The sequence below is a fragment of the Roseivirga sp. BDSF3-8 genome (genome assembly GCF_041449215.1).
Lineage (GTDB): Bacteria > Bacteroidota > Bacteroidia > Cytophagales > Cyclobacteriaceae > JBGNFV01.
Genome location: NZ_JBGNFV010000001.1, coordinates 807401 through 863476, shown reverse-complemented (window position 1 = coordinate 863476; position 56076 = coordinate 807401). Strand labels below are relative to the sequence as shown.

General features: G+C 44.7%; 61 protein-coding genes (2 of these 61 only partly in view). 17 read left to right on the top strand and 44 right to left on the bottom strand.

What is annotated here, in order from left to right; genetic code table 11:
- The 3 genes from AB9P05_RS03405 to AB9P05_RS03395 form a co-directional block, all read right to left on the bottom strand.
- Window positions 1-371, bottom strand: partial view of a hypothetical protein gene (locus AB9P05_RS03405; protein ID WP_371907411.1) — the 5' portion only. It extends 160 nt beyond the left edge of the window; the window shows 371 of its 531 coding nt (coding positions 1-371); it begins with the start codon at window positions 369-371; the stop codon falls past the left edge of the window.
- 156 nt (window positions 372-527) lie between these two features.
- Complete coding sequence (locus AB9P05_RS03400) at window positions 528-1544, bottom strand: glycosyltransferase family 9 protein (protein WP_371907410.1); 1017 nt, start codon at window positions 1542-1544, stop codon at window positions 528-530.
- Window positions 1544-3238: a helix-hairpin-helix domain-containing protein gene (locus AB9P05_RS03395; protein WP_371907409.1), complete on the bottom strand. Its 1695-nt coding sequence runs from the start codon at window positions 3236-3238 to the stop codon at window positions 1544-1546. The genes AB9P05_RS03400 and AB9P05_RS03395 overlap by 1 nt, the downstream gene beginning before the upstream one ends.
- Window positions 3239-3357: 119 nt before the next feature.
- On the opposite strand from AB9P05_RS03395, the gene AB9P05_RS03390 reads away from it, so the two are divergent.
- Window positions 3358-3780 carry a hypothetical protein gene (locus tag AB9P05_RS03390; protein ID WP_371907408.1) on the top strand — a complete coding sequence of 141 codons (423 nt, stop codon included), beginning with the start codon at window positions 3358-3360 and terminating at the stop codon, window positions 3778-3780.
- Here the strand turns inward: AB9P05_RS03390 and AB9P05_RS03385 are convergent, their stop codons facing one another.
- A complete protein-coding gene (locus AB9P05_RS03385; RefSeq protein ID WP_371907407.1) occupies window positions 3781-5448 on the bottom strand; it encodes a VRR-NUC domain-containing protein in 1668 nt (555 codons plus the stop codon).
- A gap of 439 nt (window positions 5449-5887) precedes the next feature.
- Here AB9P05_RS03385 and AB9P05_RS03380 point away from each other — a divergent pair, with 439 nt between their 5' ends.
- The gene (locus AB9P05_RS03380) at window positions 5888-6757 is read left to right on the top strand and encodes a hypothetical protein (protein WP_371907406.1); all 870 of its coding nucleotides are present in this window, start codon (window positions 5888-5890) and stop codon (window positions 6755-6757) included.
- Window positions 6758-6768: 11 nt separating this feature from the next.
- On the opposite strand, the gene AB9P05_RS03375 is transcribed toward AB9P05_RS03380, so the two are convergent.
- The 10 genes from AB9P05_RS03375 to AB9P05_RS03330 form a co-directional block, all read right to left on the bottom strand.
- The gene (locus AB9P05_RS03375) at window positions 6769-7143 is read right to left on the bottom strand and encodes a diacylglycerol kinase family protein (protein ID WP_371907405.1); all 375 of its coding nucleotides are present in this window, start codon (window positions 7141-7143) and stop codon (window positions 6769-6771) included.
- The gene (locus AB9P05_RS03370) at window positions 7124-7774 is read right to left on the bottom strand and encodes a DUF1361 domain-containing protein (protein ID WP_371907404.1); all 651 of its coding nucleotides are present in this window, start codon (window positions 7772-7774) and stop codon (window positions 7124-7126) included. Before AB9P05_RS03370 ends, AB9P05_RS03375 begins: the two co-directional genes overlap by 20 nt.
- Window positions 7775-7779: 5 nt before the next feature.
- Window positions 7780-9189 (bottom strand): DUF4173 domain-containing protein, encoded by a 1410-nt coding sequence (locus tag AB9P05_RS03365; RefSeq protein WP_371907403.1) that lies wholly within the window; start codon window positions 9187-9189, stop codon window positions 7780-7782.
- Window positions 9190-9230: 41 nt separating this feature from the next.
- Complete coding sequence (locus AB9P05_RS03360) at window positions 9231-9530, bottom strand: winged helix-turn-helix domain-containing protein (protein WP_371907402.1); 300 nt, start codon at window positions 9528-9530, stop codon at window positions 9231-9233.
- A complete protein-coding gene (locus tag AB9P05_RS03355) occupies window positions 9527-10150 on the bottom strand; it encodes a hypothetical protein (protein ID WP_371907401.1) in 624 nt (207 codons plus the stop codon). Before AB9P05_RS03355 ends, AB9P05_RS03360 begins: the two co-directional genes overlap by 4 nt.
- 67 nt (window positions 10151-10217) lie before the next feature.
- Window positions 10218-10931: a 2-phosphosulfolactate phosphatase gene (locus AB9P05_RS03350; protein WP_371907400.1), complete on the bottom strand. Its 714-nt coding sequence runs from the start codon at window positions 10929-10931 to the stop codon at window positions 10218-10220.
- Complete coding sequence (locus AB9P05_RS03345) at window positions 10870-11358, bottom strand: type II toxin-antitoxin system VapC family toxin (protein WP_371907399.1); 489 nt, start codon at window positions 11356-11358, stop codon at window positions 10870-10872. Before AB9P05_RS03345 ends, AB9P05_RS03350 begins: the two co-directional genes overlap by 62 nt.
- Window positions 11351-11569 (bottom strand): hypothetical protein, encoded by a 219-nt coding sequence (locus AB9P05_RS03340; protein WP_371907398.1) that lies wholly within the window; start codon window positions 11567-11569, stop codon window positions 11351-11353. The genes AB9P05_RS03345 and AB9P05_RS03340 overlap by 8 nt, the downstream gene beginning before the upstream one ends.
- Window positions 11566-12660 (bottom strand): glycine cleavage system aminomethyltransferase GcvT, encoded by a 1095-nt coding sequence (gcvT, locus tag AB9P05_RS03335; RefSeq protein ID WP_371907397.1) that lies wholly within the window; start codon window positions 12658-12660, stop codon window positions 11566-11568. The genes AB9P05_RS03340 and gcvT overlap by 4 nt, the downstream gene beginning before the upstream one ends.
- Before the next feature lie 20 nt (window positions 12661-12680).
- On the bottom strand, window positions 12681-13277 hold the full coding sequence (locus tag AB9P05_RS03330; protein ID WP_371907396.1) for a ribonuclease HII: 597 nt from the start codon (window positions 13275-13277) through the stop codon (window positions 12681-12683).
- 124 nt (window positions 13278-13401) lie between these two features.
- Between AB9P05_RS03330 and tnpA the strand changes: the two genes are divergently transcribed.
- From tnpA to AB9P05_RS03315, 3 genes are all read left to right on the top strand, one after another.
- The gene (gene tnpA, locus AB9P05_RS03325) at window positions 13402-13878 is read left to right on the top strand and encodes an IS200/IS605 family transposase (RefSeq protein ID WP_371907395.1); all 477 of its coding nucleotides are present in this window, start codon (window positions 13402-13404) and stop codon (window positions 13876-13878) included.
- 110 nt (window positions 13879-13988) lie between these two features.
- A complete protein-coding gene (locus AB9P05_RS03320; protein ID WP_371907394.1) occupies window positions 13989-14540 on the top strand; it encodes an NUDIX domain-containing protein in 552 nt (183 codons plus the stop codon).
- 14 nt (window positions 14541-14554) lie between these two features.
- Entirely contained in the window at window positions 14555-15922 is a 1368-nt protein-coding gene (locus AB9P05_RS03315; RefSeq protein WP_371907393.1) for an MATE family efflux transporter, read from the top strand.
- Here AB9P05_RS03315 and prfB read toward each other — a convergent pair.
- Window positions 15919-17014, bottom strand: a protein-coding gene (gene prfB, locus AB9P05_RS03310) for a peptide chain release factor 2 (RefSeq protein ID WP_371907392.1) whose coding sequence is annotated in 2 segments (ribosomal slippage) — window positions 15919-16953 and window positions 16955-17014 — 1095 coding nt in all. Because the reading frame shifts where the segments join, the coding sequence is not laid out codon by codon here. The genes AB9P05_RS03315 and prfB overlap by 4 nt on opposite strands.
- Window positions 17015-17617: 603 nt before the next feature.
- Between prfB and AB9P05_RS03305 the strand changes: the two genes are divergently transcribed.
- Window positions 17618-20668, top strand: a complete 3051-nt coding sequence (locus AB9P05_RS03305; protein ID WP_371907391.1) for a T9SS type A sorting domain-containing protein — start codon at window positions 17618-17620, stop codon at window positions 20666-20668.
- Window positions 20669-20728: 60 nt separating this feature from the next.
- Here the strand turns inward: AB9P05_RS03305 and AB9P05_RS03300 are convergent, their stop codons facing one another.
- From AB9P05_RS03300 to AB9P05_RS03260, 9 genes are all read right to left on the bottom strand, one after another.
- On the bottom strand, window positions 20729-21229 hold the full coding sequence (locus tag AB9P05_RS03300; protein WP_371907390.1) for a hypothetical protein: 501 nt from the start codon (window positions 21227-21229) through the stop codon (window positions 20729-20731).
- A 60-nt stretch (window positions 21230-21289) separates the two neighbouring features.
- Window positions 21290-22354, bottom strand: a complete 1065-nt coding sequence (locus AB9P05_RS03295) for a branched-chain amino acid aminotransferase (RefSeq protein ID WP_371907389.1) — start codon at window positions 22352-22354, stop codon at window positions 21290-21292.
- A gap of 76 nt (window positions 22355-22430) precedes the next feature.
- Entirely contained in the window at window positions 22431-22979 is a 549-nt protein-coding gene (locus AB9P05_RS03290) for a cob(I)yrinic acid a,c-diamide adenosyltransferase (protein WP_371907388.1), read from the bottom strand.
- Window positions 22976-23701, bottom strand: coding sequence for an ABC transporter ATP-binding protein (locus AB9P05_RS03285; RefSeq protein ID WP_371907387.1), 726 nt, complete (start codon window positions 23699-23701; stop codon window positions 22976-22978). The genes AB9P05_RS03290 and AB9P05_RS03285 overlap by 4 nt, the downstream gene beginning before the upstream one ends.
- Window positions 23702-23850: 149 nt before the next feature.
- Window positions 23851-24096 carry a hypothetical protein gene (locus AB9P05_RS03280; RefSeq protein WP_371907386.1) on the bottom strand — a complete coding sequence of 82 codons (246 nt, stop codon included), beginning with the start codon at window positions 24094-24096 and terminating at the stop codon, window positions 23851-23853.
- A 247-nt stretch (window positions 24097-24343) separates the two neighbouring features.
- Window positions 24344-27343: a hypothetical protein gene (locus AB9P05_RS03275; protein WP_371907385.1), complete on the bottom strand. Its 3000-nt coding sequence runs from the start codon at window positions 27341-27343 to the stop codon at window positions 24344-24346.
- 3 nt (window positions 27344-27346) lie between these two features.
- On the bottom strand, window positions 27347-27634 hold the full coding sequence (gatC, locus tag AB9P05_RS03270; protein ID WP_371907384.1) for an Asp-tRNA(Asn)/Glu-tRNA(Gln) amidotransferase subunit GatC: 288 nt from the start codon (window positions 27632-27634) through the stop codon (window positions 27347-27349).
- The gene (locus AB9P05_RS03265; RefSeq protein ID WP_371907383.1) at window positions 27564-28364 is read right to left on the bottom strand and encodes a lysophospholipid acyltransferase family protein; all 801 of its coding nucleotides are present in this window, start codon (window positions 28362-28364) and stop codon (window positions 27564-27566) included. The genes gatC and AB9P05_RS03265 overlap by 71 nt, the downstream gene beginning before the upstream one ends.
- Before the next feature lie 129 nt (window positions 28365-28493).
- Entirely contained in the window at window positions 28494-29045 is a 552-nt protein-coding gene (locus tag AB9P05_RS03260) for a type 1 glutamine amidotransferase domain-containing protein (protein ID WP_371907382.1), read from the bottom strand.
- 117 nt (window positions 29046-29162) lie between these two features.
- On the opposite strand from AB9P05_RS03260, the gene AB9P05_RS03255 reads away from it, so the two are divergent.
- A complete protein-coding gene (locus tag AB9P05_RS03255) occupies window positions 29163-30251 on the top strand; it encodes a DNA topoisomerase IB (RefSeq protein WP_371907381.1) in 1089 nt (362 codons plus the stop codon).
- Window positions 30252-30286: 35 nt separating this feature from the next.
- Here AB9P05_RS03255 and AB9P05_RS03250 read toward each other — a convergent pair whose 3' ends face one another.
- Entirely contained in the window at window positions 30287-30442 is a 156-nt protein-coding gene (locus tag AB9P05_RS03250; RefSeq protein WP_371907380.1) for a YqaE/Pmp3 family membrane protein, read from the bottom strand.
- A 391-nt stretch (window positions 30443-30833) separates the two neighbouring features.
- Between AB9P05_RS03250 and AB9P05_RS03245 the strand changes: the two genes are divergently transcribed.
- On the top strand, window positions 30834-31424 hold the full coding sequence (locus AB9P05_RS03245; protein ID WP_371907379.1) for a DnaJ domain-containing protein: 591 nt from the start codon (window positions 30834-30836) through the stop codon (window positions 31422-31424).
- Here AB9P05_RS03245 and AB9P05_RS03240 read toward each other — a convergent pair.
- Window positions 31414-32553 carry a mechanosensitive ion channel family protein gene (locus AB9P05_RS03240; protein WP_371907378.1) on the bottom strand — a complete coding sequence of 380 codons (1140 nt, stop codon included), beginning with the start codon at window positions 32551-32553 and terminating at the stop codon, window positions 31414-31416. The two genes, AB9P05_RS03245 and AB9P05_RS03240, sit on opposite strands and share 11 nt — an antisense overlap.
- A 124-nt stretch (window positions 32554-32677) precedes the next feature.
- On the opposite strand from AB9P05_RS03240, the gene AB9P05_RS03235 reads away from it, so the two are divergent.
- Window positions 32678-33451: an enoyl-CoA hydratase/isomerase family protein gene (locus AB9P05_RS03235; RefSeq protein ID WP_371907377.1), complete on the top strand. Its 774-nt coding sequence runs from the start codon at window positions 32678-32680 to the stop codon at window positions 33449-33451.
- A complete protein-coding gene (locus AB9P05_RS03230; protein ID WP_371907376.1) occupies window positions 33451-34362 on the top strand; it encodes a histone deacetylase in 912 nt (303 codons plus the stop codon). The genes AB9P05_RS03235 and AB9P05_RS03230 overlap by 1 nt, the downstream gene beginning before the upstream one ends.
- Here the strand turns inward: AB9P05_RS03230 and AB9P05_RS03225 are convergent.
- Together AB9P05_RS03225 and AB9P05_RS03220 are read right to left on the bottom strand one after the other, a co-directional pair.
- Complete coding sequence (locus AB9P05_RS03225) at window positions 34359-34805, bottom strand: GNAT family N-acetyltransferase (RefSeq protein WP_371907375.1); 447 nt, start codon at window positions 34803-34805, stop codon at window positions 34359-34361. The genes AB9P05_RS03230 and AB9P05_RS03225 overlap by 4 nt on opposite strands.
- Window positions 34805-35773: a PhoH family protein gene (locus tag AB9P05_RS03220; RefSeq protein ID WP_371907374.1), complete on the bottom strand. Its 969-nt coding sequence runs from the start codon at window positions 35771-35773 to the stop codon at window positions 34805-34807. Before AB9P05_RS03220 ends, AB9P05_RS03225 begins: the two co-directional genes overlap by 1 nt.
- Window positions 35774-35864: 91 nt before the next feature.
- Here AB9P05_RS03220 and AB9P05_RS03215 point away from each other — a divergent pair, with 91 nt between their 5' ends.
- Together AB9P05_RS03215 and AB9P05_RS03210 are read left to right on the top strand one after the other, a co-directional pair.
- Entirely contained in the window at window positions 35865-36653 is a 789-nt protein-coding gene (locus tag AB9P05_RS03215; RefSeq protein ID WP_371907373.1) for an S-adenosyl-l-methionine hydroxide adenosyltransferase family protein, read from the top strand.
- Window positions 36654-36667: 14 nt separating this feature from the next.
- A complete protein-coding gene (locus AB9P05_RS03210) occupies window positions 36668-36964 on the top strand; it encodes a putative quinol monooxygenase (protein WP_371907372.1) in 297 nt (98 codons plus the stop codon).
- A gap of 11 nt (window positions 36965-36975) precedes the next feature.
- On the opposite strand, the gene AB9P05_RS03205 is transcribed toward AB9P05_RS03210, so the two are convergent.
- The 6 genes from AB9P05_RS03205 to AB9P05_RS03180 all read right to left on the bottom strand — a co-directional run bounded on the left by AB9P05_RS03205 (window position 36976) and on the right by AB9P05_RS03180 (window position 42234).
- Complete coding sequence (locus AB9P05_RS03205; RefSeq protein ID WP_371907371.1) at window positions 36976-39003, bottom strand: thioredoxin domain-containing protein; 2028 nt, start codon at window positions 39001-39003, stop codon at window positions 36976-36978.
- Entirely contained in the window at window positions 38987-39973 is a 987-nt protein-coding gene (locus AB9P05_RS03200; protein WP_371907370.1) for a GSCFA domain-containing protein, read from the bottom strand. The genes AB9P05_RS03205 and AB9P05_RS03200 overlap by 17 nt, the downstream gene beginning before the upstream one ends.
- A 70-nt stretch (window positions 39974-40043) precedes the next feature.
- Complete coding sequence (rplI, locus tag AB9P05_RS03195) at window positions 40044-40490, bottom strand: 50S ribosomal protein L9 (RefSeq protein ID WP_371907369.1); 447 nt, start codon at window positions 40488-40490, stop codon at window positions 40044-40046.
- A 30-nt stretch (window positions 40491-40520) separates the two neighbouring features.
- Complete coding sequence (gene rpsR, locus AB9P05_RS03190; protein WP_371907368.1) at window positions 40521-40772, bottom strand: 30S ribosomal protein S18; 252 nt, start codon at window positions 40770-40772, stop codon at window positions 40521-40523.
- A complete protein-coding gene (gene rpsF / locus AB9P05_RS03185) occupies window positions 40769-41140 on the bottom strand; it encodes a 30S ribosomal protein S6 (protein ID WP_371907367.1) in 372 nt (123 codons plus the stop codon). The genes rpsR and rpsF overlap by 4 nt, the downstream gene beginning before the upstream one ends.
- Before the next feature lie 170 nt (window positions 41141-41310).
- Entirely contained in the window at window positions 41311-42234 is a 924-nt protein-coding gene (locus AB9P05_RS03180) for a chromosome segregation protein SMC (RefSeq protein ID WP_371907366.1), read from the bottom strand.
- A 106-nt stretch (window positions 42235-42340) separates the two neighbouring features.
- Between AB9P05_RS03180 and AB9P05_RS03175 the strand changes: the two genes are divergently transcribed.
- Window positions 42341-42943 carry a methyltransferase domain-containing protein gene (locus AB9P05_RS03175; protein ID WP_371907365.1) on the top strand — a complete coding sequence of 201 codons (603 nt, stop codon included), beginning with the start codon at window positions 42341-42343 and terminating at the stop codon, window positions 42941-42943.
- Here the strand turns inward: AB9P05_RS03175 and AB9P05_RS03170 are convergent.
- Entirely contained in the window at window positions 42915-43712 is a 798-nt protein-coding gene (locus AB9P05_RS03170; RefSeq protein ID WP_371907364.1) for an O-methyltransferase, read from the bottom strand. The genes AB9P05_RS03175 and AB9P05_RS03170 overlap by 29 nt on opposite strands.
- A 10-nt stretch (window positions 43713-43722) precedes the next feature.
- Complete coding sequence (gene apaG, locus AB9P05_RS03165; RefSeq protein WP_371907363.1) at window positions 43723-44109, bottom strand: Co2+/Mg2+ efflux protein ApaG; 387 nt, start codon at window positions 44107-44109, stop codon at window positions 43723-43725.
- A 120-nt stretch (window positions 44110-44229) separates the two neighbouring features.
- Here apaG and ung point away from each other — a divergent pair, with 120 nt between their 5' ends.
- Window positions 44230-44892 carry a uracil-DNA glycosylase gene (ung, locus tag AB9P05_RS03160; protein WP_371907362.1) on the top strand — a complete coding sequence of 221 codons (663 nt, stop codon included), beginning with the start codon at window positions 44230-44232 and terminating at the stop codon, window positions 44890-44892.
- 56 nt (window positions 44893-44948) lie between these two features.
- Here the strand turns inward: ung and lepB are convergent, their stop codons facing one another.
- Genes lepB through AB9P05_RS03130 form a run of 6 tightly spaced genes read right to left on the bottom strand, consistent with a single transcriptional unit; the run spans window position 44949 to window position 49885 of the window.
- Window positions 44949-46064 carry a signal peptidase I gene (gene lepB, locus AB9P05_RS03155; protein ID WP_371907361.1) on the bottom strand — a complete coding sequence of 372 codons (1116 nt, stop codon included), beginning with the start codon at window positions 46062-46064 and terminating at the stop codon, window positions 44949-44951.
- Between the two features lie 25 nt (window positions 46065-46089).
- Window positions 46090-46797 carry a 4-hydroxy-tetrahydrodipicolinate reductase gene (gene dapB / locus AB9P05_RS03150; protein ID WP_371907360.1) on the bottom strand — a complete coding sequence of 236 codons (708 nt, stop codon included), beginning with the start codon at window positions 46795-46797 and terminating at the stop codon, window positions 46090-46092.
- On the bottom strand, window positions 46794-47501 hold the full coding sequence (locus AB9P05_RS03145) for a DUF5683 domain-containing protein (RefSeq protein WP_371907359.1): 708 nt from the start codon (window positions 47499-47501) through the stop codon (window positions 46794-46796). Before AB9P05_RS03145 ends, dapB begins: the two co-directional genes overlap by 4 nt.
- The gene (locus AB9P05_RS03140) at window positions 47498-48418 is read right to left on the bottom strand and encodes a ParB/RepB/Spo0J family partition protein (protein WP_371907358.1); all 921 of its coding nucleotides are present in this window, start codon (window positions 48416-48418) and stop codon (window positions 47498-47500) included. Before AB9P05_RS03140 ends, AB9P05_RS03145 begins: the two co-directional genes overlap by 4 nt.
- Window positions 48419-48421: 3 nt before the next feature.
- Window positions 48422-49195 carry a ParA family protein gene (locus tag AB9P05_RS03135; RefSeq protein ID WP_371907357.1) on the bottom strand — a complete coding sequence of 258 codons (774 nt, stop codon included), beginning with the start codon at window positions 49193-49195 and terminating at the stop codon, window positions 48422-48424.
- A 9-nt stretch (window positions 49196-49204) separates the two neighbouring features.
- Complete coding sequence (locus AB9P05_RS03130) at window positions 49205-49885, bottom strand: metal-dependent hydrolase (protein ID WP_371907356.1); 681 nt, start codon at window positions 49883-49885, stop codon at window positions 49205-49207.
- 89 nt (window positions 49886-49974) lie between these two features.
- Here AB9P05_RS03130 and AB9P05_RS03125 point away from each other — a divergent pair, with 89 nt between their 5' ends.
- From AB9P05_RS03125 to AB9P05_RS03115, 3 genes are all read left to right on the top strand, one after another.
- On the top strand, window positions 49975-51660 hold the full coding sequence (locus AB9P05_RS03125) for an ABC transporter substrate-binding protein (protein WP_371907355.1): 1686 nt from the start codon (window positions 49975-49977) through the stop codon (window positions 51658-51660).
- A gap of 173 nt (window positions 51661-51833) precedes the next feature.
- Window positions 51834-51995: a pinensin family lanthipeptide gene (locus AB9P05_RS03120; RefSeq protein WP_371907354.1), complete on the top strand. Its 162-nt coding sequence runs from the start codon at window positions 51834-51836 to the stop codon at window positions 51993-51995.
- A gap of 390 nt (window positions 51996-52385) precedes the next feature.
- Window positions 52386-52556 (top strand): hypothetical protein, encoded by a 171-nt coding sequence (locus AB9P05_RS03115; RefSeq protein ID WP_371907353.1) that lies wholly within the window; start codon window positions 52386-52388, stop codon window positions 52554-52556.
- 248 nt (window positions 52557-52804) lie between these two features.
- On the opposite strand, the gene yidC is transcribed toward AB9P05_RS03115, so the two are convergent.
- The gene (gene yidC, locus AB9P05_RS03110) at window positions 52805-54637 is read right to left on the bottom strand and encodes a membrane protein insertase YidC (RefSeq protein ID WP_371907352.1); all 1833 of its coding nucleotides are present in this window, start codon (window positions 54635-54637) and stop codon (window positions 52805-52807) included.
- Between the two features lie 37 nt (window positions 54638-54674).
- On the bottom strand, window positions 54675-56076 hold the 3' portion of the coding sequence (locus AB9P05_RS03105; protein WP_371907351.1) for a CTP synthase. It continues 233 nt past the right edge of the window; the window shows 1402 of its 1635 coding nt (coding positions 234-1635); its start codon lies beyond the right edge, outside the window — the gene reads right to left on this strand; its stop codon occupies window positions 54675-54677.

Genomic DNA, 56076 nt, shown 5'->3' with positions numbered 1-56076 from the left:
AGTGACACTGAGACCACAGTCATGAAGCATAGCAGGATGGTAACAGCAGAGCCGGCGATCATGGCAAGCCTGGCCCATGTAAAATGAAGTAATACACCACTGGAAGTGACCAGGACAGCAATTCCGGAAGCTAAAAGACCGGCAGGGCATAGAAGAAATTGAAGGATATTTCTGGAGTAGGCTATAAGGCCCTGCTGCGAACCTTGCCATACCAGGCTGGTCCTAAACCCTTGTTCCATTAATTGCATTAATGAATAGTATATGGTGCCAAGAGCGGCTGCTGCAGTAAGAATTGAAAAGCCCATTATCAGGTGAGAACTTTTAAATCTGGAGCCCGGTAAAGTGGTAGAAATCTTCTCAAATGTTTCCATAGTTCTGGTCGTATTTTAGCTAGGACAAATAATGGCCAATTATAAAAATATGACTTTATCTATAAAAATTAAAACTATGGATGAATTCCTCGTGCGATACTTGGGGCATGGCACGATAAAATATTGATATTCAGTGAGAATTATTTGACACTAATTTTACGGAAGATAGAAGTCAAAGACGATATTTTTCATGCACTTAAAGTGGCCTTTTGGACATTGGCTATGTCCTATCTTGCTACATGGGCGGCATTTTAACCCTTGTACTTCAAACACTGTAAACTTGGTTCGGTAAGGATACATGCCAAACATAGGGATGGTATTGCCCCAAATACTAAATATCTGTTTTTTGAAGGCTGCCGCAATATGCATCAGCCCGGTGTCGTGAGTGAATACATGGCTGGCCTGCCTCACCAGGCTGGCTGATTGGTTAAGGTTAAACTTGCCGCAGGCATTAAAAATCTCTGCTTTTTTGTTCAGTTCCAGCAACTTCTCTTCATAGGGAGCAGATATATCTGTGCGCTGAAAGAAATCAACAATTTTTTCCCCTGTATCAGCGTCCTCGGGACCGCCCAGTAAAACGATAGGCTTATTAATCTTATCACATAGTTCAATCATACGGTCCAGGGGAAGCTTTTTGGTATTATGCTGTGCCCCTATCGCATAGGCCACATATCCCTTCCGGTGACTCTCAGGCAGCCAATCCATTTCCACTTCGTCTTTATCAGGGATAAAATAGTCCAGTCCGAGCGCATCCGTTTTTACTCCCAGTGGCTTAACAGTATTCATATAACGATCCACTATATGGCGATTAGGCAGGCGATCGATCTGGAAGTTTACCATCAGCCATTTTTCCCGATTAAGCTTATCAAAGCTGGTAGATTTTATCCCCAGGCGCAATTTGATAAGCCTCGTGCGCAGGTTACGGTGCAGGTCTATGATGTGGTCAAAATTCTCCTCTTTAAGCTGGCTTACGAGGTCGTTGAGGTTTTTATCCAGTAAGTGTACTTTATGGATGTAAGGGTTATGCTCAACCAGCGAAGCATATTGCTTTTTTGTACAGTAATGTACCTCCGTGTTCTCCAATTGGGTTGCGAGTGCACGAACTACAGGAGTGGTAAGAACAATATCCCCTATAGAAGAGAATCGTATGACAAGTATCTTCTGCTTCCTCATCAAGCCTTCTTTCTACTGTCGAAGTGAGCCGCCACGTCATCCGCACTCAGGGCATTAAATGTTTTTTCCGCCGTAAGACCACCTTTCCGTCCGGTGCATATTCCCCAGTACATATCTTCATAGCCATCCTTCTCGTGGGCGTCAGGGTTTATACTCAGAGCCACCCCTTTTTCGATAGCATAATGCACCCAGCGCCAATCAATATCCAGCCTCCAGGGGTTGCTGTTAATTTCTATGATGACCCCGTGTTCCGCACAGGCATCAATGACTGCCCGGTGGTCTATCGGATAGCCCTCACGTCTTAGCAATAACCTGCCTGTAGGGTGCCCAAGCATGGTAGTATAAGGGTTTTTTATAGCGCCTATCAGTCGTTGCGTGGCCTTATCAATATCCATACTAAGGTTGCCGTGAATAGAAGCCACGATAAAATCAAAACTAGCGAGTACCTCATCCTCATAGTCCAGGGACCCATCCGATAAAATATCAGACTCTATCCCTTTAAATATCCTGAAAGGGGCCATTTCCGTATTGAGTGCATCGATTTCCTCATGCTGTTCCTTGATACGTTCCACATCCAGTCCATTTGCATAAAAGGCTGAACGGCTGTGGTCTGTTATGCCAAGGTATTCGTATCCAAGTTCTCTGCAGTACTCAGCCATTTCCCTGAGAGAATGCCGGCCGTCGCTATAAGTAGAGTGCACATGCAAAATGCCTTTAAGGTCCTTTTCGGTAATCAGTTTTGGGAGCTTGCCTTCCTTGGCTAAAGGAATCTCAAACAGCCCCTCCCGCATTTCAGGCTCTACATACTTAAGACCGGCAATTTCATAAGCCTCTTGCTCTGAGCCTATCATTTTACCATCCACCAGTTCCGCCAGAGATCTGCCATCAGATATCACCGAGGCAAGATGCAGAGTAGATCCCGTAGTGAGCCACAGTTGACGGCTAAATTTTTCCGGTGGACAGACAACTACCTCCAGGGGCAACCCATCTTCAAATTTACCCCGCCAGCTAAAGGGGCCTGAGCGAAATTCGTCTTTAATAACAAGCTCGCTTTCATCCAGGGCCTGCATTAACTCGCTGGTTTGCTCGGCGCCCACCAGTATATCTACCTTTTCAATAATGTCGAGCTTACGTCGCAGCTCACCGGTAAAACTTACTACTGCTTTTGGGGCAGAATCTTCCAGTAGTTTTATTATTTCTGTTGCCAGCGGAAGGGCTACGGCATAATGGCGCTTATTAGCATTAGCCATTTTAAAAAGCAAGTTTTGCTTCAGAGACTCCTCCGTCTTCTTCCCGAAGCCTTTTAATGCAGCTACTTTATGATCTTCGCATGCCTGCAGAAGGGCCGGGATGGTTTCCACATCCAGTTCTTTCCACAGCGTACGAATTTTCTTAGGGCCTATACCCTTTAGCTCAAGCATTTCAGCCACCCCCACAGGTGTCTGAGCCAGTAAATCCTTGTAATAAGCCAGCGTACATGTATCCGCAATTTCTCTGATATTAGCCGCAAGACTTTTCCCTATTCCCTCTATAGATTCCAGTTGATCCCGGCTCAGGTCTTCCAGCCTATCGCTTAGCTTTTCCAGCTTAAACGAAGCATTTGCCATGGTGCGGGTTTTGAAAGGGTTTTCATTATGCAGCTCCATCAGTGCTGCTGTTTTTTTGAAAATCCGGATAATGTCTCTGTTGTCCAAAAGGAAGGTATTTGATAGGTAATTATTGGCTGTAAATATACAAAAAGGTGCGTGTGATTAAAGATATCTGAGTACCTCACAGTTCCAACCATTTGGGTTGACATCAGTTTAGCCTCAAGATGAAAAGATTTTTGACTCCCGTATTGATTGCTATTGTAGCCATGTGTGCGACTACTGCCTGCACCAGCCGTAATACTACCACCGTGGCAGACCAGGAATTACCAGAGCAGGTACTAAACCGTGACTGGGTACATGCTTACTGGCTCGCTCCCGAGCCTCAGCGGGTTTATATTCCCATTTCGGAAGATGAGTTTGATTCGCGCCTTACAGATGGTCTCAGATTTAATGATGATAGCGTTTACCTTCAGTATCGGTTCCAGAGAGATGGCAGCCGTTCTACCGAAGTAGGTAACTGGATATGGCTGGCGGATAAGAGTATGCTACAGGTTACTTTCGAAAATGACAAAGAGGCTGTTAACTTTAAGATAAACTCCGTAACAGACGACAGGCTTGAGGTAGAAGTGGTTCCGGACGATTACTGATCAGGCAAAGGCTACCCTCAGTACCCTTGCGTTGATGCCTGCCTGTGCAAAGAACTCCAGCCAGTATAGCTGCTGGGCGGAGAGTTGGTCCGTCGGGCTTTTGACCTCTATGAATTCATAGGAATTATCCCTGAAAACGAACAGGTCAGGGAAGCCTCTGCCATTTTCTTTGACATTCCGGCACATTTCTAGCAGCACCTTTGATAAAGGGCCTGCGCCTACCAGCTTGTAGCAAGCCATTAGAGAAGGAAAGCAGTGCTCGTGCCATCCTATGAATGGGTTAGTAATGCCTTCTTTCTCACTAAAGAAACGCGTAGTATAATTTTCGAAGCTGTCAAGGTAATCCATAACACGGAGGCGCTCTCTGAGTCTTTCTTCCCTTTCTCTGAAAAAACCACCATGGTATAAGTCAGAGGGTGTCCGTTGTAAAGGATGATGAAGTGCCTGTGAGCCCCCGTCGAATAACTCTTCCCAGAATACAAGGCCAAATAAGCTGCGCCACAGGTAGTTTTCACAATGGTATCCCGTATACCCCTGCTCTAAAAAGTAATTTAGTGTACCACCCTCTACATAAGGTTTATGAGTGGCCTCTATATGTATCTCATCTGAATCCTTCAGTAAGGCTGTCATACTGCGTTTGATCCGGCTTCTCGTAGAGCCCGTTTGCAGGTAGTCCCTGGCAAAGTAATACTCTTCAGCGTTGCATGGGTGGTCAAGTATCTGTTGTGCCAGATCAGTGGCAAGGCCTTCATCCCCTTCAGAACGGTATAGGCGTACAAGTCTTTCACGGGCAGGAGGAGCCACGGTGTATCCATAGACGACCTTGGCAAGGTCCGGTTCCTGAAGCCGCTCTAGCAGCCTTCCCATCTTTACTGCAAGTTTGTCCAGTACGGGCCTCGCAGGAGCTGTCCAGTCAGTTACACTATTGGCTACTTCCTCAAACCACGCCACCAGCTCATCAGGTGGGAGCCCATCCCTTAATAATCTGTAGGTGGCGTAGGCACGGCATAAGAAAAGCTTCTGCTCAGCTTCCATGCGAGTGGTAAACTGAGCTGTAAGGTGCTCTGCCTTTATCTCCTCTAATTTAACATACCCTATATCTCTGACTACGAATTCACTCAGTGTATGGTCCAAGTTGCCGAAAAAAAGGAAAAAGATCATCTCTGTCTCCTCTGTTTTACCGCACTTGATCATAGGCACCAGCTCACTAAGGTGGCTGAGTATTTCCTCGAATGCATAAGAAGTGACACTGTCCGCTAACCTGGATTTTGACCAGCTTTTTCTGACTGTATCATCTCCCATTGTCTTTAGTAAAGAGAATATTTCATCTTTAGTAAGCTTGTAAAGAATCTCTTTAAGACATGCAGGGTCCTCATCCTCTATTGTAGAGGCAAAGCCGGCTGATACCAGTTCATCCACCGTCCGGTTTAGGTCTTTTATCTCCTCATAGATTAACCTGTGAAGTGGAAAGTATCTGCCACGACGTATCACCAGCCTGACAAATAAGCACTGTGCCTCTTGGCTCATGCTTGCAAAGTCATCAAGGAAACCGGTTTCCTGTACCTGAAGGATATGAGCATATTTTTCCCGGACAAAACCTGTCAGATACCTGAAATAAGTGAGGTAGTAGAGCGGGGGGAGAATTATAGGAGGTGCTTTAGCAGCCATGAGGCAAAACTAAAAATTCAATCACCAAAAAGCTAAAATATTTAGTGATTTGATTCTGCTTTTATCCTGCCCCGCTTTTTACATTTGTACCATTTGCGCATAGAGCCGGCTGCATTAATTGCTCAGATTTTAGCTTAATCAGCGGAATTATTGGAAATAAGTCCATGAAATTTCTTTGAAGCGAGACAGGACACGCATTAACGCTTACTTTTGCATACGGTTTTTATTTATAAACACTATAAATAGGCTGCCTTGTAAGCAATTAAGGCATTGTGGGCATGGGTTTGTAAATAATTATTGCCTGGATGTAACCGTTTTTTACAGTAACTTTTTTATATTCGTTAGAATATTTTGTCTTTTGTTCCTTTACTTTCTATTCAGAAAAAGGCACAGTTACTCGAAATATGCCACCGACCGGCTATTAATACAGTACAATTCTATGGCATTTAGTGAAATTGATATTCTTTATATCTCCGTTTTGTCCGTAATAGGATTGAGTACGCTTTTTCTTGCCCTCTTTGTAAATAAATTACACCGTAGTGGTAAAATGATGGCTTATTCCGGCGAGTTATTTCAGGACAGAATGAATGACCTCAAAGAGGAAATAAAAGACAGGGAGAATCTGGATAAAAAAACTGACCTGCGGTATGAGTTTTCATTGAAAGGAATAGAAGGATTCGTACGAAACGAGCTTACTGTTGGGTTTCAGCTTCTCGCCGAGAACCTGGAAAATATAAATGATACACTCGTACTTGAGGACGGTACCCAGCCTGCTTATCTGCTAAACGATATGGCAGATCTGATACTCAAGCAAACCAAGTTTGTAAACTGCCTGCAAAATCACCTTTCTCCCCAGTACCTGATGAAGGAGGGATTAGTAGAGTCTTTACGTAGAGTGTTCATGAAGGATAATGACTATGACGGGGTTACCCTTGATATAGTCGCAAACGATACCCTCCGCCGCTATCCTTTCAATCTTGAGATCATGATGTACCGTATGTGCTCAGCACTATTGATTAACGGTATATATCATCGGGATGGTAGTGATATCCTGCTGGAAATCAAGACAGACCCTGATAAGGTTACTCTCGTTTATCAGGACCACAACTCTGAGATGACTGCTCTGGATAATATTCAGAAGCCCAAAATGGTTAAGGACAGTGTCATTCAGCATGCAGAGACTCAACTGGAGTTAGTCAGTAGTAAAGTTGATTACGATATTGAGTTCACCGATGGCCTCAGAATCAGTCTGGTATTTTACTTACATGATACTGGCAAAGCCGTCCCCGAAGAAACCGTTGCTTCCTGATCAATTCCAGCCTAATAATTGATCAGCGCAGGTATAAAAACCAGCAGACCAACCACCAAAGCCATTAGGCTTATTATAAGCACCCCCGCTGCTGCTATGTCCTTTATTACTCCTATAGCCGGGTGATGCTCCGGGCATACATGGTCAGCAAGTTTTTCAATTGATGTATTAATAGCCTCTGTGCCTAATACCAGACCACACATGGTAATTATAAGTGCCCAATCTGTTTTGGGTAAGTCCAAAAAGAGGCCGGCAATAACGGTTCCCCCCATGGCAAATAAGTGAAAGCGGAAGTTGTGCTCCCGCCTTGTCAAAAACCTAAGCCCCTTAATGGCAAATCTGAAACTTAAAAAGGTTTTTCGTAAACTAGCTAGTGCGCTTTTCATATCCTACCAGACTAATTAACATAAAGTAACAGATAATAATAAGTAGCCCAAACCCTATTGTCATTTCGATAGCTATCGTTTCCTGGGCTCCATGATAAGCCCCCTTCAGCAGGGCGAGCGGTCTTGTGATGATATCCCAGGTATTCCATCGTTGTATGCGGCCTAGGTAGATTCCAAACCCACTAAGGAAGGCACAGCCGCCCATTATTAACCACGACAGAATAAGCCCGGTCAATTTTTGCAGACTCCTGTGAATGATATACATTGAATACATTCCTGTGAACATGCCGGTAGTAGCCAGAGCAAATAGGACAGTTGCCTCTAGCCAGTATGCCGGATCATGCTCACCCTCCAGGTGGATGAGGTCAGTAACGATGTATGGTGCATTAGGAAAGAAAAAGAGCCAGGCAAGAAAAAAGACTGAGGCCATCATTATCCTTTCCTTTGATGTAATAGCAAGCGTACTGGCGAACCCTCTGGCTAATGGTAAAGGCAGCCAGGCAAGAAATAGATTCCATAAAAGGAACAGGCCGGTTATATCCCCTTGAGTTGCTACACGCATAAGAATAGGAAGAGCCGAAAAGACAGCGAGTGTTCTTAAGGCATTGACAGGGTTTAATAGATTATTCATGTTTATTACTTATTAATGTTCAGTTCGCGCAAAATTTGGTAGTCAGCCCAAGTCATCCCGCGCCAATCCTTTCCTCTTCTTTTCCTTAGTGCGCCCTCAATGTTATGTGCCAGCTTTTCTTTTTGTAGTTCTGACCACCATGACTTATCCGCAAAATTCTGCATTACCGGCAGCGAGTTATCAGATAAGGAAAAGAGGTAGTTAAAGTCTGTACGACGTGCCTCATAGAGGTTATGCCGTGCAATTGCTGCATCCCAGTTCACGAATGAAAGGCTCAGTAATACCAGCATTGCAATCGAAAAATTTATTTTAACCAGTCGCCACAGGCTGTGCCTTTCACGTACTTTCATATAGGTAGTTATCAATCCCGCAATCACAAGGACGATGTAGACCCATACCCCGATTCTTTTATGGGTGAGGCCATATTCCTGTACATAAAGCAGATTTTTGTAGGCTGCCATAAGAGCTAAAAGTATGTTCTGACAGATCCAGAGATATGATAATGAGCGTACAATGCCGGCTTCATTAAAAAAATTGAGTCCTCCTCTGAAGTGATACAATATGAGACTGATGGCCAGTACCAGGCTTAAGATTAGTGTGTTTATACCCTGATGGACATATTCGCTGTAACTAATCCCGCCTGGTAATTCGTCCATTGCCGCAAAGTAAAGGTCTGTCAGATTTACCATCAGGATCAGAATATTGAGAATCCATAAAGTAATCAGGGCATGATCTTTTTCTTTTCTAATTCCTGTGGATAGTCCCGATATCTTGCCGGGTTTATGTGTTTCCCGGGTCAGGCTGTTTTTTTGTTTATGCTCCCATAGCATGCCTGGCCAAAACTCATTAATGAAGAAAGTACCAAACAGGATAAACCCCCACCATACGCAACCCCAGAAAAACTTATTCCGACCTTCGTCCGGAAAGATATTATCAATCAGGAGAGCAAAAGCAGGGCTTCCGGCGTAGTAGAGTAAGAAAAATACCCCTGCGATAATGGCAGGAAATACACTTACTTTAAGCACCCTGGATGCTTTGCTATCAGATATCCATCTTCTCCTATCTGAAATTATTGCTAAGTGGCCTGATATTATAGTCCAAATGCCCTGCCCTATTGCCATCGGAATCGAAGAGGAAGAAAAACATAGCGTTCCTGCCATGGCGATAACACAGATAATGTAGGCAGCGTGCGCATAATAAGTAAAGCCTAAGGCTACCCCTGCTGAGGCAGATAAGCTTGCGAGTGCTATAAGCCTTGCATTTAATGCAGATAGCCAAGTGGGCCTGTTAACATACCATAGCAGGATAAGCCCTGCAGTAAATAGTAGCATGTTGATCCCCCAACTCTGTTCGAATAATAAGCCCGCCGCCATCATAGTACCGATGAGCCAAAGTATAAATGGTGGTATTTTCATTTGAAAGTACTTTGAGAATCAAAGTGAATGTATAAAATTTTTTATTCTCCCTTAATAAGGGCCTCTAATGCATTGATGTGTTCTTGGAATGCAGAAACCCCTTCCCTGGTGGCAGAGTAGGATGTATTAGGTTTTCTGCCGACAAACTTTTTGTGAACCTGAATATAATTTGCTTTTTCAAGTGCCTTAAGGTGGCTTGCCAGGTTGCCGTCAGTTACCTGAAGAAGCTCCTTAATTTCGGTATATTCCACCTTATCGTTTGCCAATAATGCCGACATCACGCCTAATCGAATCCGGTTCTCAAACGCCTTGTTGAGCTTATGGATGATGTGGTCTTTCACCGCTCGTATTTATAATACATTAGCGTACCGTAAATAATGTGTAGCACGCCAAAACCAATAGCCCAAAATATCAGGCCATAACCTATGAAGAAGGTTGCAATAATACCTAAAATGATCTCACAAACTCCCAGAAATTTAATATCTCTGAGGGTATAAGCACTACAGCTTACCAGAGCAATTCCGTAAAATACCAGGGAAAGAGGTGCAACCAGCCCCACCAGGCCTTTCTCCAGTAGTATAAGGCAAATCAGTCCGCCTGCTATTAAAGGGTATGATAGATTTTCAAGGAGCAGCCTTGAGGCCGGACTCCACATTTTAATGCCATCTTTTTTTGCCTTTCTTTTTGTGAAAAAGAACCCTGTAATGAGCGTGAGAGTCAATATTCCCAGTCCATCAAGTAAGAGATAAACAGTGTCTGCAGAGCTCCTTTCAAATAGCCTGTCATAAAAGGTCAGGTCAAAATTCCGGTACCCGATTTTGTATGCTATAAACGCACCTGCAAGAGCATAAATGCCTGCAAAAATACCTGATAACCCGCTTAGAGATATGAACCGTGAGGACTTGGCCATCATTCGGCGTATATCAGATAGCTCTCTTTTGTAGTCTGTTTTTACCTCCATGTGAAAGCACTTTGAACTACAAAGTAATGCGAATAGTTTTTTGATTCAAATGATATGAAGGAAAAAATTATTTTAGTAGGACAAGCTTACCATCTTTCAAAACCGGAATGGCCTGATACTCATCCCTCGTGAGGCAAAAGGCGATATCCTTATCTATATTCAGTCGCTTTAGTCTTTGCACATGGCTCGAGTCTTTCAATGCATTTTGCAGATCATCTTTAACCTGATCATATAGCATGCCCGAAGCCAGTACGGCATCGCATTCAGCTTCATGACTATCCGACAGCATATTTGCCAGAGCACCTGCAAATAGAGTATCCTCAAGGTTAAACTTCCCTTTCCACCCCGCGCAGAAAATAAGCAGGTCTGAATCCACAGTTTTTAGATAATCAGCCAGTGCAGAAATATTAAGAAAGGAGCCTGCCAATACCTGTAATGCATCCGCTGATTTAGTAATAGCCATTGTGCCATTAGTCGTCGTCACGCCTATGTCCTGCCCTCGAAGGTCAGGATTCATGTAGCTGTATGGTGAGTTGTCCAGCTCAAATCCTTCTACCTTTTCACCGCCACGTTCAGCAGCGCATATCATGCCACTGTTTTGAAGTTCAATGCATTCCTCTACTGTGGCTACTGGCGTGATGCTATTTACGCCATATGCCATAGCTGTAGTCATACAGCTGGTAGCACGGAGTATATCAGTAACTATTACTACCCTGTCCTTATGATCGTACAGATGAAATAGTTCTGGACTCAGGCAAACGTCGAGTTTTCTGTTGTGCATTCCGGGGTATATTCCAGATGGTGTTAACGAATTTGCTGGCTTTGATTTTGGGGTCATTAGTAAGCAGTGGAGCGTTTAGCTCTGCGGCAGTTGCCGCAATCAGGCGGTCATGCAGCTCAGGAATATCATTTATTATGAAGGCCTTTTGCGTAACTGATCCGCTTACCGGGGCTACTCTTACAGTTTTTATCTTATCCGCCCACAGAGACACATCAGCGAGTGAAAGCCCTATTCGTTTTTTTTCAGAAAGATAACCTACTTCGGCTAGCACCATGGCTGGTATTACCAACTTAGCCCTTCCGTGTATAACTTCCGAAAAGATGTAAAGAATAGAGTTTGGAAGTTTGCGTTCTTCGAGCCATAACACAAGTGCCATGGTGTCACATACATAAACTTCCCTTTGTGGTTCGCCTGGTTGATCATTCACGCGGATACTGCTTTTTGTAGTTCAGAAACTCGTCCCGAAGGTGCTTTCCTTCTTTAGACTTTGGCTCATCCAAAAATTGGCTGTAATCTTTAAGCCCCTTTTCATTCCCGAAGGTCATAGCACAAATTACAGTAAAAAGCTCATCGAGGTCACTGTCAGATACCTCGCTGAGCTTCTTAATTATAATTGCTTCTTTTTCTGCTCTGCTCAATTTGCCTTGTAAAATGGTAATTTAACTACTTCAGCTTTAAGCTTCCGGTTTCTTACGGCAATAAAAACTTCCGTACCGGGTTTGGCATACTCCTTCAATAAATACCCAAGTCCAATACCACAATTTAGGCTAGGGCTCTGAGATCCGGAAGTAACTTTGCCAATTTTTTTCTCATCTTCACTATAGATTTCGTACCCTTGTCTTGGTATTCCTCTGTCTATCAAGCGAAAAGCACTCAATTTTTTTTCTACCCCTTCCTCTTTTTGTTTGGCAAGATTATTAGAATTGGTAAAATCCTTAGTGAACTTAGTAATCCAGCCCAGCCCGGCCTCCAGGGGAGAGGTAGTGTCATCGAGATCATTTCCGTACAGGCAAAAGCCCATTTCCAGTCGAAGCGTATCCCTTGCGCCAAGCCCGATAGGCTTTATGTCGAAATCAGCTCCTGCTTCCATGATGCTATTCCATACAGATTCAGCATCTTTATTACTCACATAGATTTCAAACCCTCCGGAACCAGTATAGCCCGTGGCTGAAACAATCACGTCACTTACCCCTGCAAAGGTGCCTTTCTCAAACGTATAAAATTTCATCTCTGGCAGGTTGATATCCGTAAGGCTTTGAAGAGCTTCGGTAGCTTTAGGTCCCTGCACAGCAAAGAGGCTCATTTCATCAGAGATGTTCTCCATCTCCACCCCTTCAGTATTATATTGCGTAATCCAGTTCCAGTCCTTTTCTATATTACTCGCATTCACTACCAACAGGTATTCTTCTTCAGATAGCCGGTACACTAATAAGTCGTCAACAATCCCGCCGTTTGTATTGGTAATGCAGCTATACTGCGCTTTACCATCAAAAAGTTTGCTGGCATCGTTAGAGGTGATGCGCTGTATCAGATCCAGGGCTTTAGGGCCTCTGACCATAAACTCACCCATATGAGATACATCAAAGATGCCTACGCCTTCACGTACAGTGTTGTGTTCCTCTATGTCAGAAGTGTAACGTACAGGCATTTCATACCCGGCAAAAGGTACCATTTTAGCACCTAATTTGTGGTGGACCTCGTTAAGGGCAGTTTTCTTCAGATTTTCCATGCCCCAAAAATGCTATATCCTTAAAATATCTCCAACTGTTCAGGCAAAAGTCTGAAAGAACGACGATGGTAAGGAGTAGGACCAATGGCCGCAATAGCCCGGCGGTGAAGAGTAGTCGGGTAGCCCGCATTAGATTCCCAACCATAATCCGGGTACAATCTGGCCATTGAGCACATAAGCTCATCACGGTAGGTTTTAGCTAATATCGAGGCAGCAGCTATAGATAAGTATTTGCCATCACCTTTAATAATGCAATGGTGAGGAATGTCCGGGTAGGGCGTAAATCGGTTACCATCAATCAGCAGGCACTGCGGGCGTAGAGTAAGCCCCTCTATCGCACGATGCATGGCTAGAAATGAAGCGTTAAGTATGTTTATACGATCGATCTCCAGATGGTCCACCTCAGCCACAGCCCAGGCCAGGGCATCCTGTTCTATGTCTTTCCGAAGCAGGTCGCGGTCAGCCTTTTTAAGCTTTTTGCTATCATTCAGTAGCGAATGGCGATAATTTGATGGCAAAATGACTGCAGCGGCCACCACCGGGCCTGCCAGGCAACCTCTGCCCGCCTCATCGCATCCCGCCTCTGTGATTCCTTTCGTATGAAACGATGCCAGCATCCCGAAATTTACTTTCCATATTCTGCTCCATCAAGTGGAAGCCATAATTTATTAATCGAATTAAAACCACCGTCTTAGACGGTGGTCATGTTTGAGGGCTATGCCAGTAGGGGTATATTGTGGAATGAGCAAGTATCGTAAGCTATCGCATAGCTTTTACTATTGTGTCTATCATGTAGTATGGACCCCGAAGTACCGCCACCGTATACTTCGTGATATTGTTGCAGATACGTTGGAGAATAAGATAAAGACGATATGTGAATGGAAGGAGGTCAAGGTAGAAGAGTTGAACATTCAGCCAGATCACGTTCATTTGGTATGTAGTATACCTCCGAAACTTAGTGTATCAGACTTCATGGGTATTCTCAAGGGTAAGACAGCGATCATGATGTTTAAGAACTTCAAGAGTCTTCGCAGAAAACCCTATTGGGGCAATCATTTTTGGTCACGAGGCTATTTTGTAAGTACGGTAGGCATAGATGAAGAAAAGATAAAGCGGTATGTTAAGTATCAGGAGAAGGAAGATAAGAAAGAGGATGGGGATATAGATATCCCGCTATTCGATAACTGCCTATCCCCCTTTGGGGGTAATAACCATTGAAAACCCCCTCCTTTGGTGGGGGTAATTTATTCAGATCCGTCATTTTTTCATTTACAAAAGTCTTTCTTCATGCAGACAGAATAGCCCGGGCCTTTTGCTATTTTTGCCGCATGAAAGATCTGGATAAGAACCCCTGGCAAACCCTGAGTGGTGTGGAGAAGTACGATAACCCTTGGGTAAATGTAACCGAGTATCAGGTGATCAATCCCAAAGGAGGTGAAGGTATTTATGGTAAGGTTCATTTTAAGAATAAAGCCCTGGGTATTATTCCTGTTGATGAAAACGGGAATACATGGCTGGTAGGCCAGTACAGATACACACTTGAAGAATACACCTGGGAGATACCCATGGGAGGAGGTCCGGTGGGCGAAGATATTCTTGAATCAGCCAGGCGTGAACTGAAAGAGGAGACGGGACTTTCCGCAGCACGGTGGGAAAATATCATGAGGCTTCATACTTCCACTTCAGTAACCGATGAGGAAGGCTTCGTATTTCTGGCATTAGATCTTACCCAGGGTGAAACTGAATTCGAAGAAACAGAAGATTTGCTCATCCGTAATCTTCCCCTGGCTGAAGCCATACATATGGTCATGAATCAGGAAATAACGGATGCAATCAGCGTAGCTGGCCTCCTTAAAGTGGCCCGTATGCTCGATATTTAATAAGCAGATAAGTAATGACCACAAACGAACACATCAGGAAGACGCTTACCCTTGCGGGTCCTGTGATGCTAGGTCAGCTAGGCCATGTTATGGTAGGAGTTGCAGACAGCATCATGGTCGGTCAGCTTGGTACTATTCCTTTGGCTGCAGCATCCCTGGCCAATGGTGTGTTCATCATTATCCTTACCATAGGATTAGGGTTTTCCTTCGCCCTTACCCCGCTTGCTGCCGCTGCAGACGGTAAAAAAAACGTAATGAGAAAGGCGGCTATTCTTAAGAACGGCCTCCTCCTCAATGGCCTCGCGGCTATCTTTCTTGCCCTTTTGCTTGGAGCGGGTGTTTTATTGCTTGATAACCTCCGGCAACCCCCACTTGTGGTAGAGGCATGCCGTCCATACCTCTTACTCATTGGCGCCTCCATCTTGCCCCTCATGGTATACCAGGTGTATAAGCAGTTTGTAGAAGGACTGAGCCATACCCGTCAGGCGATGTATATTTCCATATCAGCAAACCTTCTTAATGTAGTCCTCAACTACCTGCTCATATTTGGAAAGCTTGGGTTTCCGCCGCTTGGCCTGGTAGGAGCGGGGGTGGCCACCGTAATATCGCGCCTACTTATGGGGGGAGGGATGGCTATGTACTATTACTTGTCGTCACGCTACAGGCATATCCGGTCTTATAATGAAGTAGTCCGTATTAAAAAAGCCCACCTTTCGGCTATTTGGAGGCAGGGCTGGCCCACTGCATTACAGTTCCTTTTTGAGGTAGGCGCTTTTTCCATGGCTACAATTATGATGGGATGGATAAGTGCCAAGGCACAGGCTGCTCACCAGATAGCTATTAGCCTCGCCAGTATTACCTACATGGCTGCTTCTGGTATTTCCGCATCTGCCACTATCCGTGTGGGAAACCAGCTAGGTGCCTCCGATTTCAGTTCATTGCGTAAGGCAGGGTTCATTGCCATTTTGATAGGGGGCTTATTCATGGCCCTGTTTTGCACCTTCTTTATCGTGTTCAATGACTTCCTGCCCACCCTTTACATCGATGAAATAGGCGTGATAGAAATTGCCGCCTCCCTGCTGGTGGTTGCTGGTTTTTTTCAGATATCAGACGGTGTTCAAGTGGTGACTCTGGGAGCCCTCAGAGGGATGGGAGATGTCAAAGTGCCAACCATCATCACCTTTGTGGCATACTGGCTCATTGCCCTGCCGGTCGGATATCTTATGGGTTTTCACACAACTCTCGGGTCCAGTGGGGTATGGTTCGGCCTTCTTACAGGGCTTAGCGTTGCCGCGGTTTTATTGCTTCTCCGTTTTCATCTTGAGAGCAGGAGGCAAAAGCGCAAAATAAAAGCGGCCAGGCAGCCGCTTTTATTTGATTAATTTTCCTCAGGCTCCGCCTGACTCATCAGGAAAGCCTTAATGTAATCGTCCAGATCTCCGTCCAGTACATTTTGCACATCTGAGCGCTCATGTCCGGTGCGTACATCTTTTATCAATTTATACGGATGCAACACGTAACTACGTATCTGAGAGCCAAAGTCGATCTTCTTTTTGGTGCTTTCCACCTCAGCCCGGGCTTCATTCCGTTTTTGGATCTCCAGTTGATAAAGCCTTGACTTCAACATATTGAGAGCTTTCTCCTTATTCTGAAGCTGACTGCGTTCCTGCTGGCATTCCACTATCAGCCCGCTGGGTTCGTGCCGGAGGCGAACAGCCGTCTCAACCTTATTCACGTTCTGTCCGCCGGCTCCACCCGAACGAAAGGTTTCCCAGGTAATATCAGCAGGGTTCACTTCGATATTGATACTATCATCTACCACAGGGTATACAAATACAGAAGCAAATGATGTATGGCGTCGGCCACCGCTATCAAAAGGAGAAATACGCACAAGGCGATGAACCCCGCTCTCGGCCTTTAGGTACCCATAAGCAAAATCACCTTCAAACTCCAGGGTTACAGCTTTCACACCAGCCGTTTCACCTGCCTGGTAATTAACCTCACGGACCTTATACTTATTCTTTTCCCCCCACATGATATACATGCGCATGAGAATGCTGGCCCAATCGTTACTCTCAGTACCACCGGCCCCCGGATTGATCTCCATCATGGCACTGAGTTGGTCCTCTTCGGCAGAGAGCATTTTCTTGAACTCAAGATCTTCCAAAGATTTAATTACCTTCGATTTCTCTTGATTGATCTCATCCTCTTCTACATCGCCTGCTTCATAGAACTCGTAAAGCGCTTCCAGATCACCGAATTTCGCTTCAACATCCTCATAAGAGTCAGTCCATGATTTTTTAGCACGGATCTCCTTCATCACTGCTTCGGCAGCCTTCGGGTCGTTCCAGAAATCTGGTTGGGCGGTGATAAGCTCCTGCTCTTCTACTTCTTTCTTTTTGGTATCATAGTCAAAGATACCCCCTCAAGGCATTAACACGAGCCTTTATATCTTTAAGTTGGTCTGTAGTCATTATGATGAAAATATTTCTAATGCAATCGCAAAATTCACCATTTCCATGCGATATCGCAAACCCCGCAGGCAGCTAATACCTAAATATACTTCTTCGACGCCTCTCAATTTAGATATTTGACCAATTGTTATTGTTTGTATCTCATGTAATGTTTTTAGGTAATGCCGGTATAAATATGATTCCGCTAGTGGCTGTTTTTGCCTTCATATTGCCGTAATTATGAGCAGGCTAACTTGTTGATCCGTAAATGGATATTTTGCCTTGAAATTCCTTAATCAAGCCTTAATCTACTTTTTTTTACCAAATATTTATGTGTGATATTGAAATTTTCACAGTGTGCTTTGTTGTTGCCAATAGACCAAATTAAGGTATTGATAAAGATATGTAGATGTTCATACCTGTAGAATCTCTTCAGGCACAACCCTTGTTTTCGATCGGCGGTTAATTGAGCTAAATTAAGGTTGTAAAATTATTACCGATATGCGAAAATATTTACGATGTTTTAGTTCAGATGGGCCGGTAGGCAGGTCGTTCCTGCTTCCTAAGATTCTGAGCGCTACCTTGTTTACTCTGGTTATGACACTAGGGGTAACAAGCTCAGCAATGGCCCAGAAAAATTGTGGTGAATCCTGTTTTTCTTCTTCTATTATAAGTGTGGAAGAAGAAGGTGGTTGCAAAGTGTATACTATGGAAGTGTCCGCTGGTGCATCCTGCCGGGCAGCATTATCTCACCTTACAGTTGGTGTTCCCTGCGGTACCATTAAGTCTGCCACTAACTCTGAGGGGTTCCCTATGGAGTTGAATATGACAGACCCTACTTCAGGCGTTTTCGGTTTCAAGGTAGATGAGATAAGAGACTTCGGTGAAGATCATCAGGCATCTACTATGACTGTTACCTTTAAAGTGTGTGCTCAGGATGCTTGCGCTGTAAGTGATGATTGCTGGGCTCCTACTATTGCCTACAAAGCAGCTACATGCGTCTATACAGAAGAGCTATCTGTCGATTGTTCCAACCTTTCCGGGTCTATCAATGCGACTGATGCCTCATGTTTTGGTGCGTCTGATGGAGCGCTGAAAGTAGTAATTGAAGAAGGTACTGAGCCTTATTCTTTTAAGTGGAATAACGGAGCTACCGGTCGTTCTTTAGAGAATATCCCTGCCGGTCTTTACGATGTGCTGGTTACAGACGCAAATGGAAAAACCATTGAGCTTAAAGCGGAGGTTGGTCAACCTCAGGCACTGGAAGCTACTGTAAACTTTACAGATGCTAGCTGTGGTAACCCAAACGGTGCGGCAGACTTGAGCGTTGCGGGTGGTACTGAGCCGTATACTATTCAGTGGAACGATGGTTCTACTTCAGTAGATCGTGAAGGATTGACTTCAGGAAGCTATTCTGTAATTGTATCAGATGCGAAAGGTTGTTCTGTAGAACTTGCAGGTGCTGTAAGAGAAGGCGAAGGCCTATCAGCAGAAGCCTTAATCACTAAGGTGAATTGCAGAGATACACAATCAGGCGCCATAGACCTGTCAGTTATCGGCGGTGTGGCTCCTTATACCTATTCATGGTCAAACGGAGCTACTACTGAGGATGTTAGCGGACTGGCATTTGGTGTGTATCAGGTAACAGTTACCGATGCAACAGGATGTTCCACAGTTCAAAGTATTTACGTGGCTAAAGAGCCTTCTTCAATGAGTGTAAGCGGTCAGATTACGAAAGTTAGCTGTACCGATCCTCTATCAGGTTCTGTAGATGTGAGTATTTCAGGTGGCGAGGCTCCTTATACTTATGTATGGTCAAATGGAAATACTTCAGAAGACCTGAGCGGAATAGCTGCGGGCTCTTATGCCCTTAAAGTAACTGATGCTACTGGTTGTGTGGCTGATGCTTATTTCTATGTTGCTGAAAACAACACGCTGAGCGGTCGTGTAGTGGTAGCCCCTGCCGGATGTGCTAATGAGCCTGAAGGAAGCGTGGATCTAACTGTTACAGGCGGTACAGCTCCTTATACTTATCTCTGGTCTAATGGCTCTACAGAAGAAGATCTTAGCGGACTTGTTTCAGGTAGCTACGTAGTGACAGTTACAGATGCCGTTGGATGTACTACCCGTGTTAGCGCTTATGTTCGCAGAAATACATTCAGCCTACTTTATACTTCCACTGAGCCTTCTTGCCAGGGAGCTTCAGACGCTTCTATTGATCTTTCCGTAAGCGGTGGTGTAGAACCATACACGTACCGTTGGAACACAGGTTCTACAGATGAAGACCTCAGTGGCGTATCTGCAGGCATCTACAGTGTTACTGTAACTGATGCTTCAGGTTGCTCAACTTCACGTAATTTCTATATCTACGATTCAGCTCCATTTGCCTGTAACATTCAGTCTAGTGGTGACTGGGTTGCGCAGTCTTCAGGTAATCTGCTAACTGCTCCTGCAGGTGATGGTCTGGTATATAGCTGGAGTGTTTCCTCTGAAGACGGTAGCTGGCAAGTAGTTAGTGGTTCAGGTGCCCTTGAGGCGGAACTTCTGGCTGGTAATGCCGGAACCTCTGCTACTGTAACATTGATCGTATCTAATGTCGCTGGCTGTACAAGTACTTGTACTACTACGGTAACCGCGGTAGAGGCCACTGATCCTACCGATCCGACTGACCCAACGAACCCTACTGATCCAACAGATCCTACCGATCCAACGGATCCTACCGATGGTGGTTCAGACGGTGAAGATGGTGGATCAGGCTCTGATGGAGGAGATGGTTCCGGTTCAGATGGTGACGGATCAAATGACGGATCTGGCTCTGACGACGGATCAGGTAGCGACTCTGGCTCCGATGGTGACTCTGGTTCAGACAGCGACGGATCAGATGATGGATCAGGCAGTGACGGTGGTTCTGACTCTGACGGCAGTACAGGTGATGATGGAGATGGCTCTGATAGTGGAGACGGTTCTGACTCAGGCGACGGCTCTGACGATGATAAGTCATGCACAGATTGCTTTAGCTCAGAAGTGACTGAGGTAAGCGAAAACGGTACGTGTACTACTTATACAATCACTGTAAGCTCTGACGGCTCTTGCCGCTATGACCTCTCACACTATACGGTTAGTATTCCATCATGTGCTTCCGTAAGTGATATGAGTAATAGTGAAGGTTGGGCCATGAGTGTAGGTACTGACCCTACTACTGGTGTATACGGCATTAAGGTCGATGATGTGCCAGCCTTTGGCAAATCTGCTGAAAGCTTCTCCGTGACGTACACACTGTGTGCTGAGTCTGAGACTTGCTTCAACAATACCGAATGCTATCAGCCGGAGGCTGCATATAAAGCCGGTACTTGCGTAACCAGTGATGACCTGGGTGATGTGTGCCGTACACCAGGAAGCATATTTACCTCTATTGAGGCAGATGTTTATCCTAACCCTTTGAATGCTGATGGTAAGATCACCTTTACTTCAGGCAAAACGTCTGAGGTTACTGTAGAGCTTTATCGTCTGACTGGTAACAAGGTTACCACACTGTTTCAAGGTTATGTGCAGGCAGGTGAAAAAGTGAACGTAGATCTTTCTGCTACAGATCTTGATCTGGAGGAGGAAACTTATATCTATCGAATCACTACAGGATATGATGTTGCCACTGGCCGCATCATGGTATTCAGATAAGTTTATCTTTTTGAATCTCTATACAGTAAAAGGCCCTGCTAGCTAGCAGGGCCTTTTCTATTATAATACATTGTAGCGCATTTGAACCTTCCATAGCCCTTTAACCTTCCTTTTCTTTCGCGTGATTAGTTCTGGTAAGAGCCCTATACCGCCAGTAATAATCCCGGCTATCCAAATCCCTGTATTGGCCTTGAATGGCTCATCATCAATAACAGCCTGATTAGCTAGGTCCAGAATAACTATGCCAAACCCACTTATTCGCATGGCTTTTCCCAGCATGCGGGTTGCTCTTGAGGCTTTTACAGGCTTGGGCAGGTATAGTTGATGGATATCCCTAAAGTAAATAGTATCAATGCCATTAAGAAAGTAGTCCTTTTCTATAATGTCCAGTTTAGCGAGAAAAGCCTCCTTGGTACGTTTAGTGGTCAGACGTATAGTTGCCCCCTCCTTATACGTATACTTTTTTTGTGTTCCGCTTTTATAGAGCACCAGGTAATCCTGTGCCGGTAAAACTCCACTCATCATTACAAGAGCAGATAGTATGAATACCTTTTTTCTCATGGGATTAAAAAAAAGCCTGTGGAAAACCACAGGCTATATTCTTCGATAACTGTGCAATTCTTAAACGATATGGACCCAGTTATAAGTGTCCTCAGCATCGCCATATTTTATAGAATCAAGACGATCCAGCACCCATGGAGAAAATTTTCTACCTTCTACCTCAGGCAGGGTATAGATATCGTCTTCATGACCAATATGTGAGATATGTGCTATGGTAGCAGCCGTACCCGTACCAAAAGCTTCCTTCAAGGTGCCATTTTTGATAGCATATAACACTTCGGTCACTTTCACAGGTCTTTCCTCCACCTTCAGGCCATATTCCCTAGCCAGGGTCAAGACACTGTTGCGGGTAATGCCTTTCAGTATCGTGTCACCGGTAGGAGCAGTCAGGAGTGAATCACCAATAATAAACATGACATTCATGGTGCCGGACTCCTCAATATATTCATGAGTCAGTGCGTCAGTCCAAATCAGTTGATTGAAACCATCATTCTGAGCCTGGCGTGCAGGATATAATGAGCCTGCATAATTACCTGCTGCCTTAGCATAACCAGTACCACCGCGTACCGCCCGGGCGTACTTAGTCTCTATTTTTACTTTTACTGCACCCGAGTAGTAGCTTCCTACCGGACAGGTAAAGATCATGAACTTATAAGTAGATGAAGGGCGAATGCCTATATATTCGTCTGTTGCAAAAATAAAAGGCCTGATATAAAGTGATGTCCCCCTTTTATTAGGAATCCAGCTGGAGTCCAATTTCAACAGCTCGATTAGTCCAGACATGAAAATTTCTTCGGGAAGCTCTGGGATGCACATCCTGTTGGCTGAAGCATTTAATCTGCTGGCGTTATCTTCCGGCCTGAATATGGCTATTTCACCTTTAGTGTTTTTGTAGGCCTTCATTCCTTCAAAAACTGACTGCCCGTAATGAATGGCAGAAGTAGCCGGGCTAAGAGAAAGATTCTGATAAGGAATAATTTTCAGGTTTGTCCAGTGACCATCCACATAGTCTGCCATAAACATATGGTCGGAATAAACCTGACCAAACTTAATGTCATTGAAATCCACCTGCTCTATCCGTGAATTTTGGCAGCGCTGAATGTCTATCTGAACAGTTTCTGTCATTGTATTGTAAGTTGAAAATTAAAAAAGCCCCCGAATTTAACGAAAATTGGAACTGGTGGCAAATTGATGTCAAAGCTTACTTTCTCGGAAGCCACGGAATTTCTTCAGAACCCGTTTCAAATGAGATCGTTCGGCAAAGAACAAAAAGATAATCTGAAAGACGATTCAGGTAGAAAACAACCCTTTCATCCACAGGTTCCTCTTGGGCGAGCCTGATGACCGCACGTTCACAACGTCTGCACACACAACGGGCAATATGACAGTAAGAGTTCGCCTGGTGACCACCTGGCAGAATGAAGTGCCTCATATCCGGAAGCGTTTCATTCATTTTATCCATTGCCTCTTCCAGGTCAGTGATGTCACTGTCATGCAAATCCGGTATTTTAACTTTTTGCTTTTCAGGGTCAGTGGCCAGGCTGGAACCTATAGTAAACAATCTGTCCTGAATACCTTTCATAAACTCCCTTCGACGACTATTATCATCCAGGTCGCGTAATAGCCCTATCCAGGAGTTAAGTTCGTCTACTGTCCCGTATGACTCGATACGTACGTGAGATTTAGAGACACGAGTACCCCCCAGAAGAGAAGTTTTACCTGTATCGCCAGTTTTGGTATAAATTTTCATTCTTCAGTAGTTTCCATGCGGGTAGCGGTCGTAATGTTTTGATTTTTTTCATCACGTTCTACCAGTCCGTCCCTCAGTCGTACGATGCGGTGTGCATATCCAGCTATGTCTTCTTCGTGCGTCACCATTATGATGGTGTTGCCTTTTTGATGGAGTTGTTGGAATAACTCCATAATGTCATAACTGGTTTTAGTATCAAGGTTACCTGTGGGCTCATCGGCAAGAATAATACTGGGATCATTAACGAGGGCACGGGCAATGGCCACACGTTGGCGCTGACCACCTGAAAGCTCATTTGGCTTATGGTGCGCGCGGTTGCCAAGGCCAACGCTTTCAAGGGCGGCAAGGGCCTTGTCTTCACGATCAGCTTTGCCTATTCCTGCATAGATGAGGGGAAGTGCAACGTTTTCAAGAGAACTGGCGCGCGGGAGGAGATTAAATGTCTGGAATACAAATCCTATTTCCTTATTTCGGATCTCAGCCAGGTCATCTTCTGCCAGTTCACTGACATCATGGTTATTGAGTATGTAGGTGCCGTGGCTTGGACTGTCCAGGCATCCGATAATATTCATAAGAGTCGACTTGCCAGAGCCTGAGGGCCCCATAAAAGCAACGTACTCTCCTTTATTTATTGAGATGCTAATGGATTTGAGGGCATGAACTGTTTCCATACCCATTTTGTACACCTTTCCGATGTCACGCGTTTCTATTATTTTGCTCATAGCAAAGAGATTTACCACCTGCCTGACGTGGCTTATCCACTCAGTTAACCTGTGCAGGTCAAAATAGTGATAGGTAAATCAACTTTAAAAGAAAAACTTTCCCAAAAGGAATATTACCAGCGGAATAAACGCATGACTGAAGGTGCTACCTAGTTTAGTGAACTGGCAGAAAGGTGTTTCAGGTAAGGATTGATTACTTTATTATCAAGAGGTTCTGTACAGTATATTTCACCAGTCTCAGGGTGCGTCCACACTTCATAAAAGTCAGAATCTAATCTATAGATGCTAATGTGAGCATTTTCGAAACGGCTAACGCTGATAAAAGTGCCTAGAGATAAGATGGTATGAGCTAGTCCTTCCTTTCTAATCGACTCTAGCTTATCTTGGATAATCATGAAAATATAGCTTAACTGGTTAAAGTCACTAATCTAACGCAATTATCCCCTAACGGTTACGACCAAGCATGGCAAATCATAGACAAGTAATATTCTCTCCAAACTTTATAGCAATGTGAATGCAAAAAAACACAGAGAACTGATAAATAATAAGTTCTGAAATATCCATTCCGAACTTAGAGAAAATTGAGTGTAATAAATCTGAGAATTAGAATGTTTTCTGGTTAAGAATGCACATTCACTCACTTTAATTCCACTCAGCAGCCGATTTCAGCTTCTCATTTTTACGTTGTAAGTAGCCTTCATAGTAAGCCTGCCAGACGTTTTCCGGCATCAAACTTTTCAATGTTGACAACTTATCCTCTGCGTATTCTTCCAGTCCCATCAGCAGGCTGTAATCCACATAAGCTTTAGTCAAGCTTATGCTGTAGGGGTTGAGCTTAATTGCACCGAGTAGTGATTCGTAACCCAACAATTCTTCATTTTTTTCAGAATAAAAGAAATCTGTTGACCTCAGGACCCCCTGCTCAAAAAATGGATAGTTATTTACAAGTGAAGTATAGAGTGTGGTTGCCTTTTCAGACTGACCCTCATCGTATGCCAGCTGGGCAGTAGCCAGTACCCTGTAGGGTGCCAGATGCCTCCCTTCAGTATCAAGTGCCATATCCCTGAACCGGCTGTAGCGACCAGTCGCAAGCAAATAATCAAGCCTGATGGCTGTTACACGGTTTTTCAGTTGAGGTGAAAAGTCTTTCCTGCTTCTTTCGGCAACTGCCAGATGGTATTCCGCCTGCTCGTATTGACCGGTGGCAATAGCGTTTTTAGCCTGAACAAGGTGGGCAAATGCCAACGCTGCAGGGTTGGCATCTACTACTAGTGAAGAGTCACGATTTACCCTTTCCGGAAGGTACACTGCTAGCCTGTCCGGTCCAAGTTGCTCCGCTCCTGAAGAAAAACCCGTCTGAGCAAAAGATGCGATAGCCGACAGCTTAGATATTTCCTCTCTTATGCCAGAGCTATCAGTCTCCGTGAGGTAGGTAAATAAGCTATCAGCTTGCTTGTATTCCCCTGAGAGTAAGTACATTTTGCCCAGCCATTCATCTGCTCCTTTGTGCTTTAGTTCTGCCGACCTTTCAAGATAATCTACAGCTAGCCTGTATGACATCTGGTCGGCTGCCAGACCTGCCAGCAGGTAATAATAATACCCCGGGTTTCTTACCTGCCTTCCTAGAAACTCAAGGGCCTGCACCGCCCTGGCCTGATGCCCGTTGTGATAGTCTGCCAAAGCCTTAGAAAGCAACAAATAGTCCTGATAGGGCATATTGCCTATATTCTGCCTGGCAGCTTCTGCCAAATTTCCGGCGTGGGTGTCTCCCTGGTGGTCCTTTAGGAGGTAGTTATATAAATAAGCAAACTGCTCATTATTAAGGACTGAGTCTTTAAAGGCATTTTCAGGAAATTCCGGCGCAGAGCGTAACTGAATAAGCAGGTTGTTCATGGCCGGCAGATAGGCCGTTTCGCTATATAAATCTTTTGCGGTTTCTTCCGAGCCGGCCCCGCTTAATACCACCATAGCCTCAGCGTTAGTACTGGCTGTTTGGTTTACGGCATCATTTGCGGCTGCAGCCTCAAAATAATAAAAAGCAGAGTCATATAATTTCTTTGAAGCATACAACAGGCCGGCATTATTTAATAAATGCCCTTCCCCGGGAAAGGGGTCTAAGCCCTGCTGAAGCAGGAACAGAGCATCGAAAAACCGGTCATTGTCTTCATAAATATTTGCCAGCGACACATATCCATATGGAGCAGGGTTTTTTTGCAAGGCTTTTTCATAGTAAGGTATTACCTGCTCCCTGCGGTCATTGAGCGCACTGTAATAGGCGAGGGTGTAGTTGGCTCTGAAGCTACTGCCTTCGTAGCCCTGGCCCATTTCATAGTTCAGATAGGCAAGGTTTTCATCTCCAAGATAGTTATAAGTGTCTCCCTGTATTACATAATACCCTGCAAGTGACTGGTAAAACGGAAAGAAGCTTGCTTTAAAAAGCAACCCTGTCATGATAATCAGCCCGAGCAGCCTTTGGGTAAAAAAAGGAATTTTGGCGGGTCTGTAAAGAACCTTATGAGCCTGCAGGTCTCTCTGAATCAGATCATAGAAGTTAATAAGAATGTATAGGTAGAAGACGAAGCCTATGACCATGTGGCTATAGATAATGGCATCTTCCAATACCTCAATCATCGCGTCATTTCCGCTGGCAAAAAATACACAGGCAGTAGATACGCATACCAGGGCCAGCCCCAGATACAGGAAAACTCCCTCGGGTTCTACACTGAAAATACCTTTGAAAAGCCCCTGGCTCCGTCGCCATCCGTATAACCCAAGGCAGATGGATAATGATAGCAGAAAAAACTCATCCAGGTACAAAATATCCCAGTCTATGACCCGGGTGTTATGTAGAAATGCCAAGAATACGTTGACTAGATATACAAGGGTCAATAAAGTAAAGTGTAGGTTTGCTTTCCCACCCCGGCCACTTTGAGTGGCCAGGTAAACAAACGCAGCTACCGGCTCATGAGCTATCCAGATTATGAACACGATACTAATGATCAGCATGACCATGATGCTTTCGGCTGTGAACAGGTAAAAAGGGGCTACCAAGTGGCTGTAAAAATGTATTAGCAGTGCCATAATAACTGTTATCCCGCCAAAAATGTAAAAACGGACTGGCAGGGAAATATGGCTCGCTTTGAAATAAATATATAGGGCAGGGCCGAAATATAGTACTGACATTAAGATAAGCCCGGCATAGCCTTCCTGCCCGAAAAGCACGAGCCTTTCAGGGTGTAGGTTTACCAGAATAAAAAAAAGGAGGCCTATACTGCCGTAGAACCAGAAAGACCTGAAAGTGGTGACCACTGTGAGACTTATACACCAAGCTACGGCAAAAGCTACTAATAAAAGGTAATAGGGGATAGGGGATACCTGAATGTTAGATGGAGTAAAGCCTTCGGTCGTTACAAAGTAGTCAACCGTTAACGGCATTTGAGTTACCCCCAGGTCTATCTCTTTCCAGAGAAAACTTTTTTCCTTAAGATATGTCAGTACCTGCCAATCCAACACATTAGCAAATCCCTGTATATACCAATACGCACCGGCTATCAGAAGGGCTATCAGGCTAAAAAGAAAGGGCAGAAATAAATAACGATAGGCCGGCTTCCACAGCCTCCAGAAAAACAAGTTTCCCAACATAGGCTAATCCAGTACTTTAGGTACACGGAAATAATCTTCATCTGTCTTAGGCCCGTTTTTTAGAGCTCGCTCATGCGATAAATGCTCTTTGACCTCATCCTCACGATACCCATTTACCTCGCTCGACATATTTGTGAGAGGCTCTACATTATCTGTATCCAGCTCATTTAGCTTTTCTACCCAGTCCAGTATATCAGTCATACTGCTGACCATGGCCTGTTCATCTTCCTCCCTGAACTCCAGCCTGGCTAAGTGGGCGATTTTCTTTAATATTGCTTTGTCTATTTTCATCGGGGAAATATGAATGTAATTCCTCGTCTATGATACCGAAAACTTTTTGTTTCAGTTCGTCTGCGTCCTCAAGTGTGAGCCCTTCCGTGCTTAATGGGGCGTGAAACACTACATGGGCTTTATGATGCCTTAATCTTAACGGACTCTTATCTGGTAAAATTATCCAATTGTGAGGAATAGTGACAGGTATAATGGGTATTTGTTTCTCAATGGCGAGTCTGAACGCGCCATCTTTGAATCTGGTCATTCGAGGGGGGGTCTTTGTTAAAATTCCACCCTCTGGGAAAATGCACAAATTGTACCCCTTGTCCAGTGCTTCTTTGGATCGCCTGAATGTTTCGTACCTGCCTTTTATACTGCCCCTGTCTACAGTGATGTGGAGCTTACGGAACATGTACCCAAAAAGGGGGATCTTCGCTAACTCACTTTTTCCTACAAAAACAAAAGGCACAGGAGAAAAGCCCAGCACGGCAATATCCAGGTAGCTAAAGTGATTTGCACAGATGATGTATTGCTGGTTTTTCGGAAAACGTTTTTTATACCGGTTACGGATCCGCAAGCCGATTAATGAAAAGAAAAGAATAGCCCACACTTTATTAATTGTATGGGTGTGTCTTTTCTGTAAAGCGGGGATAGCAATGACCAGCAAAAAGAAGGGCATTAGCAGCAGGAAGATGACTATAAAAAGGATAGCCCCGTATATGGTATAAAGCGTACGCACAAATGTCATTTCTTTGAGCTGGATTTTCCTTCAAAAATAGCAATAGAAAATAAAAAACCCGCAACCTTTTACAGTCACGGGTTTTGGGTAAGTAATTGCTCTGTCAGTTATAGTAACGAAGAGTAAGGCTGTATGTTATCAGGCAGGCACACCTTCAAACTCTTCTATCATTTTTTCACAAAATGCTTCAAGATCATCTGGGTTACGGCTTGTGATTAGTCCTCTGTCCACGACTACCTGCTCATCTACCCAATTGGCCCCTGCATTTTTGAGGTCGGTCTGTATAGAATTATAAGAAGTCATTTTCCTATTGTCAATCTCGCCGGTTTCTACCAATAACCAGGGGCCATGACATATGGCTGCTACAGGCTTCCCTTGGTTGAAGAAACTTTTAGTGAAATTAACCGCCTTGTCATTTGCTCTGAGAAAGTCAGGATTCATCTGACCACCAGGTAGTACCAGACCATCATAGTCGGTTGGCATTGCGCTGTCTAAATGCACATCTACGTCAAAAGTTTTGCCCCAGTCAGTTTTATCCCAACCTTTTACGGTCTTACTTTCCGGAGATATTATATGGACGGTAGCGCCTGATTTTTTCAATTCTTCCACAGGCTTGGTTAGCTCTACCTGTTCAAATCCATTGGCTACTAATACAGCTATCTTTCGGTCTTTTAATTTATGTTTACTCATATGCTTGTTCAATTATAAGTCAGGTTAAAAAATCAGTTAGTTATCTGTTTTAACATTCAAGCTTGCTTCTTGTTTATCTCTTACCTTTTGATTTTCAGGCTTTAATAAAAAAGTGCTATGAGTGATTTACCCCCGGGACTGGTATATGTGAACGATGATATGCCCGGCTTTTCCAGAAGAAAGCATGGCCGGGGCTTTACCTATTTTGACCATAATGGCGTGACCGTAAAAGATAAGAAACTGAGAAGACGATTTCAGGAGTTGAAAATTCCTCCTATTTGGGACAAAGTATGGATATGCAACAAGTCTAACGGACATCTTCAGGCTACCGGGTTTGATCTTAAACAGCGCAAACAATACCTGTATCATCCGGAATGGAATACATTCAGAAGTTTATTCAAGTTTCAACGTATGGTCGATTTTGCTGAAAAGCTTCCTAATATTCGTAAAGTAACGGAGGAGCATTTGGCCCTCGAAGGGTGGCCACGTGAAAAAGTAATGGCCTTGGTGGTTAAGATTTTAGATGAAACTAAGATCAGGATAGGTAATGAGGCCTATCGAAGCGAAAATGAAACCTATGGCCTAACCACTCTCAGAAGAAAGCACCTGGAAGTGAAAAAGGGTACGGTAGTGTTTAAGTACAAGGCCAAAAGCGGAAAATACCGGACCGTAAGCCTTAGGAATAATCAGTTAAGCAAGATGGTGAAGAAATGTTCTTCACTACCTGGTTATGAGATTTTTCGTTTCTATGACGAAAAAAAAGCCTCCTCCATCAGTAGTCATGATGTTAATCAATATATCCAGGAGATTAGTGGTGAGGACTACACAGCAAAGGACTTCAGAACCTGGGGCGGGACGGTTTATTCTGTAAAGAAATACCCTGAGGCAGTGGAAATACTTGAAGATAATCCTCGAAAGAAATTACTTCCTACCCTTACCAGGCTTGTCTCTGAAGAGTTGGGTAATACCCCTGCTATTTGTAAAGAGTACTATATTCACCCAGCTATGCTCGAAGGGCTGGAAAAAAACAAGGTGCTCAAAAAAATCAGAGAATTTAAAGGAAAAAAAAGTCCAGAGGAGGGGACCAGCCTGAGGCCCGAGGAGCAGCTGGCACTACAGATCATAAAAAAGTGGAGTAACAAAAAAGCGAAAGGCCGTATAGTGCCTCTCGCTAAAGATGCTGTGCCCCGCGCAGATAGCGCATGAGGGCAGGCATAGGGTAGATAGAATCTATCTGCAGGCTATTTTAATAGCACGTAAAAAGCATGAATTACCCCTGGTATATATCCAAGAATTGTAAGGATTAGGTTGATCCAGAATTTACTGGAAAGACCATAACGCATTGCAACGCCTAGCGGGGGAAGTAAAATGGCTAAAATGATTTCAAGGATAGTCATAATTAGATGTTTCAGTTTAAAAAAATAGCTTTCTAAAAGCTCCCCTCCATAACCTCGCTTGTGAGGTAAATGTTAAACCCCTTGTAATTCAACTTCCTAAAATTCTAGATCCATTACTTATAGCGCTAAATAGTTCTCGGATAAAATTTGGTTTATTTTCTGTAATATCTTACGTAGATTATTAATCATATTTGTTTCGACAAAACCTGCTGACGAGGCGTTCGGCTCGAATCCAAAATTTGAAAAAATTTTCCTTGATAAACCAACATTTGACCGCAAAGCTGGTTCATATGGCAGATTTGTAAGTGATTGTGTGTTTTTCAGGTGTGTGTGAATAAGGTTGTGATGATTGAGTTAAAAACTGCAAAAACAACCATCTCAGGTAGCCTGTATGAGACATTATTACAACGTTTTAGGAGTAGATCAAGGAGCTGACAAAGAAACTATACGCCAGGCCTATCGTAAGCTTGCTCTACAGTATCATCCCGACCATAACCCTTCTCCGGGGGCTAATGCTACCTTTATTGAAATAAAAGATGCATATGATATCCTTACAGGAAGTAATAACTGCTCCTCAGACCCGGATATCTTCGAGTTTAAACAGGCATTTCAGGAATGGCAGCGTGAGGAGATGGAGGCTAAACTGCGCCAGGAAGAAAAGCGCCGCAGGATTCGGGAGGCAGCACGCTTGCAGTATGAATCCTTTCTAAGAAACAACGCCCACTTTAGAAGCAGTTGGTATTTTTATCCTGCTATGCTGCTTGCTTACTCTGTGCTGTACATAAACAGGCTGGTAAGCATAATGCTTCTTTTAGCTCCTTTGGCTGGCTTCTTTTGGTTCAGTCAGGCCTGGCTTTTTCTCATCCCTGTAACAATGGTTTGCTGGCTCTTCTCGTTCAGGTTATTAAGTCTTGCTACTTTGTACCGGGATGAAATCAGTCCCTACTTCTCTGGCCGACCACAGCCGGCCTTCAGGATGTAGGTGGTGGTAGCTTGGCAGGCTCATTGTCTGTGTCTGGCATCCACTTTGGTTTATCACCACCCTCCTGCAGGCTTCCATCCACCTCAGCTCTTGTTTTAGGAAGGCTATGAGGATAATTCTTTTGCAGAAAATCTACTAGTTTTTCCCTTACCTCACAACGCAGGTCCCAGGCTTTTCCGCTATCGGTGGCGCTTATTAGTGCTCTTACTTCAATATTTGTTTCTGTAGTGTTTGTCACCTGAACACCTGCAACCTGCCCATCCCATAGAGGATTGTCTTTTACTATACTATTCAGCTTATCCCTGAGCTCCTCCACCGGCACGGTATAGTCAAGATAAAGGTATATAGTGCCCAAAATATCGCTCGACCGGCGCGTCCAGTTCTGAAATGGCTTTTCTATAAAATATTGAATTGGGAGCACCAGCCTCCTTTTGTCCCATATTTTAACCACTACGTATGTCAGATTTATTTCTTCCACGCGACCCCATTCCCCCTCCACTACAAGCACATCATCTATTCTGATAGGCTGCGTAAAGGCGATTTGCAGGCCTGCGAGTAGGTTTGCAATGGTTTTTTGGGCAGCAAAACCTACAATAATACCTGCAACACCGGCGGATGTAATGATACCAGTGCCTATTTTTCGTACATTATCAAAGTTCATAAGAATCACTGCCAGTGCCACTAACGTAATGGTAATGATCATGATCCTTTTTATGTAGGTCATCTGTGTCAGAACCTTCCGGTTGCGGAAATTATCCGTTTTATCCACCTGATGGGTATGGCGGACCACGTCGTCAAACACGTATACTCCTTTTACAAGTAAGTATGTGAATGCTGCTATGTCGGCTATCTCCATGATGAGATCCACCGTACCCTCTTCAAGTAGGGTAAAATCCAGCGTTGGAATAACAAATGACAGAAATAGTACCGGGAAAAAGATAATAGCAGGGGTGTTCATCCGGTTTAGTATGCTTTCCGCCAGAAAATTCCCCTTCTTTTTTGCATACCCGCGTATGACAGCGAAAATGATCAATTTTACAATCAGACCAGCCACTATAGCCCCGCCTATGTAGGCAAGGTTAATAAGTACAGGTTCCCAGTTATCTTGAATGTTGTTTAAAAATGCCATGTAATGTCAGGATTTCTAACCATTTTTAACCGCTGGGCTGGCAGATTGTTAATAGACAGACGAGTCAAGGCGCCTGACCAGCCTCTAGTGCTCATAAAATTGACCAAACATTAATACCCCCCTCATGGAATTTATAAGCTTCGAAGAGAAGGACAGGATAGGTTACATTACACTCAATCGCCCTGACAAACGAAACGCGCTTAACTATCAGGTAGTGGGTGAGCTAAAAGAAGCCTTTGATATGGCTGCTGCCAGTGATGATACTAAGGTGGTAGTGCTCCGGGCAAATGGAAAGGCTTTTTGTGCTGGAGCTGATCTGGCTTACATTCAACAGCTTCAAAAGAATACTTTCGAGGAGAACCTTGAAGACAGTAACCACCTCAAGGAGCTGTTTTATAAAATATATACCCATCCCAAGGTTGTCATAGCTCAGGTGCAAGGGCACGCAATAGCGGGTGGCTGTGGGCTTGCTACTGTGTGTGATTTCTCATTTACTGTTCCCGAGGCCAGGTTTGGCTATACCGAAGTACGGATAGGATTTATTCCTGCTATCGTAAAGGTATTTCTAATCAGAAAGATAGGGGAGATGAGAGCCAAAGAGCTGTTGCTGTCAGGTGAATTGATAACTGCGGAGCGTGCTGAAGAAATAGGTCTGATTAATAATGTGGAATGGGGGGAAGATTTGCAGGAGGCTGTACACCGCTTTGCCACAGGACTAATCACGAATAACAGCGGACAGTCTATGGAGCTCACCAAAAAGATGATAGCTGAAGTACAATCGATGAGTCTGGAAGATGGCCTGAATTATGCGGCTGAAATGAACGCAAAAGCCAGAGCCACAGAAGATTGTCGTAAGGGGATAAGCTCTTTTCTGGAGAAAAAGGAATTGAACTGGTAATGCAGGGCAGCTTTAGACTCGCCTTCTCAGATAAGTATTTGTACGAACTTCCGGAAGGCCATCGCTTTCCCATCATCAAATACGAATTGGTTAAAGAGCAGCTCCTTTATGAAGGAGTTGTAGAAAAAAGCCAGCTAATAGATCCGGGCCTTGCCTCTGACGAAGACATCCTGCTTGTACACCAACCGGAGTACTGGGATGAGGTTTCCTCACTGAAACTTTCGGAAAAAGATCGACGGAAGATTGGTTTGCCCCTTACAGAACTGTCAGTAAATCGCGCCAGGAATAGCGTAGCAGGTACTATTGCCGCTGCCGGTTGGGCCCTGGAGGCTGGACTTGGCATTAACCTGGCCGGAGGAACACACCATGCCTATGCTGGACATGGCGAAGGGTTCTCTGTACTTAATGATATTGCTATTGCTTCCATGAGCCTGCTTCAGAAGGGTAAAGTGCAGCAGGTACTGGTAGTTGACCTGGATGTTCATCAGGGTAATGGCACCGCCCATATATTTCAGAACGAGCTCCAGGTATTCACCTTTAGCATACACGGAAAAGATAATTATCCACTCAAAAAAGAAAATTCAGATCTGGACCTGGCTTTGCCTACTGGCACTGGAGATGATCGTTACCTCGATGTGCTGGACTACCAGTTGAATAAGATACTCAGAAAGGTACAGCCTGATATAGTTTTTTATCAGGCAGGTGTAGATGTACTGGCCACTGATAAGCTTGGAAAGCTGGCACTGACGAAAAATGGGTGTAGGCAACGGGACGATCTTGTGTTTCGCTGCTGTATTCGCAATAATCTGCCCGTAGTCGTTACCATGGGTGGAGGCTATAGCGAACGGGTGGCAGATGTGGTAGATGCTCACTGCCACACCATCAAATCGGCTCTCAGTTTTTTTGGTTAACCCTGGTCAATGGCGGTGGCCATGGTAAAGTGCTGTATACCACACTCTTCAAACATCTCGCCTTTTTTCTTAAATCCAAAGCGGGCATATAGGGGCATGGCTTTTAGCTGACTGTGCAAATACAGTGTTCTGCCTTTTGCCTCAGGGTGTTGGCTAATATTATCCATTACAGCCTGTACTAGTGCTGCACCAACCCCCTTACCGCGGTATGGCTTATCTACAGCAAAGCGTTCCAGTTTTATGCCCTTTTCAGTAAATCGCCAGCGAGCCGTTCCTGCGGGTTTGCCATCAGCCATGGCAAGAAAATGAGTAGAGGTATCCTCGAATTGATCGTATTCATCTTCTCGGGAAACCTCCTGCTCTTCTACAAAGACACGCTCACGAATTGAAAACACATCACTGAGCTGGTCGGGTGTATTGGCGTGGACTACTTCTATCAGCATTACTTTGTATAAGGCTTTTTGACTTCCTGATCGGCTATGTCGTAGGCTTCAATTATTTCCTTCACGAGTTTGTGACGTATCACATCCTTTCCATCCAGTTCTACAAAGCCGATACCATTCACATTTTTCAAGATGTTAATGGCCTCGCGCAGCCCGGATTTCTGATTTTTGGGTAGGTCTATCTGGGACTGATCACCGGTGATGATCACCTTAGAGTTAGGTCCCATACGTGTCAGAAACATTTTGATCTGCATAGGAGTCGTATTTTGTGCCTCGTCCAGCAGGATAAAGGCATTATTAAGTGTACGACCCCGCATATAAGCCAAAGGGGCAATCTCTATCACCCGGTTTTCCTGGTAATACCGCAGTTTTTCAGCAGGTACCATATCATCCAGCGCATCATAGATAGGCCTTAGGTAGGGATCTACCTTTTCCTTTAGGTCTCCGGGTAAGAAACCAAGATTCTCACCAGCTTCCACTGCCGGCCGGGTAATGATGATCTTTTTTACTTCTTTGTTTTTGAGGGCTCGTACCGCCAGTGCTACAGAAATGTAAGTTTTACCTGTACCGGCTGGCCCCAGTGCAAACACAAGGTCATTCTTCCGTGCGGCCTCTACCAGACGAACCTGGTTGGGCGTTTTAGGCTTAATTACAAACCCCTTAGTTCCGTAAATCAGCGCTTCTTCTTTCCCATTCGATTCAAGGGCCTGGCGCTCGTCTTCTTCCAGGTAAGTTTTGACATTGTCCTGTGTGATTTTGCCATACTTATTGTAATGGGCCACGAGGCTATTAACAATATCATTGATCTTCAGGATTTCCGCGGTGCTACCCTGGATCCGGATCTCATTGCCGCGGGATATAATCTTGCTTTTAGGGAAGGCCGATGCGACCTCTTTGATGTTTTGGTTTTCTACGCCCAGAAAATCAATCAGTGATACATTTTCCAGGGTAATAACTTTTTCTACCAAACGCTTCTCCTTTAAGTTGTGTGTCTTTTATCCGTGCGAAATTTAGCTATTTTTGCCATAACAAAAATATAGAAATTATTCCATTGCTTCTATGGCTCTAATCACATTTATGTCGGATTTCGGAACGACTGACCACTATGTGGCTGCCGTCAAAGCCAGAATCCTGCGCGTGAACCCGAGCTTACAAATCATCGACATAAGTCATCAAATAGAACATTGTGATATGGCTCACGGTTCGTTTGTGTTGCGTTCTGTATTCAGAGACTTTCCTGAAGGCAGTGTGCATTTGGTGGCTGTAAATAGCCTTGGGCAGCCTGGTGATGTTTATCTGGCCATGAAGCTGGAAGAACATTACTTTGTAGGCACTGATAACGGACTCCTGAGTCTGGTAAGTGATCGTCCACCCCAGGGAGTAGTTGATCTTTCTCACTTCAATGACGCGGATGGCAATTTCCCTGTTCGGGATGTACTGGCAGAGGCTGCTGCTAAATTAGCCAGTGGAACCCCTCTGGATACGCTCGGCCCCAGAAAGGAAGAGATCAAGCGGTTTACACCCCGTCATTCCCGTGCTACTAAAAAGCAAATTTCCGGTCATGTGGTACGAGTAAATCATAGTGGTAATCTTATTACTAATATCGCCTGGGACGATTTCTCAATTCTTTCCAGAAACAAAAGATATAGCCTTCACTTTGGCCGCGAAAGCCTGAACCGGGTGAGAAATAAGGCAAATGAGGTCGAAGGTGGAGAATGCTATGCTGTATTTAACAGCCTAGGGCTGTTAGAAATCGGTATTAGTAAAGGTAATGCTGCCGAGCTTCTGGGCTTGCACCATGATAGTGTGGTAAAAGTGATATTTGAAGAAAATCCTGCAGACAATTAAAAAAGTGACCTGCCATGTTGATACGAATAGTGAGGATGACCTTTCAGAAAGATAAAACAGAGAGCTTCCTGGAGGTATTTAATGAGAGTAAGCAATCCATTAGGCACTTTCCCGGCTGTCATCACCTCACCCTTATGCAGGACTGTAATGATCCTGCCGTTTTTATTACCTACTCACACTGGGATGATGAGCATGCTCTGAATGCTTATCGCCATTCAGAGCTTTTTGCAGAGGTATGGGCTGCCACCAAGGCCCTTTTTTCGGCTAAGCCTGTGGCTTTCAGTATGCAAATACACACTGAGACAGACTAACCCTTCATCCGTTACCAGGCCTCCCTTATCACCTTAACAGCATCTTCCACAGTATACACAGGTTGTTTGCACGCCTTGTTATAGCACACAAATACTGTCGTTTTGTTCAATCCCGTTCGGCCATTAAGTAAAGGAACAGCGCTATCATCGGTAGTGCCTGCCACTACCTTATTAGGCAGATAGTACTTACTCAGCTCCCTGGCAAACGTCTTTGCCTCAGGTCCAGATATCGCCACCTCAGCTGTTGGGTAGCTCATTTTGACGGCAAGTGCTGCCCAGTTCGCCATGTATTGGCTTTCCTGTCTCGTTATCTTGCCTGCTTTAGCAGTCATCTTTTCCGCCGTTTCCAGGTAATTGGGGCTTTCCATTAACAGTCCCAGTGAATACAAATTATTCGCCATAATACTGTTGCTGGAAGGAATCACATTATCAAATAATTCTTTCTTTCTCGCTATAAGAGATTCCGCATTTTTATCTGTAAAGAAAAATAGCCCTTCATTAGTGTCATATAAGTTCTGAAGGGTATAGTCAGTAAGACGAGAAGCAACAGTGAGGTACTCTTCCGAAAATGTCACCTCATATAGTCTGATAAATCCTTGGATCACCCCTGCGTAGTCTTCAAGGTAAGCGTACAGGCTTCTTTTTCCTTCCTTATAGTTTCTGAATAGGCGGTCTCCCTCCATCATCTCTTTTATGATAAAGTGCGCATTCCTCTCAGCTAGCTCCAGGAATCTGCTCTCGCCAAAAACCTCGTAGGCATCAGCCAGGCCCGTGAGTGTAATGCCATTCCAGCCGGCAAGTATTTTATCATCGGTACCCGGTCTTATCCTCTTATTTCGGGCTTTTAAAAGTTTTGCGTTTATTTCTCCGATTGCCTTTTGCAAGCTCTCTATGTCCATACCTGTTGCAGTGAGGCTTTCAGCTATATCTGGCGCACGATAGGGTATGTTTTTACCATCTTCCCAGTTCCCTGTTTTTTTGATATGATATAGCTGCTTAGCCAGAGAGGCATCGTTTCCGAGTAAGTTATCAAACTCCTGCTCTGTCCAAACGTAAAACTTTCCTTCTTCACCTTCACTGTCAGCGTCCAGAGCAGAGTAAAAGCCTCCCTGTGGCGATGTCATTTCTCTCTCCAGCCACTCTACAGTCTGGTATACTACCCGCTTATAGGTCTCTTTTTCAGTTGCCTGATATCCTTTTGCATAGAGGCTTAGAAGCTGACCGTTATCGTATAACATTTTTTCAAAATGCGGAATAAACCATTCCGCATCTATCGAGTAGCGGGCAAATCCCCCGCCTACCTGATCATAGATACCTCCTGCTGCCATATGATCCAGGGTAAGGACAAACGCGTTCAGGGCTTCCTCATTACCACTCCATGCATAGTATTGAAACACAAATTCCCATATGCAAGGCATAGGGAATTTCGGGGCTTTATTCATGCCTCCTCTCTCCGTATCCAATCGCCCGTTAAGTACTGCAAACATGTGATGCAGATCTCCGGTAGCAATCACGCCCTGCTCCTCAGTCAGTCCATACTTGGCTACTTCACTGTGGTTAAGCTCCTTAGCAAAATTTTCTGCCGAATCACGAATCTGATCATTATGATCCCGGTATGCTGTTGCAATCTGGCGGCAAACAGAGGCCCACTGGGCCGGAGGGAAATATGTGCCGCCATAAAATGGCTTTTGATCAGGCGTAAGGAAAACATTTAATGGCCACCCACCCTGCAGGCCCATTGTTTGTATCGCATCCATATAAATCTGGTCCACATCGGGTCGTTCTTCCCTGTCTACCTTTATACAGATGAAAAACTCATTCATAATGTCTGCAATGTCCTTGTTTTCAAAAGACTCGCGTTCCATTACGTGACACCAATGACAGGCAGAATACCCCACACTCACAATGATCGGTTTATCCTCAATCCGTGCTTTTTCCAGTGCCTCAGTACCCCATGGATACCAATCTACCGGATTGTGAGCATGCTGTTGTAAATAAGGGCTTGATTCCTGTTTGAGTCGGTTAGTGTCCGTATTCATTTAATCGCTTTTCGAGTTCGGCTATCTCCTTAGATGTATCGGCGTAAGATTCTAAGCCTTTGAGCCTGCCAATAGTTTGATTGAGAAATGAAATATGCTCTTTTGATCCGGGATTTAGTGGCCGGTGGGCTAATGCACTGCGGATTTTACTCCATTCCCTGGCAAAGTTCCGACCCTCTTCCGTAAATGTAGTATGTGTAAATATATCCCAGATATATTGTTCAGCCTGAGATGTTGGGTGCAGCATGTCTTCCCTGTAAAAGCGATAATCCCTGAGGTCATCCATCATTATTTCATATGAGGGAAAGTACCGTATATCAGTATACTTTGTGGCCAAATAGTGCGCCGCCAATCTTAGCGTGGATTTGCTTACTGTGTTAAGGGTAGCGGTATCTTTAATATGACGGATGGGACTTACAGTAACCGTGATGGCTGGGTTCAGGTCATGATCTTTTAGGCATTTTAGCAGGTTGTTCAGGCTGCCTTCCACTTCCGGCACGCTTAGCAGTTTTTTCTCAAAGGTAGCGGCGGGCACCTTATGACAATTAGCCACGGCCTGGCCTGAGGTGAGGTGATAATACACAAATGCTGTTCCCAGCGTCAGGATCAAATGATCTGTATTTCTTAAAAACTTCCCGGTTTGTTGCAATGCCTTATTACCTGCATCAAGTAACTCTTCCGGGTACTGGCTATGAAAGCTTGAGTGCAGGTCATAGTGAAAATAAAGTCCGTTTCTTTCAATAAGGCCGCTTTCACTTAGGGAGCTTCCGTTAAGAGAGCTGCATAGTAATTTACTTATTGACAGGGGATTGAACAGCACCCCAAAAGGATTAGCTAGGGTAGGGAATTTATAGTCCTGAAGCCGTAGCCCCATGCAGTCAGCAAAGCATGAGCCTATACTAAGTATACGCTGACCGGGGTGTATGGGGCTTGGGGCCGGACCGGGGTGTACTTCTGTTCTTAACCTCATGGTGCTACTCCCTAATGTAACAAAAAAGGCGCCCATCAGGCGCCTTTTCTATATTGTGATGAGCCGAATATTATTGGTCGGCTACTACTTTGAATTTTACTTCAGGCTTCACTTCACGGTGAAGGTCTACAGTGGCAGTGTACTCACCTACAGACTTCACTTCGCTATTGAAGGTGATCTGCTTACGATCGATATCAAACCCTTTATCTTTAAGGGAGTCGCTGATCTGCAGTGTAGTAACGGCACCAAAAATCTTACCGCTTTCACCTACTTTAGCTTTCATTTCAAGCTCCAATTTTTCAAGTTTCTCAGCTACCGCTTCAGCATCCTGCTTCAGTTTTTCGGCTTTGTGAGACATCTGGCGAGCATTTTCCTCAGCCAGTTTTTTATTGGACTTGTTGGCTATTACAGCCATACCGCGGGGGATAAGGTAATTACGACCGTATCCGGGCTTTACCTCCACGATATCATGCTTGTAGCCGAGTCCAGATATATCTTCTTTCAGTATTACTTCCATGATCGTCGAATATTTTCCGGCGTTTAAAAATTACTTAAGCGAGTCAGTTACATAAGGAAGAAGGGCCAGTGTGCGGGCACGCTTCACGGCCACAGCCACTTTTCTCTGAAACTTTACGCTTGTACCGGTGATACGGCGGGGAAGAATCTTACCCTGCTCGTTTACAAACTTTAAAAGGAAGTTGGGATCTTTATAATCCACATACTTAATACCGTGCTTCTTGAAGCGACAGTACTTCTTCTTTATTTCGTTGCGGTTGATAGGTTCGTTCTGAAGTGTCATGATGCAGCCTCCTCTTTTTTATCTTCTTTTTTGTTGAAATCACCCTTTCTTCTTCTTTCGTTAAACTCGATCGCATGTTTGTCGAGTGCCAGGGTGAGAAAACGCAGAACTTTCTCGTCGCGTCTGTATTCAGTTTCAAGAGAGGCGATAAACTCAGGATTAGCCTTGAACTCAAAAAGGGTGTAGAAACCAGTAGACTTATGCTGGATTTCATAAGCAAGCTTACGGAGTCCCCAAGTCTCTTCATTTACGATTTCGGCACCACCCTCTTTAAGAATGTTCCTGAATTTGTCGACAGCATCCTTCATCTGAGTATCAGACAAAACGGGAGTCAAAATGAATACTGTCTCGTACTGTTTCAATTCCATTATAACAGAAAATTAATGTTTTGTCATTGAGCCTGCAAAAATAGCACTTATTTCTCGTTTCCACAATACCAGATGCCAAATTAAGACCAGGGCTTCATTTTGGGGGCATTTATCAAATGAAAGAGGCTTTGCCGGCAGACAAAACCTCTTTCAATACTTTGATGATGAGATTATTTTACCAGAAATTCGCTCTCACCAATCACGTAGTCATCGGCAAATATCTCTACGCGGTAGTTACCATCTGTATACTCACTGCCCTTGTCGTATACAAATACGATCTCCTGCTCAGTGTTATCGAATAGTATCTGCTGGTTGGATGTAAAGAAAGCCTCGCGGCCATTATACATAAAGGAGCCACTGCCCTTAGCCACGTCAAAAATAACGTTGCCATCCGGATCAATTACTCTTATCTTAATGTCACGGCCTCCCATAGGAGCCACATCGTTGCGCTCCAGATTAAAAGAAACCTTAAGCTGCTCTACCTGGCGGTTTCTAAACTCACCTTCACGTTCCTTTCCGCGGCTATTTACCCCGTATACCTTCACGTTCTCAGCCTTTAGCCTGCTGGCTACTTCTACCTTCTCTGCCTGCTTTTTCAGGTTAGAGGAAAGTGTGGAAAGACTATCAGATAGCTGATTTTGCGTTGTTTTTAACTCAGTATTCTGGTTAAGCAGCTCATCATTTACTGCCTTAAGCTTTACAATCTCTTCGTCCTTTGCTTTCAGCAGTTCCTCATAGCCGCCGACCTTATTTCTTAGACGGGCGATCTGTGCATTGGAGGCTTTCCTTAATTGCTCCCGTTCCTGTTCGAGTTGGTTTCTGGCCTCTTCAAGCTCTTCAACGTCCCCGCCAAGTTTTCTAATCTCTTCTATTTTCATGTCCAGCTCATTGCTGATAGACTCCAACCTGGTTTGCAGTGCTGCCTTTTCATTAGACATCTCTGTCATATCAGACTTGAGCGCTTCTTCTTCCTGTTGGTTCAGAAAGAACTGAACACCGTTGATAATTAGCAAAATAGCGGCTACTATTACAAGGATTACAATCTTTCCCTTACCGCTCTTTTTCTCAGGCTTTGCTGATTTATTATCTGTCATGATGCTAAAAATTTTCAGACTTAATTAACGCGAAAGTATAAAATTAGTTCCGCCTAAAGATGTATTGAGCTGTTTTTATCCTTAAAAAATACCTATTTTTTTATTTATGCAGGAAGATATCCAAAACCTTGATTCTACCTACTGGACTAACCGCTATGATCAACAAGAAACCCAATGGGATGTGGGAACGATCACGCCTCCTCTGAAGGCTTACTTTGATCAATTAGATAACAAAGATATTTACATATTAATCCCTGGGGCAGGAAATGCCTATGAGGCAGAGTATTTGCATGAGCAAGGCTTCCGAAACGTTCAGGTAGTGGATGTATCTGCTGTGCCACTAAAAAATCTAAAGTATAGAGCACCCTCCTTTCCTGATGAACACCTTATTCTTAAAGACTTCTTTGACCTTGAAGGAAGTTATGACCTGATCGTAGAGCAAACGTTCTTTTGTGCACTAAACCCGGCATTGCGCACTTCATATGCAGAAAAGATGAATGAATTGCTACGTCCCGGAGGAAAGCTTGCCGGGGTTCTTTTTGAAGACACGCTCTTTACCGACCATCCTCCTTTTGGTGGTTTCAGAGAGGAGTACGAAGGCTATTTTAAATCATATTTCGACTTTCTGCACTTCGAGCGCTGCAAAAATAGTCTCCCGCCCAGGCAGAACAGAGAGCTTTTTATCGAGCTACAGAAGCCCGTGGCATAGCCATGGCGTAAGACAGTCGGTAGGGGAGAGGCGTTATAAACACGACTCCTACATCCAGCAAATCTGCAGTAGCAGTTGCCTCAGGCCGCGATTTTATTTCCTGCCAGGCCCGCTGCATCTCTTTACTCCATGAGATATCGCCTATGACTACCACAGAGCCACTGTGCAGGTAGGGTCTGATCATATCAAAATAGGAGAGAGTAGGGGCATACTGGTGATTTGCATCAAGGTAAGCCAGGTCGATTTGGCCAGCTTGATCCAATATATCAGGGAGGATATCGTCAATGTTACCCACGTGGAGATCAATGGTTGAGACAGCAGCTTTGCTAAAATTTTCCTGAGCAATAGCTGCTGTTTGGGGGCAGCCTTCTACCGTAAATAGATTGGCTTCCGGTCTGGCTGAAGCCATCGTGAGTGCAGAAAAGCCCAGCGAGGTGCCAAGCTCCAGTATGGTATCTGAGTTTAACCAACAGGTTAGATTTAGCAATAGCTGGCGTACCGGTCGGGTGCTAGTACTGTTTTTGGCCAGGGTAGCTACTGTTACCTCATTACCATGTGCTTTAGAGCCGGCACCAAGGTCATTTCTGTTTATTATCCGGCCATCTTTTTTTGCCTGCACTATCAGCGAATCAACTGTTTCAGGGAGAGGTCTGACTTTTTTCGGCCGTATTACCTTATTATAAAACTGGAAAAACAAGGGGGAGTGCAGGCTGTGAGCATCCACTCTATGCAGCCAGTGCCATAAAAATCGATAAGCAGGGTCGAACATTGGCAAATTACTAGTTCATGCGGAAGGGGGCCACCATGGTGAACTCGGGTATGGTCACTTTAAACTGCTTACCATCTACCACACGCTCCATCAGATAAGTGCCATACATTTTTCCTACGCCGGATTTGAGGTTGCAGCCGGAGACATACTGGTGAGTCTGTCCCGGTTCCAGTACAGGCTGCTGTCCTACTACCCCCTGACCTTCCACCTCACGTACCGTGCTGTTAGCATCATGGATAAACCAGTGCCTTCGCAGAAGCTGAATGGTGTATTCGCTGCCGTTTTCTATTGTGATACGGTAGGTAAATACAAAATGCATCTGTGACGGACTAGAGTATTCCGGTTGATATTCCGTCACTACACTTACTTTAATGCCTTCGGTTATTTCCCTGACCATGAATTGCTGCTTATATACAGGTTACTGATCTTAAACATCAAAAATAATTATAAGTTTCCATACCATTTCGCTATAATCCCGCCAAAATAATACATTTCATATCTGAATAATCAGCTGGACATGGATGTCAGGATGGAATCCTCCTGGAAGGAGAAACTAGCCCCCGAATTTGATAAGCCTTATTTTAAAAGCTTGGTATCCTTCGTAAAGGATGAATATAGCCAGCATACGGTCTATCCCCCTGGCAAGCGGATCTTTGCGGCCTTTGATCACTGCCCTTTTGAGCAGGTGCGCGTAGTTATCATCGGCCAGGACCCTTATCATGGCAAGGGCCAGGCTAATGGACTCTGCTTTTCAGTAAAAGACGGTATCCCAATGCCGCCCTCTCTCGTCAATATTTTCAAAGAGATCAAGGCAGACTTAGGGAAAGAGATACCTCCGACGGGTAACCTTGAGCGATGGGCGGACCAGGGGGTGTTATTACTTAATGCCACGCTGACTGTTCGTGCCAATACGGCGGGCTCACACCAGAAAAAGGGCTGGGAGGAATTCACTGATGCAGTGATAAGAACCGTCTCTTCTGAAAAACAGGACGTTGTTTTCCTTCTTTGGGGAGCCTACGCACAAAAAAAGGGGGAAATCATAGATGAAAACAAGCACTGTGTACTTAAGTCTGCTCACCCTTCGCCCTTTGCGGCTAACCGGGGCTTTTTTGGTAATCGCCATTTTAGTAAGGCTAATGCTTACCTGGCGGAAAAGGGTCAGCCTCAGATAAACTGGTAATAAAAAAGCCTGTCCGGAGGAAGCGGACAGGCTATGTTTTTTTTACCCCGCTGGGGTTATTCAATCTTATTGAAGATGCGACTCCAGCGTACTTTGTTGAAGAAACTTTCATTTTTGTCCAGCGATAGCCAGATGAAGGCCGCTTTACCTACAATATGATCTTCCGGCACAAAGCCCCAGAAGCGACTGTCTTCTGAATTGTGACGGTTATCCCCCATCATGAAGTAGTAGTTCTGGCGCCATTTGTATTCTGTTATCTCCTCGCCATTTATATAAAGCTTATTCTCAGAGATACGCACATCGTCGTGCCCTTCATAATTAGCTATAGTACTGCCAAACTGGGCAAGCATTTCGTCATTGACTTCCATTGTTTCACCCATGGCTGGAATTGCCAGAGGGCCGTACCAGTCAGGGTTCCAGGCATAACGGCTTGGGTTGGGAAATATATCTCCTGCCAGTTCTCCCTCCTTAAAAGGGTAGCGCTCAACTGAGCTTACATTTGAATAATTTCTGAGGGCTTCGGCATTTTCAGGTTTCATAGCCGCCAGGTAGCCTGCCTGCACTGTCATGACATCTTCCGGGTTTACCTCTACCCGGTCCCAAACCTGGTCAGGAAGGCGACCGCTCTTGGGTACTATGATGTACATAAACTGCATGCCTTCAGGGTTTTCTGCCGCTTTACCGTCGATGTAAACCTGGCCATCTTTGATCTCAAGAACATCGCCAGGCATGCCTATCGCCCTTTTTATATAGTTCGTTTTCAGATCTACCGGGTGCTCCATCTCTTTTGGGTAGTTGAACACGATCACGTCATTGCGGGTAATCTCAGAGAATCCGGGAAGGCGATACTGAGGCAGCTGTAGCCAGTCTACATAGCTGGGAATGTCAGTAAACCAAACTGTCTGATGGGTCAAAGGTACCTGCAGAGGGGTCTTAGGAGTACGCGGACCGTAATGAATTTTACTTACAAATAAGAAATCGCCTACAAGCAGGCTGTTTTCCATAGAAGGGGTAGGTATGGTGAACGCTTCCAGAAACAGCCATCTGATGATGGTGGCAGCTATCACCGCAAACAAAATTGCATCGGCCCACTCCCGGGTTTGGGATTTTTTTTTCTTAGGCTTACTGCTTGTTTGTCCTTCAGCCTTTCCTTTTTTTGTCAAAATGCTCATCAGATCTGAGATTTAAGCTGCCGGATTAAAATGGCAACATATCATCCATACCAAATACTCCCTGTCTGCCGCTGAGCCATTCAGCCGCAACTACTGCACCCAGTGCAAAGCCTTTACGGCTATGAGCCGTGTGCTTTATCTCGATGGAGTCTATGTCAGATGAATAGGTAACGGTGTGAGTACCCGGTGTCTTGTCTATCCGCAATGAGGAAATTCCCAGTGCGTCTTTTTCCTCCGTAGTTTCGTTTACCCAACGGCTTTTTTGCTTTACACGTTCAATGATATCTTCTGCCAGAGTAATGGCTGTGCCGCTGGGAGCGTCTTTTTTCTCCGTGTGGTGTACCTCTTCCATTTCCACATCATACCCCTCTTGCTGACCCATGATGTCGGCGAGGTAGCGGTTTACGCGGAAAAATATATTAACACCGATGGAGTAATTAGAGGCATAAAAAAAGGCGCCATTGTGTTTTTCGCAAAGAGTAGCCACGTCGTGTTGCCTCTCCAGCCATCCTGTCGTTCCTGATACTACGGGTATCCCCCTTTCAATAGCAAAATGGATGTTGTCGAAAGCTGCATCCGGCTGGCTAAACTCGATAGCCACATCTGCCTCACCTTTCCAGGCATTTCTTTCTTCCTCGCTATTGAGTGCACCGGTAATGGTATGGCCTCTTTCTTTTGCTATCTCTTCGATAGCATGACCCATTTTTCCATATCCGATCAGGAGAATATTCATTTGTCTAAGATAATTGTAAGTCCCACTCCAGCAAACATGATGCCGTTATTTCCTCCCACAGGTTCAAAGCGCATGGAAATATCTTCGCTTACATCGAACTCCTGCAGGTGCGCATCCACGTGCGCCTCTACTATATTCAGCAGATACCACACGCCTGCAAGTATCATACTGAAATCTCTGTTACGCCTGAAAAGGTCCGTACGGCGTCTCAGAGAGGCTTCGCTAAGAACTCCCTCAAAAGGATTCACCGTAGAATCATCACCGTCAATTTCTGCGAAAAGAGCGGCACGGAATTCCTGGTAGTTCTCATTATTGTAATTGATAAGGTATCCGAACATGGCAAATCCTCCGTAAATGACGGGGACTTTCCAATATTTGCCATTGTAAACCTGTCCGAGTCCGGGCATAACGGCGGACAGTAACGAGGCTCGTCCGGGGATTTTTTTGTTCGGTCTGAGGCTGATCAGGCCTACCTCATCTATCGACCTGTTTTCCATGTGCTCATACACAGGCCCGGGGGGAACCGTATCATTCAGAATGATGATCTCGGCATTCTGTACGGAGTCTTCCTCATAGGCGGGTAGAGGGTTTGAGCTGCGGACAGTGTCCGGTTGCTCAGTAATAACCTCCTGTGCCCGGGCCGGTATGGCTATGAGATAGGCTATAGACAGGGTAAATAAGATAACCGCCCCGTACCGGATCATTGTTCTTCAAGGATTTCAAGAATACGATTCAGGTCTTCCGCCGACACAAAAGGGATCTTAATCTCTCCTTTTTGCTGATCGTCTGCCTTTACCTGCACACGGGTGCCAAACCGGCTACTTAAGCGGGTCTGTAGCTGACGTATTTCGTATTCCTGCTCAGGGTTTTTGCTTTTTTCCGGTGCCTTTTTGGGTTCTCCCCCTGACATGGCTTCCCGTACCAGGGCCTCTGTTTTCCGGACGCTGAGCTCTTCGCGAACCACCTTATTAAATAGGTGTAGCTGCTTATCTATATTGTCAATGTTGATAAGGGCACGGGCATGACCCATACTAAGCTTACCGTCTCGAAGAGCAATTTGAATATCCGGAGGCAGGCGCAGCAGGCGCAGATAGTTATTTACTGTAGTACGGTTTTTACCTACACGCTCACCCAGTTGTTCCTGCTTCAGGTCGCACTCGCTTATAAGCCGCTGGTATGAGAGGGCTATTTCAATGGGGTTAAGGTTTTCCCGCTGAATGTTTTCGATAAGTGCCATTTCCAGCATCTGCTGGTCGTTAGCCTTTCGAACGTAAGCAGGTATGCTCTCTAGTCCCGCTTTTTTAGAGGCCTGAAAGCGACGCTCACCGGAAATTAACTGAAAACGGTCCTTATCCAGTTGCCTTACAGTAATAGGCTGGATAATTCCCTGAGTCTTTATAGACTCTGCCAGTTCCTGGAGGGCATCTTCGTCAAAATGCACACGAGGCTGGTAGGGGTTGGTTTCAATATGTGTAAGGGGAATCTCATTAATGGAACCTACCTCACCGCCTTCACGGCCGGAGCCACGTTCTTTTCCCTTAGAAGTATCGCTGTCTTCCAGGAGGGCTCCTAATCCTCTTCCCAATGCATTTCTACGCTTAGTCGGCTTCTTATCACTCATCTGCTACTGTTCCAATCCATTCTGTTCCAGTATTTCCCTGGCAAGGTTAAGGTAGCTGATAGCTCCTTTACTTTCTGCATCGTGGGCAATAGCCGGAATACCGAAACTGGGCGATTCACTTAGTTTAATGTTTCTGGGTATCAGGGTATCGAATACCATGTTTTTAAAATGCGTCTGTACCTCTTCTACCACTTGGTTGGAGAGACGAAGACGCATATCATACATCGTTAGCAGAATACCTTCTATCTCCAGGTCAGGGTTTAACCGGGACTGGATAATCTTAATGGTATTTAGCAGTTTGCCCAACCCTTCCAGGGCATAGTATTCACATTGCACAGGTATGATCACTGAGTTAGCCGCTGTAAGGGCATTAATCGTGATAAGACCTAGTGAGGGAGAACAGTCGATAATGATAAAGTCATAGTCATTCTGTAAGTCTTTTAGCGCAGCCCGCATTTTTTCTTCACGGGATTGCAGATTGACCATTTCTATCTCAGCACCTACCAGATCAATATGAGATGGCAGGAGGTAGAGGTAGTCTATATCAGTTTCAAGTATAATCTCCTTCGGGTCGATATCATCGACCATACACTCGTAAATACTGGTTTCGATTTCTTTCGGGTTGACCCCAACACCAGAGGTAGAGTTTGCCTGCGGATCGGCATCGACGATCAGCGTTTTGTATTCTAATGCAGCTAAACTGGCTGCAAGGTTCACAGCCGTTGTGGTTTTGCCTACTCCACCTTTTTGGTTGGCAATCGCTATCGTTTTACCCATTCACACTTATTATATAGTAATACTTTCACCAATCTGCATCAAAGTTAGGTCTTTTTTGCCATTGGCCGCGATATTTTTTGCCTGTTCGTGGTCGATTTTTATGTAAGGAAAGGTATCGTAATGCATACCTATGATTTTCTCCGTATTTACAAACTCTGCAGCCTTGACAGCATCATGGATGTCCATCGTGAAATTATCACCGATAGGCATGAAAGCAAAATCAATTTTGAATTGCTCAGCAATCAGCTTCATATCCATTGTCAGTGCGGTGTCTCCGGCGTAGTAGAAAGTATCTTTTTCGGTCTGCACCACAAAACCTGCCGGGTTGCCAGCGTAGCTACCGTCCGGAAAGCTGCTTGAATGGATTGCACTGACCATTTTTACCTTTCCGAAGTCGAACTGCCAGCTACCCCCGTGATTCATCGGCTGTGCGTTTTCCACACCCTGTTTTTGGAAGTAACCAACCACTTCGTAAGTACTTATTACCGTGGCTTTTGTGTTTTCATAAACCTTCATAACGTCAGCAATATGATCTTCGTGTCCGTGCGAAAGGAGTATGAAATCAGCCTCCACGGATGATATTTCGATATTACTGGCTAGTTCATTTGGCGTAATAAACGGATCAAAAAGTAATTTATGGCTTCCTGTATCTACGAGAAAGCATGAGTGACCGTAGTAAGTTATTCGCATAAATGGGTTTTTATTTATTCAAAAATAGGCCAAAATTTAGGTCGGATTTATAGCAAAGATAGAAGTTTCATTCCAAAATCGACAGCATTATGTTGAGACAATTTCTATTGTCCGTGGCCGTAGTGGGGTTTTTAGCGTCATGTAGTAGCAGTGGCGGAACCGACCGTGAGGACGCAGGACAAAAAAAAGTATTTAGGTATAATCAGGCTGAGGGCATTAGTTCCCTCGATCCTGCTTTTGCCCGTAACCAGGCAAATATCTGGGCTACCACCCAGATGTTCAATGGCCTGTTCGAGCTTAATGAGGATCTGTACCCGGTAGCCAGCCTGGCTGACACCTGGAAGATCAGCGAAGACGGTACTACTTATACGTTTCGTATAAGAAAAGGTGTCAACTTTCATGACAATGAAGTATTTGAAGGAGGTAAAGGCCGTGAGATAAAGGCTGCCGACTTCGTTTATTCATTTAAAAGAATTCTGGATCCTGCTACCGCGAGCACTGGCGCGTGGATCTTTAATGACAAAGTTAAGCGTGACGAAAACGGAGAGATCGCAGAGGACTGGATCGAAGCCGTGGACGATTACACCTTAGTATTGCGTCTCGAAAAGCCTTTCGGTCCTTTTCTTGAGATTCTTACTATGCCTTACGCTTTTGTAGTACCTCAGGAGGCAGTGGAGAAATACGGCAAAGACTTCCGTACCCATCCTATTGGTACCGGACCTTTCGTTTTCAAAAGCTGGGAAGAGGGTAACAACCTGATCCTTCTGAGAAACGAAAACTACTGGAGAAAAGATGAAAATGGGCGTCAGCTTCCTCACCTGGATGCTGTACAGGTTACGTTTATCAATGACAAGAACCAGGAGTTTATGACTTTCCAACAGGGCAAGCTTGACTTCATGAGCGGTAACCAGGCCGACCTGACAGAACAGATCCTTGCTGAGAACGGTGAAGTAAAAGAAGAACTGAGAGAAAAGTTTGTCGTGCAGAAGGTGCCTTACCTGAACACGGAGTACATCGGTTTCATGATGAACCCTGATAAGTACGAGAACAAAAATCACCCTCTTCTTAATAAAGACTTCCGTAAAGCACTTAGCTCTGCCATCAATCGTGAGGAGATGATTAGCTACCTGCTTAACGGACTGGGTACACCTGGTACCAGTGGTATCGTGCCTGAGGCCTTGCCGTCATTCAGCCGTGACAAAGTAAAAGGATACACATATGACCCTAAGAAAGCTGCTGAGTACTTGAAAGCAGCTGGTTTCCCTGAGGGTAAAGGTGTGCCTGAGCTTACTCTTCATACAACTATTCAGAGTAAGCCCATCATTGAGTACCTGCAAAAGCAGTGGGAAGCTATCGGCGTGAAGGTAAACATTGAAATTAACCAAGTGGCAACTCACCAGGAAATGGTAGATAACGGTAAGGTGGTATTCTTCCGTGGTAGCTGGTTGGGTGATTACCCTGATGCTGAAAACTACCTGTCAATGTTCTACAGTGGCAACTTCGCTCCTGCCGGTCCTAATAAGACTAACTTCAGCAACAAGGCATTCGACGATCTGTATAATAAAGCGCGTTACGAAAGCGAAGGCTTTAACAGGGTAGATATGTACCAGGCTATGGACAACATCATTGTTGAAGAAGCTCCGATTATCGTATTGTTCTATGATGAAGTATTGCGTCTGAAACAAAATTACGTAAAAGGACTTGAGCCTAACCCGATGAACATTCCTCGTCTGGAGCGTGTAGACTTTGCTTCTCAGGACCAGCCGGTCATGTAAGAGTATAATTATTAGTTCAGGAATTAGCTTAAAACCCCGACGTAAGTCGGGGTTTTTTGTTGTGTTTTAGCTTTTGTAGAATTATATTTTACCACATTTATCGGTAGTAAAATAATTACTTGCATTACCGGTAGATCACATACAAGTTATAATTCGTAGTAACTAATCACATTATGAAAAAGAAACAACTCACTCTCAATGAATTAAAAGTGAAAAGCTTTACTACTGCTGATAGCAGACATGTACGTGGCGGGCTTGAGCGAATAGCAGAAGTTGATGGTAGCATAGCAAACTGCGAGACAGACTGCATAGGGCGCTATTGCGATCCGGCGTGATAAGAAGAACCTCCTAAAAGGCAGGCCTTAGAAAATTTACGAGCCAGTGTGAACTGGCTTTTTTTATTGCCTATAGCCTGGAATAATTTGTATGGTTTGGCTCGGAGGTTAGGATTTTTCCTATTTATGATGCGGGCTGATTTTCATAATTGCTTGTCTGTTTTAAAAGAAGTAACTTTTGTAGTTGTGAAAAGGTGGTAATAAGACTTGACCAGTAAGGCTATTAATCTTAGTTGCGATTATTCTAAATTAGCTCTTATAAGTTACCTTTATTCAGTCTCCTTTCTCATGAGGAGTGAGAAGAACCAATCAGCGATATGCTAGCCTGGCAAGCAAGTATTTTTATGAGAAATCAAACTTCATTTTAAACCATAAATAAATTTACACCCTATGAAAAAGCAGAAATTAAACCTTATAGAAATCAACTTGAAAAGCTTTAGAACGGCTGCTATGGATAATATCAAAGCAGGCCTTAAAGCAGATGCTATTAACCCCAGTATGCTGGATTGTCCTACCGAGCAGTTTGGGGGGTGCCCAAATACTGTACTGGTTAGCGGATAATAAGCCCTTTTACGCCATCAAATGAGAAATTAAAAGGCCGGTCCCATCCGGCTTTTTTTATTGGGTAGCTGCCGGCGACTATACAATAAATTATAGAAGGCTTATCACGCATAAGCTATTGCACTCTTTTGATGTTGAGAACAGACAGAAGACAATGTACTATTAGATGGCTTATTATACGCGAGGGTAAAAAAAGAGGCTGCCTTGTATCAAAACAAGGCAGCCTCTTTTTTATTAGAGGAAAGCGCTTAGCGCTTTCTTTTCTTTTTATCATCCTGCTGCTGGCGGCGGGTTTCCTCTGCTTTTTTCATAGCATCTTCAAGTCTGGCCTGGAAGCCGGACTTCTTCTTAGTACCTGCCTTGCGCTTGTTCTCCTCAAGAATAGCCCTGATCTTATCGTCATCTACAAACTTACGGATAAGAGGCTGCTGGATCATGGTTACTACGTTACTTACAAAGTAGTAGAACGTAAGACCTGCAGCAAAGCTATTAAGTACGAAGAAGAACACCACTGGCATGATGTAACCGATGTTCTTCATAGGGCCCTGTACCGTGCTCATCTGCTGGTTAGTATAGGTGTAGAGCAGGGTAGAGGCTGTCATAAGCAATGCAAAGAGACTCAGGTGGCTGCCAAACATGGGTATGTCAAATGGCAATTGAATGAGTGCGTCGTATGTAGAAAGGTCGTTTGCCCACAGAAAAGGCTCCTGCCGTAACTCTATCGAGTTAGGGAAGAAGTTAAACATGGCCAGGAGTATGGGTAGCTGCAATAACATAGGTATACACCCACTGATAGGGTTGATACCTACCTTCTGATACAACTTCATCTGTTCCTGCTGTTGCTTTTGCATGTCATCACCGTACTTCTCCTTTAGCTCGTCAAGTTCAGGTTTCAGGACTTTTGTCTTAGCCATGCTTATGTAGGACTTGTAGCTGAGAGGCAATAGCAGTATTTTGATGATCACCACAAGTATGATGATGATAATGCCATAGCTACCGATGTAATTCTCCAGGAACTGGAAGATCGGTATGATCAGAAACTTATTAAACCAACTGATAATACCCCAGCCCAGGTCCACGTTTTCGCTAAACCCGTCTGTTACCTTCTTTAATACCTGGTAGTTATTAGGTCCGTAGTAGAAGTCGAAGTTTACAGGTGCATTGAGCTGATCAGCCGGGTAGGTAAGTTTTACCTCAGCTGTTTTTACCACATCGTTAGAGGAGGGAATGGAAAGATCCACCTGGGTACCGGGGGCAAAAGCCTTCTCGGCAATAATGGCTGAAGTAAAGAACTTCTGCTTCAGACCGATCCATTTTACAGGCTCGTCCAGCATTTCAGATACTTCATCATCCACTACATTCTCACCAAAATCCTCAAAGTCACCCTCTGCCGTGTAGTAGTTAACCTTCATTTTCTGGCGGCTCTCCTCTATGCGCCGCTCGTAACGACCCAGCTCATCCATCCAGCTAATTTGCAGGGGAGAGGTACCCAGTGCGGCTGCACCCTCACCCATCAGGCTGTAGTTAATGACATAACCATCTTCCTGAAGAGAATAAACCTGGGTTATCGTCTTGCCATCGCCCGTATTAAGAACGTAAGCGATGCCATTTTGCAGTGAGTCTACTTCAGTAGGTTCAAAGTAAAGATCACGTAAATCTATCTGACGGCCATTCTGATTCATGACCATACTCATTTTGCTGCTTTCCGGGGTTACCAGGTATAGTGGTTTATCATCCCAGGTGGTATAATTTTTAAGCTGTACACGGTTTATGCTACCGCCTTTATTGCTTAAGGTTACTTTTACCAGCTCATTCTCGAGTACTGTTTCGGCTTCCGTACCTTCCGTAGCGGCAGCAAAGTTGCCATAGCGGCTACTCATACGCTGTCTTCGCAGCGAATCGTCCTCTTCAGAGAGCTGCGTTTCTTCGGGCGCCGTAGTGGTGGTGGAATCTTCCGTCAATTCTGTCTGAGCCTGCTCCGGCTGTTGCACCTGCTGTTCCGGGTTACCGCTGAAAAACCAGAAGTAAGCCGCAAGTAGCAGTGACATCAGCAGCAGTCCGACTGCCTGATTCTTATCCATTCGTCTATTGCGTAATACTATAAATTAAAGTCGCTATTTACTTATTGTCCTTACTCTCCTTGTCTTTTTTATACCCGATGGCGGCTTTAATAAAGTTCACAAACAAAGGGTGGGGAGTAAGCACCGTGCTCTTTAGCTCCGGATGAAACTGTGAGCCTACGTACCACGGGTGGTCTTTCAGCTCGATCATCTCCACAAGGCCGGTATCAGGGTTTTTACCAGAGGCGATCATGCCGCCTTTTTTAAAGTCCTCCAGGTAGGTATTATTAAACTCGTACCGGTGACGGTGTCTTTCCGTCACAGAGAACTTGTCATACGCCTGATAAGCCTTAGTGCCTTTATTCAGACGGCAAACATACGCCCCTAGTCTCATGGTTCCGCCCATTTGCGTAATATTTTTTTGTTCTTCCATGAGTCCTATCACAGGATGGGCCGTCTCCGGGTCCATTTCCGTAGAGTTTGCCCCTTCCAGATTGAGCACGTTTCGGGCAAACTCGATTACGGCGCACTGCATGCCAAGGCAGATGCCAAAGAAGGGGATACGCTGCTCCCTAGCTATCTGTGCCGCAATTAGTTTACCTTGGATGCCACGCTCACCAAACCCTGGTGCCACGAGTATGCCATCCATGTTAGCTAATAGTGAGAGTACGTTTTCGCTAGTAATCTCTTCACTATGCACCCACTCCAGGTTCACGCGGCATTCGTTTTCCGCTCCGGCATGGGTAAAAGCTTCTGCTATAGATTTATAGGCGTCCGGCAGTTCTACGTATTTACCTACAAGTGCAATTTTTACTTCATTGGTAGGGTTTTTATGCCTTCCGAGAAACTCCTTCCACCTGTCTATGTCAGGTTCTGTTTTGTTGCTAAGCTTTAGCTTTGATAATACCCTTTCATCCAGCTTTTCTTTTCTCATCAGGATGGGTACATCGTATATCGTTTCCGCATCCAGTGCTTCAATGACCGAATTGATATGCACATTGCAGAAAAGCGCCATTTTTTTGCGGATATCCATGGGAAGGCGATGCTCGGAACGGCACACAAGTATATCAGGCTGGATACCGCTTTCCAGAAGCTGTTTTACGCTATGCTGAGTAGGCTTGGTTTTCAGCTCACCGGCAGATTTGAGGTAAGGGACGAGAGTGAGGTGTATCACCAGGGCGTTATTAGCGCCCAGGTCCCAGCGGGCCTGTCTCACGGCCTCTATAAAGGGGAGAGACTCAATGTCACCCACGCAGCCCCCTATTTCCGTAATCACAATGTCATAGTCGCCTGTTTCGCCCAGGCTAAAAATACTCCGCTTGATCTCGTCAGTAATGTGAGGTACCACCTGCACGGTTTTACCCAGGTAATCACCCTTTCTCTCTTTTGTGATCACATTATAATAGATGCGGCCTGTGGTCACGTTATTTGCCTGAGAGGTAGTGATGTTCAGGAATCGT

Bases quoted from the DNA above. Each gene is read 5' to 3' on its own strand.
- AB9P05_RS03400 (WP_371907410.1), bottom strand. From the start codon at position 1,544: ATGAGGAAGCAGAAGATACTTGTCATACGATTCTCTTCTATAGGGGAT.
- AB9P05_RS03390 (WP_371907408.1), top strand. From the start codon at position 3,358: ATGAAAAGATTTTTGACTCCCGTATTGATTGCTATTGTAGCCATGTGT.
- AB9P05_RS03385 (WP_371907407.1), bottom strand. From the start codon at position 5,448: ATGGCTGCTAAAGCACCTCCTATAATTCTCCCCCCGCTCTACTACCTC.
- AB9P05_RS03380 (WP_371907406.1), top strand. From the start codon at position 5,888: ATGGCATTTAGTGAAATTGATATTCTTTATATCTCCGTTTTGTCCGTA.
- AB9P05_RS03375 (WP_371907405.1), bottom strand. From the start codon at position 7,143: ATGAAAAGCGCACTAGCTAGTTTACGAAAAACCTTTTTAAGTTTCAGA.
- AB9P05_RS03370 (WP_371907404.1), bottom strand. From the start codon at position 7,774: ATGAATAATCTATTAAACCCTGTCAATGCCTTAAGAACACTCGCTGTC.
- AB9P05_RS03365 (WP_371907403.1), bottom strand. From the start codon at position 9,189: ATGAAAATACCACCATTTATACTTTGGCTCATCGGTACTATGATGGCG.
- AB9P05_RS03355 (WP_371907401.1), bottom strand. From the start codon at position 10,150: ATGGAGGTAAAAACAGACTACAAAAGAGAGCTATCTGATATACGCCGA.
- AB9P05_RS03350 (WP_371907400.1), bottom strand. From the start codon at position 10,931: ATGCACAACAGAAAACTCGACGTTTGCCTGAGTCCAGAACTATTTCAT.
- gcvT (WP_371907397.1), bottom strand. From the start codon at position 12,660: ATGGAAAATCTGAAGAAAACTGCCCTTAACGAGGTCCACCACAAATTA.
- AB9P05_RS03330 (WP_371907396.1), bottom strand. From the start codon at position 13,277: ATGCTGGCATCGTTTCATACGAAAGGAATCACAGAGGCGGGATGCGAT.
- tnpA (WP_371907395.1), top strand. From the start codon at position 13,402: ATGAGCAAGTATCGTAAGCTATCGCATAGCTTTTACTATTGTGTCTAT.
- AB9P05_RS03320 (WP_371907394.1), top strand. From the start codon at position 13,989: ATGAAAGATCTGGATAAGAACCCCTGGCAAACCCTGAGTGGTGTGGAG.
- AB9P05_RS03315 (WP_371907393.1), top strand. From the start codon at position 14,555: ATGACCACAAACGAACACATCAGGAAGACGCTTACCCTTGCGGGTCCT.
- AB9P05_RS03305 (WP_371907391.1), top strand. From the start codon at position 17,618: ATGGCCCAGAAAAATTGTGGTGAATCCTGTTTTTCTTCTTCTATTATA.
- AB9P05_RS03300 (WP_371907390.1), bottom strand. From the start codon at position 21,229: ATGAGAAAAAAGGTATTCATACTATCTGCTCTTGTAATGATGAGTGGA.
- AB9P05_RS03295 (WP_371907389.1), bottom strand. From the start codon at position 22,354: ATGACAGAAACTGTTCAGATAGACATTCAGCGCTGCCAAAATTCACGG.
- AB9P05_RS03290 (WP_371907388.1), bottom strand. From the start codon at position 22,979: ATGAAAATTTATACCAAAACTGGCGATACAGGTAAAACTTCTCTTCTG.
- AB9P05_RS03285 (WP_371907387.1), bottom strand. From the start codon at position 23,701: ATGAGCAAAATAATAGAAACGCGTGACATCGGAAAGGTGTACAAAATG.
- AB9P05_RS03280 (WP_371907386.1), bottom strand. From the start codon at position 24,096: ATGATTATCCAAGATAAGCTAGAGTCGATTAGAAAGGAAGGACTAGCT.
- AB9P05_RS03275 (WP_371907385.1), bottom strand. From the start codon at position 27,343: ATGTTGGGAAACTTGTTTTTCTGGAGGCTGTGGAAGCCGGCCTATCGT.
- gatC (WP_371907384.1), bottom strand. From the start codon at position 27,634: ATGAAAATAGACAAAGCAATATTAAAGAAAATCGCCCACTTAGCCAGG.
- AB9P05_RS03265 (WP_371907383.1), bottom strand. From the start codon at position 28,364: ATGACATTTGTGCGTACGCTTTATACCATATACGGGGCTATCCTTTTT.
- AB9P05_RS03260 (WP_371907382.1), bottom strand. From the start codon at position 29,045: ATGAGTAAACATAAATTAAAAGACCGAAAGATAGCTGTATTAGTAGCC.
- AB9P05_RS03255 (WP_371907381.1), top strand. From the start codon at position 29,163: ATGAGTGATTTACCCCCGGGACTGGTATATGTGAACGATGATATGCCC.
- AB9P05_RS03250 (WP_371907380.1), bottom strand. From the start codon at position 30,442: ATGACTATCCTTGAAATCATTTTAGCCATTTTACTTCCCCCGCTAGGC.
- AB9P05_RS03245 (WP_371907379.1), top strand. From the start codon at position 30,834: ATGAGACATTATTACAACGTTTTAGGAGTAGATCAAGGAGCTGACAAA.
- AB9P05_RS03240 (WP_371907378.1), bottom strand. From the start codon at position 32,553: ATGGCATTTTTAAACAACATTCAAGATAACTGGGAACCTGTACTTATT.
- AB9P05_RS03235 (WP_371907377.1), top strand. From the start codon at position 32,678: ATGGAATTTATAAGCTTCGAAGAGAAGGACAGGATAGGTTACATTACA.
- AB9P05_RS03230 (WP_371907376.1), top strand. From the start codon at position 33,451: ATGCAGGGCAGCTTTAGACTCGCCTTCTCAGATAAGTATTTGTACGAA.
- AB9P05_RS03225 (WP_371907375.1), bottom strand. From the start codon at position 34,805: ATGCTGATAGAAGTAGTCCACGCCAATACACCCGACCAGCTCAGTGAT.
- AB9P05_RS03215 (WP_371907373.1), top strand. From the start codon at position 35,865: ATGGCTCTAATCACATTTATGTCGGATTTCGGAACGACTGACCACTAT.
- AB9P05_RS03210 (WP_371907372.1), top strand. From the start codon at position 36,668: ATGTTGATACGAATAGTGAGGATGACCTTTCAGAAAGATAAAACAGAG.
- AB9P05_RS03205 (WP_371907371.1), bottom strand. From the start codon at position 39,003: ATGAATACGGACACTAACCGACTCAAACAGGAATCAAGCCCTTATTTA.
- AB9P05_RS03200 (WP_371907370.1), bottom strand. From the start codon at position 39,973: ATGAGGTTAAGAACAGAAGTACACCCCGGTCCGGCCCCAAGCCCCATA.
- rplI (WP_371907369.1), bottom strand. From the start codon at position 40,490: ATGGAAGTAATACTGAAAGAAGATATATCTGGACTCGGCTACAAGCAT.
- rpsR (WP_371907368.1), bottom strand. From the start codon at position 40,772: ATGACACTTCAGAACGAACCTATCAACCGCAACGAAATAAAGAAGAAG.
- rpsF (WP_371907367.1), bottom strand. From the start codon at position 41,140: ATGGAATTGAAACAGTACGAGACAGTATTCATTTTGACTCCCGTTTTG.
- AB9P05_RS03180 (WP_371907366.1), bottom strand. From the start codon at position 42,234: ATGACAGATAATAAATCAGCAAAGCCTGAGAAAAAGAGCGGTAAGGGA.
- AB9P05_RS03175 (WP_371907365.1), top strand. From the start codon at position 42,341: ATGCAGGAAGATATCCAAAACCTTGATTCTACCTACTGGACTAACCGC.
- AB9P05_RS03170 (WP_371907364.1), bottom strand. From the start codon at position 43,712: ATGTTCGACCCTGCTTATCGATTTTTATGGCACTGGCTGCATAGAGTG.
- apaG (WP_371907363.1), bottom strand. From the start codon at position 44,109: ATGGTCAGGGAAATAACCGAAGGCATTAAAGTAAGTGTAGTGACGGAA.
- ung (WP_371907362.1), top strand. From the start codon at position 44,230: ATGGATGTCAGGATGGAATCCTCCTGGAAGGAGAAACTAGCCCCCGAA.
- lepB (WP_371907361.1), bottom strand. From the start codon at position 46,064: ATGAGCATTTTGACAAAAAAAGGAAAGGCTGAAGGACAAACAAGCAGT.
- dapB (WP_371907360.1), bottom strand. From the start codon at position 46,797: ATGAATATTCTCCTGATCGGATATGGAAAAATGGGTCATGCTATCGAA.
- AB9P05_RS03145 (WP_371907359.1), bottom strand. From the start codon at position 47,501: ATGATCCGGTACGGGGCGGTTATCTTATTTACCCTGTCTATAGCCTAT.
- AB9P05_RS03140 (WP_371907358.1), bottom strand. From the start codon at position 48,418: ATGAGTGATAAGAAGCCGACTAAGCGTAGAAATGCATTGGGAAGAGGA.
- AB9P05_RS03135 (WP_371907357.1), bottom strand. From the start codon at position 49,195: ATGGGTAAAACGATAGCGATTGCCAACCAAAAAGGTGGAGTAGGCAAA.
- AB9P05_RS03130 (WP_371907356.1), bottom strand. From the start codon at position 49,885: ATGCGAATAACTTACTACGGTCACTCATGCTTTCTCGTAGATACAGGA.
- AB9P05_RS03125 (WP_371907355.1), top strand. From the start codon at position 49,975: ATGTTGAGACAATTTCTATTGTCCGTGGCCGTAGTGGGGTTTTTAGCG.
- AB9P05_RS03120 (WP_371907354.1), top strand. From the start codon at position 51,834: ATGAAAAAGAAACAACTCACTCTCAATGAATTAAAAGTGAAAAGCTTT.
- AB9P05_RS03115 (WP_371907353.1), top strand. From the start codon at position 52,386: ATGAAAAAGCAGAAATTAAACCTTATAGAAATCAACTTGAAAAGCTTT.
- yidC (WP_371907352.1), bottom strand. From the start codon at position 54,637: ATGGATAAGAATCAGGCAGTCGGACTGCTGCTGATGTCACTGCTACTT.